At 64.6% G+C, this 57,474-nt stretch carries 44 protein-coding genes, 2 tRNA genes and 2 pseudogenes (2 of these 48 only partly in view); 22 read left to right on the top strand and 26 right to left on the bottom strand.

The features are described 5' to 3' along the window. Window positions 1-833: the 5' portion of a zinc-dependent alcohol dehydrogenase family protein gene (locus E2F46_RS06740; RefSeq protein WP_133321314.1), read on the bottom strand. The gene continues 157 nt to the left of window position 1, outside the view; the window shows 833 of its 990 coding nt (coding positions 1-833); its start codon is at window positions 831-833; the stop codon falls past the left edge of the window. A gap of 144 nt (window positions 834-977) precedes the next feature. Between E2F46_RS06740 and E2F46_RS06735 the strand changes: the two genes are divergently transcribed. Further along, a complete protein-coding gene (locus tag E2F46_RS06735) occupies window positions 978-1,220 on the top strand; it encodes a LysR family transcriptional regulator (RefSeq protein WP_207949544.1) in 243 nt (80 codons plus the stop codon). Between the two features lie 82 nt (window positions 1,221-1,302). Here E2F46_RS06735 and E2F46_RS06730 read toward each other — a convergent pair whose 3' ends face one another. Both E2F46_RS06730 and E2F46_RS06725 read right to left on the bottom strand, forming a co-directional pair. Beyond that, window positions 1,303-2,082, bottom strand: a complete 780-nt coding sequence (locus E2F46_RS06730; protein WP_243720331.1) for an SDR family oxidoreductase — start codon at window positions 2,080-2,082, stop codon at window positions 1,303-1,305. 205 nt (window positions 2,083-2,287) lie between these two features. Continuing rightward, window positions 2,288-3,193 carry a LysR family transcriptional regulator gene (locus tag E2F46_RS06725; protein WP_133321313.1) on the bottom strand — a complete coding sequence of 302 codons (906 nt, stop codon included), beginning with the start codon at window positions 3,191-3,193 and terminating at the stop codon, window positions 2,288-2,290. A gap of 154 nt (window positions 3,194-3,347) precedes the next feature. On the opposite strand from E2F46_RS06725, the gene E2F46_RS06720 reads away from it, so the two are divergent. From E2F46_RS06720 to E2F46_RS06705, 4 genes are all read left to right on the top strand, one after another. Continuing rightward, window positions 3,348-3,755 carry a ketosteroid isomerase-related protein gene (locus E2F46_RS06720; RefSeq protein ID WP_133321312.1) on the top strand — a complete coding sequence of 136 codons (408 nt, stop codon included), beginning with the start codon at window positions 3,348-3,350 and terminating at the stop codon, window positions 3,753-3,755. 1 nt (window position 3,756) lies between these two features. After that, window positions 3,757-4,365, top strand: coding sequence for a GNAT family N-acetyltransferase (locus E2F46_RS06715; RefSeq protein WP_133321311.1), 609 nt, complete (start codon window positions 3,757-3,759; stop codon window positions 4,363-4,365). Further along, a complete protein-coding gene (locus tag E2F46_RS06710) occupies window positions 4,362-5,237 on the top strand; it encodes a carbon-nitrogen hydrolase family protein (RefSeq protein WP_133321310.1) in 876 nt (291 codons plus the stop codon). The genes E2F46_RS06715 and E2F46_RS06710 overlap by 4 nt, the downstream gene beginning before the upstream one ends. Window positions 5,238-5,317: 80 nt before the next feature. Then, a complete protein-coding gene (locus E2F46_RS06705; protein WP_207949536.1) occupies window positions 5,318-5,542 on the top strand; it encodes a hypothetical protein in 225 nt (74 codons plus the stop codon). A 184-nt stretch (window positions 5,543-5,726) separates the two neighbouring features. Here the strand turns inward: E2F46_RS06705 and E2F46_RS06700 are convergent, their stop codons facing one another. The 3 genes and pseudogenes from E2F46_RS06700 to E2F46_RS17850 all read right to left on the bottom strand — a co-directional run. Then, window positions 5,727-6,791 (bottom strand): alkene reductase, encoded by a 1,065-nt coding sequence (locus E2F46_RS06700; RefSeq protein WP_133321309.1) that lies wholly within the window; start codon window positions 6,789-6,791, stop codon window positions 5,727-5,729. A 210-nt stretch (window positions 6,792-7,001) separates the two neighbouring features. Then, a complete protein-coding gene (locus tag E2F46_RS17855; protein WP_202935623.1) occupies window positions 7,002-7,310 on the bottom strand; it encodes a helix-turn-helix domain-containing protein in 309 nt (102 codons plus the stop codon). A 123-nt stretch (window positions 7,311-7,433) separates the two neighbouring features. Beyond that, window positions 7,434-7,880 (bottom strand): annotated as a pseudogene (locus tag E2F46_RS17850) (type 1 glutamine amidotransferase family protein); the annotation flags it as partial. A 201-nt stretch (window positions 7,881-8,081) separates the two neighbouring features. Between E2F46_RS17850 and E2F46_RS06690 the strand changes: the two are divergent. Then, entirely contained in the window at window positions 8,082-8,384 is a 303-nt protein-coding gene (locus E2F46_RS06690; RefSeq protein WP_007182542.1) for a putative quinol monooxygenase, read from the top strand. Window positions 8,385-9,154: 770 nt separating this feature from the next. Here the strand turns inward: E2F46_RS06690 and E2F46_RS06680 are convergent. The 5 genes from E2F46_RS06680 to E2F46_RS06660 all read right to left on the bottom strand — a co-directional run bounded on the left by E2F46_RS06680 (window position 9,155) and on the right by E2F46_RS06660 (window position 20,442). After that, window positions 9,155-10,507, bottom strand: a complete 1,353-nt coding sequence (locus E2F46_RS06680; protein ID WP_133321306.1) for a hypothetical protein — start codon at window positions 10,505-10,507, stop codon at window positions 9,155-9,157. After that, window positions 10,504-16,815: an AAA domain-containing protein gene (locus E2F46_RS06675; RefSeq protein ID WP_207949535.1), complete on the bottom strand. Its 6,312-nt coding sequence runs from the start codon at window positions 16,813-16,815 to the stop codon at window positions 10,504-10,506. The genes E2F46_RS06680 and E2F46_RS06675 overlap by 4 nt, the downstream gene beginning before the upstream one ends. Further along, a complete protein-coding gene (locus E2F46_RS06670) occupies window positions 16,815-17,486 on the bottom strand; it encodes a 4Fe-4S cluster-binding domain-containing protein (protein ID WP_133321304.1) in 672 nt (223 codons plus the stop codon). Before E2F46_RS06670 ends, E2F46_RS06675 begins: the two co-directional genes overlap by 1 nt. After that, window positions 17,483-19,315: an AAA family ATPase gene (locus E2F46_RS06665; protein ID WP_133321303.1), complete on the bottom strand. Its 1,833-nt coding sequence runs from the start codon at window positions 19,313-19,315 to the stop codon at window positions 17,483-17,485. Before E2F46_RS06665 ends, E2F46_RS06670 begins: the two co-directional genes overlap by 4 nt. Window positions 19,316-19,620: 305 nt before the next feature. Next, window positions 19,621-20,442: a BrxR family transcriptional regulator gene (locus tag E2F46_RS06660; protein ID WP_133321302.1), complete on the bottom strand. Its 822-nt coding sequence runs from the start codon at window positions 20,440-20,442 to the stop codon at window positions 19,621-19,623. Between the two features lie 40 nt (window positions 20,443-20,482). Between E2F46_RS06660 and E2F46_RS06655 the strand changes: the two genes are divergently transcribed. The 8 genes from E2F46_RS06655 to E2F46_RS06620 all read left to right on the top strand — a co-directional run bounded on the left by E2F46_RS06655 (window position 20,483) and on the right by E2F46_RS06620 (window position 32,980). After that, the gene (locus E2F46_RS06655) at window positions 20,483-21,949 is read left to right on the top strand and encodes a Wadjet anti-phage system protein JetA family protein (RefSeq protein WP_133321301.1); all 1,467 of its coding nucleotides are present in this window, start codon (window positions 20,483-20,485) and stop codon (window positions 21,947-21,949) included. After that, window positions 21,949-22,584 carry a DUF4194 domain-containing protein gene (locus E2F46_RS06650; protein WP_133321300.1) on the top strand — a complete coding sequence of 212 codons (636 nt, stop codon included), beginning with the start codon at window positions 21,949-21,951 and terminating at the stop codon, window positions 22,582-22,584. Before E2F46_RS06655 ends, E2F46_RS06650 begins: the two co-directional genes overlap by 1 nt. Further along, on the top strand, window positions 22,571-26,017 hold the full coding sequence (locus E2F46_RS06645; RefSeq protein WP_133321299.1) for an SbcC/MukB-like Walker B domain-containing protein: 3,447 nt from the start codon (window positions 22,571-22,573) through the stop codon (window positions 26,015-26,017). The genes E2F46_RS06650 and E2F46_RS06645 overlap by 14 nt, the downstream gene beginning before the upstream one ends. Window positions 26,018-26,057: 40 nt before the next feature. Then, a complete protein-coding gene (locus tag E2F46_RS06640) occupies window positions 26,058-27,191 on the top strand; it encodes a Wadjet anti-phage system protein JetD domain-containing protein (RefSeq protein WP_165967370.1) in 1,134 nt (377 codons plus the stop codon). Between the two features lie 98 nt (window positions 27,192-27,289). Then, complete coding sequence (locus tag E2F46_RS06635; protein ID WP_133321297.1) at window positions 27,290-30,700, top strand: TM0106 family RecB-like putative nuclease; 3,411 nt, start codon at window positions 27,290-27,292, stop codon at window positions 30,698-30,700. 226 nt (window positions 30,701-30,926) lie between these two features. Further along, entirely contained in the window at window positions 30,927-31,667 is a 741-nt protein-coding gene (locus E2F46_RS06630) for a hypothetical protein (RefSeq protein ID WP_243720330.1), read from the top strand. Between the two features lie 85 nt (window positions 31,668-31,752). Then, window positions 31,753-32,484, top strand: coding sequence for a hypothetical protein (locus tag E2F46_RS06625; RefSeq protein WP_133321296.1), 732 nt, complete (start codon window positions 31,753-31,755; stop codon window positions 32,482-32,484). A gap of 7 nt (window positions 32,485-32,491) precedes the next feature. Further along, window positions 32,492-32,980, top strand: a complete 489-nt coding sequence (locus tag E2F46_RS06620) for a hypothetical protein (protein ID WP_133321295.1) — start codon at window positions 32,492-32,494, stop codon at window positions 32,978-32,980. Between the two features lie 183 nt (window positions 32,981-33,163). Here the strand turns inward: E2F46_RS06620 and E2F46_RS06615 are convergent, their stop codons facing one another. After that, entirely contained in the window at window positions 33,164-33,532 is a 369-nt protein-coding gene (locus E2F46_RS06615) for a hypothetical protein (protein ID WP_133321294.1), read from the bottom strand. Window positions 33,533-33,798: 266 nt separating this feature from the next. Then, window positions 33,799-34,878, bottom strand: a complete 1,080-nt coding sequence (locus E2F46_RS06610) for a tyrosine-type recombinase/integrase (protein ID WP_133321293.1) — start codon at window positions 34,876-34,878, stop codon at window positions 33,799-33,801. 104 nt (window positions 34,879-34,982) lie between these two features. Between E2F46_RS06610 and E2F46_RS06605 the strand changes: the two are divergent. Both E2F46_RS06605 and E2F46_RS06600 read left to right on the top strand, forming a co-directional pair. Beyond that, a pseudogene (locus E2F46_RS06605) lies at window positions 34,983-35,102 on the top strand (DNA-binding protein); the annotation flags it as partial. Window positions 35,103-35,382: 280 nt separating this feature from the next. Next, window positions 35,383-35,919, top strand: a complete 537-nt coding sequence (locus E2F46_RS06600) for a hypothetical protein (protein WP_133321292.1) — start codon at window positions 35,383-35,385, stop codon at window positions 35,917-35,919. 214 nt (window positions 35,920-36,133) lie between these two features. Here E2F46_RS06600 and E2F46_RS06595 read toward each other — a convergent pair whose 3' ends face one another. Next, window positions 36,134-36,463 carry a hypothetical protein gene (locus E2F46_RS06595; RefSeq protein WP_133321291.1) on the bottom strand — a complete coding sequence of 110 codons (330 nt, stop codon included), beginning with the start codon at window positions 36,461-36,463 and terminating at the stop codon, window positions 36,134-36,136. 303 nt (window positions 36,464-36,766) lie between these two features. Here E2F46_RS06595 and E2F46_RS06590 point away from each other — a divergent pair, with 303 nt between their 5' ends. The 3 genes from E2F46_RS06590 to E2F46_RS06580 are packed head-to-tail and all read left to right on the top strand — an operon-like array spanning window position 36,767 to window position 38,144. Continuing rightward, window positions 36,767-37,420 carry a hypothetical protein gene (locus E2F46_RS06590; protein ID WP_133321290.1) on the top strand — a complete coding sequence of 218 codons (654 nt, stop codon included), beginning with the start codon at window positions 36,767-36,769 and terminating at the stop codon, window positions 37,418-37,420. Window positions 37,421-37,473: 53 nt separating this feature from the next. Further along, the gene (locus E2F46_RS06585) at window positions 37,474-37,776 is read left to right on the top strand and encodes a hypothetical protein (protein ID WP_133321289.1); all 303 of its coding nucleotides are present in this window, start codon (window positions 37,474-37,476) and stop codon (window positions 37,774-37,776) included. 50 nt (window positions 37,777-37,826) lie between these two features. Then, window positions 37,827-38,144: a hypothetical protein gene (locus tag E2F46_RS06580; protein WP_133321288.1), complete on the top strand. Its 318-nt coding sequence runs from the start codon at window positions 37,827-37,829 to the stop codon at window positions 38,142-38,144. Here E2F46_RS06580 and E2F46_RS06575 read toward each other — a convergent pair. From E2F46_RS06575 to E2F46_RS06565, 3 genes are all read right to left on the bottom strand, one after another. Beyond that, window positions 38,131-39,333, bottom strand: coding sequence for a tyrosine-type recombinase/integrase (locus tag E2F46_RS06575; RefSeq protein WP_133321287.1), 1,203 nt, complete (start codon window positions 39,331-39,333; stop codon window positions 38,131-38,133). The genes E2F46_RS06580 and E2F46_RS06575 overlap by 14 nt on opposite strands. Window positions 39,334-39,477: 144 nt before the next feature. Continuing rightward, a tRNA-Asn gene (locus tag E2F46_RS06570) sits at window positions 39,478-39,554 on the bottom strand. Between the two features lie 49 nt (window positions 39,555-39,603). Next, the gene (locus E2F46_RS06565; protein WP_133321286.1) at window positions 39,604-40,134 is read right to left on the bottom strand and encodes a GspH/FimT family pseudopilin; all 531 of its coding nucleotides are present in this window, start codon (window positions 40,132-40,134) and stop codon (window positions 39,604-39,606) included. Between the two features lie 189 nt (window positions 40,135-40,323). On the opposite strand from E2F46_RS06565, the gene uvrB reads away from it, so the two are divergent. After that, a complete protein-coding gene (gene uvrB / locus E2F46_RS06560) occupies window positions 40,324-42,360 on the top strand; it encodes an excinuclease ABC subunit UvrB (RefSeq protein ID WP_133321285.1) in 2,037 nt (678 codons plus the stop codon). An 81-nt stretch (window positions 42,361-42,441) separates the two neighbouring features. Here the strand turns inward: uvrB and E2F46_RS06555 are convergent. The 5 genes from E2F46_RS06555 to E2F46_RS06535 all read right to left on the bottom strand — a co-directional run bounded on the left by E2F46_RS06555 (window position 42,442) and on the right by E2F46_RS06535 (window position 50,476). Beyond that, window positions 42,442-42,516 (bottom strand) — tRNA-Val (locus tag E2F46_RS06555). A 151-nt stretch (window positions 42,517-42,667) separates the two neighbouring features. Then, window positions 42,668-45,412, bottom strand: a complete 2,745-nt coding sequence (locus E2F46_RS06550; RefSeq protein ID WP_133321284.1) for a TonB-dependent receptor — start codon at window positions 45,410-45,412, stop codon at window positions 42,668-42,670. Between the two features lie 244 nt (window positions 45,413-45,656). After that, a complete protein-coding gene (locus E2F46_RS06545) occupies window positions 45,657-48,428 on the bottom strand; it encodes an alpha-1,6-glucosidase domain-containing protein (protein ID WP_133321283.1) in 2,772 nt (923 codons plus the stop codon). A 149-nt stretch (window positions 48,429-48,577) separates the two neighbouring features. Next, a complete protein-coding gene (locus E2F46_RS06540) occupies window positions 48,578-50,239 on the bottom strand; it encodes an alpha-glucosidase family protein (RefSeq protein ID WP_133321282.1) in 1,662 nt (553 codons plus the stop codon). 54 nt (window positions 50,240-50,293) lie between these two features. Continuing rightward, window positions 50,294-50,476 (bottom strand): hypothetical protein, encoded by a 183-nt coding sequence (locus E2F46_RS06535; RefSeq protein ID WP_133321281.1) that lies wholly within the window; start codon window positions 50,474-50,476, stop codon window positions 50,294-50,296. Between the two features lie 72 nt (window positions 50,477-50,548). Between E2F46_RS06535 and E2F46_RS06530 the strand changes: the two genes are divergently transcribed. Next, complete coding sequence (locus tag E2F46_RS06530; protein WP_133321280.1) at window positions 50,549-52,024, top strand: MFS transporter; 1,476 nt, start codon at window positions 50,549-50,551, stop codon at window positions 52,022-52,024. 93 nt (window positions 52,025-52,117) lie between these two features. Then, complete coding sequence (locus E2F46_RS06525; RefSeq protein WP_207949542.1) at window positions 52,118-53,845, top strand: alpha-amylase family glycosyl hydrolase; 1,728 nt, start codon at window positions 52,118-52,120, stop codon at window positions 53,843-53,845. Between the two features lie 607 nt (window positions 53,846-54,452). Here E2F46_RS06525 and E2F46_RS06520 read toward each other — a convergent pair. The 4 genes in view from E2F46_RS06520 to cyoD are tightly spaced (each overlapping or abutting the next) and all read right to left on the bottom strand, a layout consistent with a single transcriptional unit that may run on beyond the window. Next, on the bottom strand, window positions 54,453-54,989 hold the full coding sequence (locus tag E2F46_RS06520) for a response regulator transcription factor (RefSeq protein ID WP_133321278.1): 537 nt from the start codon (window positions 54,987-54,989) through the stop codon (window positions 54,453-54,455). Beyond that, window positions 54,979-56,331 carry an ATP-binding protein gene (locus tag E2F46_RS06515; protein ID WP_133321277.1) on the bottom strand — a complete coding sequence of 451 codons (1,353 nt, stop codon included), beginning with the start codon at window positions 56,329-56,331 and terminating at the stop codon, window positions 54,979-54,981. Before E2F46_RS06515 ends, E2F46_RS06520 begins: the two co-directional genes overlap by 11 nt. Next, the gene (locus E2F46_RS06510; protein ID WP_133321276.1) at window positions 56,306-57,109 is read right to left on the bottom strand and encodes an SURF1 family protein; all 804 of its coding nucleotides are present in this window, start codon (window positions 57,107-57,109) and stop codon (window positions 56,306-56,308) included. Before E2F46_RS06510 ends, E2F46_RS06515 begins: the two co-directional genes overlap by 26 nt. After that, window positions 57,106-57,474: the 3' portion of a cytochrome o ubiquinol oxidase subunit IV gene (cyoD, locus tag E2F46_RS06505; RefSeq protein WP_133321275.1), read on the bottom strand. It continues 48 nt past the right edge of the window; the window shows 369 of its 417 coding nt (coding positions 49-417); the start codon falls outside the window, past its right edge — the gene reads right to left on this strand; the stop codon is at window positions 57,106-57,108. The genes E2F46_RS06510 and cyoD overlap by 4 nt, the downstream gene beginning before the upstream one ends.

Genomic DNA, 57,474 nt, shown 5'->3' with positions numbered 1-57,474 from the left:
TCTGGGTCGGCCACAATTTCTGCATAGAGATAGCCCTTGAGGGTTAGGCTTTTGCCCAGCACGGTAAACAGCGGGAATGGCGTCGGTTCCGAGCTGAGTGCACCGTATACCAGCAGAATGCCACCTCGGGCCATGCTCTGCGTGAGGGGCTCGAAGGACCGCCCGCCAACCGGGTCGAACACAACGCGGGCGCCTTGTCCGGCCGTTATCTCCATCACGCGCTCGACGATATCCTCTTCGTCACTCACGATCACATACGCGGCACCAGCATCCAGAAGGGCCTGTTTCTTCGCACGGGTTCGCGTGATTGCAATTGGTGTGGCGCCGACCATACGTGCTATCTGGAAGGCAGCCAGACCAACACTGCTTGATGCCGCGGTGACAAGGACAAAGTCGTGTTGCCCGAGTTTGGCCTGCTCGATGAGTGCACCCCAGGCGGTGACGTACTGCATCCAGGACGCAGCAGCCTCTTCGAAGGACAACCTCTCGGGGCTCTTCACCACCAGATGAGCAGGTACATTGGCCATCTCTCCGTAGGTGCCCCAACGGGCGATGTCCAGAGGCGGGATGAGAGCGACTGCATCACCCACCTTGATCCCGGTTACTGCGCTACCCACTGCAACCACGATGCCTGCGGCCTCGTAGCCCAGGCGGCTAGGGAACTCGGCTTCCTGTAGGTATGCGTGATTGCGAAACATCACCTCGGCTCGGTTCAAGCCAATCGCTTTGACGCCAATCTGCACCTCGTTTGCCGCCGGTGCCGATACGTCCAAATTTTCCAGCTTCAGAACACTGGCGTCACCGTACTCATGGATTCTGACAATGCGTGCCATTGCGGATACCTCGTTTTTGAATGGGCTTCGAAGTGCGCAGGAAAGGTCTGCGGCTAATCGAAGAGTGAATAAAATGTAATCATTGGTTGGTAGCGGATAAAGGCCTACTATGGCGTAATACTTGAAACAGAGAGTTTTTAATGTATCGCCCGACCCAGATGGCTACGTTCGTTAGAGCTGGGATCATTCAGCGCTGCTGCGGATGACCTCAACCTATCCCCTCAGTTGGTGGGAAAGCAGGTAAAAATGCTCGAACAACACCTGGGGGTTTCCTTGCTGCATCGGACTACGCGCAGGCAAAGCATCACCGGGAACACAATGGCGGCTATTGGCCGACACCCATCTGATGCAACAAACTCAAACCGGCCAAACGCGGTTATCTGGTAGCTACAGAACCAGGGGGCGATTCACACAGCTTTTCACTCGATATAAGCGGGGCCTGACGCCGAAGCGGCAGGCCCTCAACTCATTAGAATTCCTGCACGGTTGGGCGCAGAACGATCTCGTTAATATCCACGTCAGCAGGCTGCTCAATTGCGAAGGCGATAGCCCGAGCGACGGATTGAGCGGGGATTGCATGCTTGTAGAAGTCCACCACGAAATCGCGGCTCTGTTGGTGGGTGCTGCCGAATTTCAAATCGGAGTCCACGGCACCCGGTTCGATAGTCGTGGTGCGAATGCTGCCACCGACTTCGTGACGCAGTCCTTCGGAGATGGCCCGCACAGCAAACTTGGTGCCGCTGTACACCGTGCCGCCAGGGCTGAATACCTTCAGGCCTGCAACCGATGCGATGTTGATGAAGTGGCCACTGTTTTGTTTCTGGAAGACCGGCAATGCAGCCGCGACTCCGTACAGCAGCCCCTTGATGTTGATATCGATCATGCGATCCCACTCGTCAGTGCGAGCATCACTGAGCGGTGCAATCGCCATCAGCCCGGCATTGTTGACCAGTACATCAATGCGCCCGTAGGTGTCCACGGCACCTTGAATGAGCGCTTTGACTTCTTCCTGAGAGGTGACATCGGTCTGATACGCGATTGCCTGACCACCTGCATTGGTCAGCTCAGTCACCAATGCGTCGAGTTTATCTTTGCGGCGTGCGGCCAGCACTACGCGCGCGCCAAGCGCAGCAAGGTGGCGTGCAGTCGCTTCGCCCAAGCCACTGCTGGCGCCGGTGATAACGACAACTTTTCCAGAAATGTTATTGCTCATGTTGAGAACCTCATCGGCGGGTTTGTATTTCGCCATGGCTGATTAACCTGACGGTGAACAAATCTTAGTCCCATGATTGGTCTCAATAAATGGAAATGATTGGATTAAGCTATTCCTGAATATGGAACAAATAGGAGGGCAACATGCTTAACCGGGGATTACCATTCAACCGGAGGGGTGAGCCACCGAGCCTCAGTGCCCCGCTTTCCAAGGTGTGTGCCCTACAGAGTCTTGCGACGCGTCAGGGCAAAGCTGACAACGATCCAACGGCGACCAGCATTTCATCAAATACCGCTCGAACCCTTCCCGGAATTGGGCCACGCTGAGGCCGATAGACGTACAACCCCCATGCCGGAGGTTCTTCGTTCTCCAGCACTTGCACGAGCTTCCCGCTGGCAATGTAGGGGGCGGCCATGTAGTCCGCCAGTTGCGCGAACGCGATCCCGGCCAGCGCCGCTCCCATTTCCATGTCGGCATTGTCGGCGACGAGAGTGGGTGCGGTAGGTGTCCACTGGCGTCCCGCCTTGAAGTGCCAAGGCCAGGGACGGCCGGTATTGATATCCAAGGCCACGGTAACTGGCAGGCTGCTTAGCGCATCGATTTTTGCAGGTACGCCCACTTTCTTGATCAGGCGCGGAGCGGCAACGATGGGGAGTCTCATGTCGGCGGCCTTGCGTGCGACGAAGCGGCTATCGCGCATGAATCCGACCCTGATCCCGACGTCAATCCCTTCGTCAACCGTATTGCTGATGCGATCGGACAGGCGCACATCCAGCGTGATGCCGGGATGACGCTCGGCCACGCGCTCCAGTGCCGGTAGCACCGCTCTGGTGCCCAAGCTGTGCGGTGCGGTGATGCGAACCGTACCGGACAGAGAGGCCTGCTGGTCGGAGCCAGGCGTTCGCCACAGATCCTCGAACCGCTCCAATGCGGGGCGCACTCGGTCTAGCAGCCCTTCGCCGAAGGCGCTGATGCGCACCTGGCGCGTGCTTCGATGAAACAACACCTCGCCGTAGTGTTGCTCCAGTTGCTGGATGGCACGGGTTACACCTTGCGGAGAAGTCCCCAGCCGGGCGGCCGCATCGCGAAAACTGCTGCTTTCGGCCGCCACCCGAAAGATGCGCAGTAGTTCCATTTCTTTGTTCATGACGCACGCCTCATGGCCGATTTCGCTGCTCGTTGATTGTTCCAGATTGTGAAATTATAAAATCGAAACAATTCCATATACAAGGGCGGCGCGGTTGCCCAGACTGACAACACCCCGGAATGCTCCGCTCCGAACAACCCAATAAGGAACGCGAATGAACGCTGACACTCTCATCACTGCCTACTACGACGCCTTCAACCGCGGCGACCGCGAGGCCATGCTGTCAATGTTGACCGATGACGTCGCGCACGACTTGAACCAGGGTGCTCGTGAGGTCGGTCGCGAAGCCTTCCGCGCCTTCCTGCAGCGCATGGACCGCTGCTATGGCGAGCAACTGCGCGGGATCGTGGTGATGGTCAGCGCCGACGGCCTGCGTGCAGGCGCGGAGTACGTGGTGCATGGTGAATACAAGGTGACCGACGAGGGGCTGCCGGAAGCCGAAGGCCAGCGCTACGTGCTGCCGGGCGGCGCGTTCTTCGACATCCGCGATGGCAAGATCGCTCGTGTCACCAACTACTACAACCTCGGCGACTGGATCGCACAGGTTGGAGGGGACGCCTGAAATGACCAGCGACGTGCAGGTGCTGGTTCGTCGTGGACCGGACATTGCCGAATGGTTCGATGCCGTGGCAGGCCTGCGGGCGAGCGTCTTCCGCAGCTTTCCTTACCTGTACGAGGGCGACACCGAATACGAGAAGCATTACCTCGCCACCTATGCCCGCTCGGCAGGCAGCGTGCTCGTGCTCGTGCTCACCGGCGACGAGGTGGTGGGGGCGTCCACCGGATTGCCGCTAGGCGAAGCCGAACCGGCCTTCCAGGCGCCGTTCCTCGACCGAGGCATCCCGGTGGAGGAGGTGTTCTACTGCGGTGAATCCGTCCTGCTCCCGGCGTTCCGCGGACAGGGCCTTGGGCATCGCTTCTTCGATGAGCGCGAGGCGCATGCCCGTTCGCTGGGTGGCATCCGCTGGACCTCGTTCGCATCGGTGAATCGGGCAAGCGATGATCCACGGCGGCCGGCCGATTATCGCGGCAACGACGTGTTCTGGACCCGCCGTGGGTACACGCGGCAGCCGGACATGCAGGTAAGCCTGCCGTGGAAACAACTCGGCGAAGCGCACGAATCCGAGCAGACGCTGACGATGTGGCTGCGTCCGCTGGAGGCCGGGCAATGAAGATCGCCGTCGCCAAGTACGCGGTTGGCAACCCCGCCGACTTCGAGGCCTTTGCCGCACACCAGCGCCAGATTCTGAGAGAAGCATGCGGTGCCGGCGTCGAACTGGCCGTGCTGCCTGAATACCTGTCGCTCGAACTGGCGTCAACGTTCGCGCCCGAAATCAGCCGCGACTTGAACGCTTCGCTGGCCGCGCTGCAAACGCTGCAATCCGAGTGGCTGGCGCTGTACGCCGACCTGTCGCGCGAGCTGCGCCTGGTCATCCAGGCCGGCACGTTCCTGACCGAAGTCGCCCCGGGACGCTATCGCAACCGCGCGTGGTGGTTCGCCCCGGACGGCAAGCGCGGCTATCAGGACAAGCTGCAGTTGACCGGATTCGAGCGGGACGCTGGCGTCATCGAGGGCGGCGACGAACTCAAAGTCTTCGACTTGGCGGGCGTGCGCGCCGGCATCGCCGTCTGCTACGACAGCGAATTCCCCTTGCCCGTGCGCGCCCAACGCGAAGCCGGCGCCCGTCTGCTGTTGGTGCCGAGCTGCACGGACACGCAGGCGGGCGCGACCCGGGTGCGCGTCGGCTGCATGGCGCGCGCACTGGAGAACCGGATGTTCGTAGCGCAGGCGGTAACCACCGGGACCGCCGACTGGAGTCCGGCTCTGGATACGAATACCGGCGAGGCCACGATCTACGCGCCGATGGACCACGGCTTTCCCGATGACGGCATCCTCGCGACGACCCGCGGCGGGCAAACGTGGGCGATCGCCGATCTCGACATCGACGCGCTCGAACGCCACCGCGCGCAGGCCCAGGTGGCCGTCGACCTCGATTGGGATGGCCAGAAGGCGCCGGCATTCCGGCAGGCCCGGCATTCGTGACCGGCAATTCCTTTCACCCCGCACACCACCCCGAACCCGAGCGCGGAATGCCCGCCGTCAGGTTCACTACAACCCGAGCCATGACCGTGACGAAACTCCCCGTACTCGCCCTGCTGTGCTCTTCGCTGTTACTGCCCCTCTCCGCGCATGCCGGCGATGGATGCGACGGCCTGCCGAACTGGCAGCAGCTCAAGCAGGCCCTCGCCAATGCCCGCAAGGACGCCAACGGCGGCTTCAACCTCGACATGTGGGGCACCGTGGTAGCGACCGACGGCACGTTTGCGCCGTCGCCCATACCGGCGTAGCGCGCCGTGTCGGCTAGGGGGGCTGGCTCACCTGCAGGATGGTCGCAACTGTCTCGGGCAGGGGCTGTGCCTGCAAGCGTGCCAGCACGTTGATGACGTGTTCGCAGCTCACAGCTTCGCGAGATCGAAGGGTAGAGCCTTGGGTATAAAGTGGCTCGTTTCTTCGGTCTTCTGGGGCGGTGACTTACGCGACCTGCAGTGTCGGATAGTCTGTATAGCCCTTGGCGCCACCTGCGTAGAACGTGGTGGAGTCAGGCGCGTTCAGCGGTGCCTTGGCCCTGATGCGTGCGGGCAGGTCCGGGTTAGCCAGGAAGGCGGTGCCAAAGGCCACAGCGTCAAGCTTACCTTCGGCAATAGCTGCCTCTGCCTCATCAGCGCTGTAACCCATATTGCCCACCAACACACCCTTGTACTTTTCACGCGCTACGGGCATGACATCGGCCTTCTGCACGCCGAAGAAATCGGCGCGCATCACGTGCAGGTAGGCTAGCTTGAAGGCATTGAGCCTATCGGCCACGAAGCCGATGAGGGCCAGCGGGTCGCTGTCTTTCATGCTGTTGAAGCTGTTGAGGGGCGACAGGCGCAGACCCACACGTTCGGAACCAATCGCCTGGGTCACGGCAGTGAGTACCTCGAACAGCAAACGTGCACGGTTTTCCAGCGATCCGCCGTAAGCATCGGTGCGCTGGTTGGGCGTGTCGCGCAGAAACTGGTCAATCAGGTAGCCGTTGGCGCCGTGTACTTCCACACCATCAAAGCCGGCGGAAATGGCGTTGCGTGCGCCTTGAGCAAACGCAGCCACGATGCCGGGAATCTCTTCGACGGTCAGGGGGCGGGGCACCGCGTGCGGCACCTTGCCTTGGGGCGTGTGGATCTCACCCTCAATAGCGGTGGCGCTGCTGGAGACAATGGGGGCGCCATCGACAGCGCCAGGGTAGGCTGCGCGGCCAGCGTGCCAGATCTGCATGAAGATGCGTCCGCCCTTGGCGTGCACCGCGTCGGTCACCTGCCTCCAGGCTGCAATCTGCGCGTCGTTGTAGATGCCAGGCTCATTGACGAAGGCCGATGTACCGGGCGCCACCATGGTGCATTCGGAAATCAGCAGGCCGCCGGCGGCTCGCTGGCTGTAGTACTCGGCCATCAGCGCGTTGGGCATGTGGCCAGCGTCGGCACGGGCGCGTGTCAGTGGTGCCAGAAGGATGCGGTTGGGCAGGGTGAGAGAACCTACTTGAAGTGGATTGAATAGCATGTGGATGAAAACCCAGATTAGTGAACAGAAAACAGTGGTAAAGCTAACAGTATTCCCAATACTCTGACCTTTGAAAGGTCACTGAAGACAATTTTGGCAAGGCTGGTGCTTTTGCACCCAACGCACGATGTGGTATACGCAAGTGGGCAAGCCTTTGCTTCCGACAGTTTCGCGGCTGTCTCCAGCCGTACATGCACCAAACGCCTTTGGTCATCCACCGCGTCGCAACTCCCTGACACCCCGGCCCAGCTTGCGGCGCAACAAGGCCCGCAGGGTCACCCCATCCGAGTACCCGACCTGTGCGGCGACCTGGTCGACGCTGGCGTTCCCGGTGCGCAAGAGATGGACTGCATGCTCCACGCGCAGGTCCTGGAAATACGACAGCGGTGTCTTTCCCAAAACGCTTTGCAGCCGCCGCGCCAAGGTGCGCTCGCTTGTGCCCGCAGCGCTGGCCGCCTCGGCCAGCGAGAACCCCTGCGCGAGCCGACGTCTGGCCCAGCACTCGAAGCGCTCCACCATCGGGTCGGCATGCGCAAGGTGGTCGGGAATCACGAACTCGGCTTGCGAACTGCGTGTCTCGACCAGCAGATAGCGTGCCACCAGGGCCGCCAGCGCCGGACTGCGCCCTCGGATGATGCGCAAGGCCAAGTCGACGTGGGCCAAAGCGGCACCCGCGGTGGTGAAGCGTGTCGAGTTCACGATCATGCGTGACTCGTCCAGAGTGACGTGCGGATAGCGCTGCCGAAACATCGGCCCCAGCCACCATGACGTCGTCGCACGATGCCCATCAAGCAGGCCACTCTCTGCAAGCAAGAAACTACCGGAGCAAGCGGCACCAAGGTGCGCGCCAGCGGTGGACCACTGCTGTAGCGCCGCGACCGCGTCGGGCACATCGGGGCGTGTGAGTCGAGCCGAGAGCGTGTCAGGCATCTTGTCGCCAAACGCTGGCACGAGCACGACGTCTGGTTCGGGCACACCATGCGCAGTGACCACGGGGACCGTCAAGCCTTGCGCAGTTCGGATGCGACGCCGCACGCCCACCAGCGTGAGCTCTATGTGCGCGGGAGCCTGTGGCAGCGAGCCCGCCATCGCATTGGCTAAGCCCACTGTGTCAGTGAGTGCCGCAAGCCCCAGATCAAACACGCCATCACAAACAAGGAGGTGGAGTTTCATGGCAGCAATGATATCAATGTTGTCATTATTGACAATAGAGATGTCTGTCATGAAGACTTAGACTGCAGTCTCGTCGATCCCTTCACCCACTTTTCCATTTACCCAAAGGAATACAGCATGACCAAGCTCGCCCTGTTTGTTCGCCTCGAAGCTAAACCCGGCCAGGAGGCTGCGCTTGCCGACTTCCTGGCCAGCGCACTGCCGCTCGCCAACGCCGAGTCCGGCACCACGGCCTGGTTCGCATTGAAGTTTGGCCCTTCGACGTTTGGTGTGTTCGATGCATTTGCCGATGAGGCAGGTCGCCAGGCACATCTGAACGGCCAGATCGCCGCGGCCTTGATGGCCAACGCAGCGACCTTGCTCAGTTCTCCGCCCAATATCGAGAAGGTCGAACTTCTTGCAGCCAAACTTCCTGCATGACAACTCGGCCTTGACCCAATCAGGTCACGCTGCAGGATGGGGGTCACACAGCCCTACGTGCGACCCCTCATTCGTGTGATGGCGAATGAGTTTCTCAATAGCCTCGGGTGGGACTTTCGTATGGTAGCTGTGCGCACGATACGCCTGGGAGTTATTCCCAGCGCGCAGGCCCTCCGGAAACGGTTGGATGTCATCCGATGGGCCAGGTCGTGCTGCAGCCTTCAGGACGACCTCCTGAAACTCGACAGACAACTCTCTGGCAAACGTCACTCGTGCACTTGCGTCCTCACGCCGGATCGCTGACACGATGGTTTCGGCTCTCTCGGGCGGTTACACGAAGGTGCGCTACCGCGGTCTGGCGAAGAATGGCGCACAGGTGGCCACGCTGTTCGCGTTGTCGAACCTGTGGATGGCGCGCAAGCGATTGCTGGCGATCGCAGGGAAGGTGCGTCCGCAGAGCCGAAAGAAGGCAGTTGTTCAGGTGATTGCGGCCTGAAAAGGCCTAACTCACAAGGATTCATGTGTTCGGTTCGAGGCCAGTGGATTGATTGCTGCGCATCATTCGGGCGGGGCTGTTGTTCAGAGGATCCCTAGGTCACTTTCCGATTGGGGTCGGAAGCATCCACCGAGCCGATGTCTGCTATTGGCCGGAAGCGGACAGAGAGAGATTAGAAAGATTTATCGAGGGTAGGGACGGTTGCCCAAAGCCTGAGAGATTCCTTCGATAGGACGCTCATCTGTGTCCGTCAGCATCGACCAAATCTGTCGACTCAGCTTGAATTTCTAGTGCTCGATCTAGTGGCTTCGCTGCCATCGCTATCGTCAAATTCGATCACCTTCAATGGCACCTCGCCTATAGCCAATGCCTTTTCGATGGTGAGTTCGCTGCCGCGATCGGCGAGGATGGAACGGAGGCGGGTGAATTCGCCGCACCAGATGGTTTCGATGTCGCGGTCGCGGGTGGGGTCGCGGGTGTCGGTTAGGGAGACGGGGCGGACCTGGAGGCGGCCGGTTTCGGCGCGACCGCCGACTTCGACGCCGTAGCCCGGGGTCGTGGCCTTGCGCAGGACCACGCTGCCGGCGTCGGCCCAGGCGGTCTCCATGCCTTCGCGCACTTCGTAGCCGAGGCTTGCCAGGCCTTCGAGGACGGCGCGGCGGCGGGCGATGGCGGCGCGGCGATGCAGTTCCTGCGCGATGGCATCGGTGTATTTCTGCACGAGTGCTTCCACCTGCGCCAGGTTGGGGTCGGGCGCAGCGAGGCAGGCGGCAACCTGTGCGGAGAGTTCAGTACCCGAGGTGCCGAGTAGGGTCTCCGCTTCGGCCGCGAGAGTGCGCAGGGTCGCGATGCGTTCGCGGCGTGCTTGCCAGTCGGCCGCGGTGGCGGCGAGGTCGACGACCAGGCTGTCGAGCAGCATGTTGCGGCGCGGGTCGGCGGGGTCGCGTTCGATCGCTTCAAGCCGGCGAAGGAAGGGTTCCGCGCTGGCGTCACCGTGCAAGGTCTGCAGGCGGGCGATGTGCTGGTCGATGCGGTCGAGGCGCGGTTCGCGGGCGGCGTGGTCTTCGGCGATCCAGCGGCCGGGGCGTGCGTGCTCGACCTGCAGTGCGTCGGCGAGGGCGCGCTGCGTGTCGCTCAGCGTGTCCACCGGGTTCGCCGGTGCGAGCTGCGCGAACCCGCGTGCGACGACGGCGTCGGCATCGGCGTGCGCGCTGCCCGCGGCGATCGCGCGCAGCGCATCGACCAGCGACGGATCGGCCGGCGAGGTGGCGGTCTCGAGCGCGCGCAGCAGCGTGGCGGCGTTGTCGTGCAGGTTGCGCCTGGACTGGCGTACGCGCGCGGCCTTGTCCACGGCCCGTTCCTCGCGCTCGGCGAGGTCGCGGGCGAGGAAAGCGATCTCCTCGGGCACTTCCTTCTGTAGCGCGAGCAACTGGTCGTCCTGAAGAAGTTGGCGCAGGCTGTCGTGGCGCGCACGGGTCACGGCGACCTCGGCGGCGCTGACTTCGCCGATCCGCGTGGCCTGGGCCTGCCAGCGCTCGAACGCCTGTTCGAGCCGGCGCAGATGCCCTTCGCAAATGGCGAGGATTTCCTCGCGGGTGACGATGCGGACGACTTTGGGGCCGCTCATGCCGGGTCGGCCTCGTTGAAGGGGGCGGTGGGGGTGGCATTGCCGGCCAGGGCCGTTTCGATCGCGCGTTTCAAGGCCTCGCGTTCGGCGTCGCCGTCGCGGTGCCAGCCCTGCGACGACACACGGTGTAGGTGCGGCACCGAGCGACGCAGCACGTCGCGGCGCCAGATCTCGCGCGCGCGGGCCTGCCGCAGCAGCGGATGCCGCGGGCTGTCGCATTCGATGCCGATCGCGTAGAGCTTGGTGGTCGGGTCCTCGATCGCGAAGTCGAGCCCGAAGGTGTCGCCTTCGTTGGCGGACATTGGCGTCCAGCCCAGCGATTCGATGTACGCGGCGACCGCGGCGGTGAAGCCGTCGCCCTGCGCGGCGCGGGTGGCGCGCGCCTCGCGGCGGTCGGTCTGTAGCCGGGCGAGCAAGGCGCGACTGCCGTTGAACTCGCCCGACGACACCGCGCGCGCGTACTCGAGATAGCCCTGCAGGTAGTCACGGGGACTGGCCGGCGGACGCTGCGTACCGAGCATGTCGGACACGTCGGTGATCGGCATCGAGGTGATCATCGCCACCTTCCGGCGCGCGCGGGTCACGGCGACGTTCAACCGGCGTTCGCCGCCAGTCTGCCCGAGCACGCCGAAGTTGCGACGGAACGTGCCCTGTCCGTTGCGGCCGAAGGTCGACGAGAACACGATGACGTCGCGCTCGTCACCCTGTACGTTTTCGACATTCTTGACGAACACCGACATGTCCTCGCCGGCCTCGCTGCGGTCGCGTTCCTCGACGAAGGCCTTGCGAAACACTTCGTCCTCCTCGGCGCGCAGCTCCATTCTCTCCTCGATCAGGTCCGCCTGCTTGCGGTTGAAGGTCACCACGCCCAGCGTGGGGCGGGGGGCGCCGGCGTCGCGCCACAGCTGCGCCACGTAGTCGACGACGCGGTCCGCCTCCTGCGGGTTTGTCTGTTCTTGGTAGAGGCCGTCGACGCGGATGAGTTCTAGCGGCCGCTCCGCCAGGACCTTGGCCGGCGGATGGCGGACCGGAACGTTCAGGCGATCGCCGTAGAACGCTGCGTTGGAGAACCCGATTAGCTCGCGGTACGCGGACCGGTAGTGGATCTCCAGCGTGGTCGTGGGCAGTACGCCGCGCGCGAGCTGCAGCAGGTCGGGGCAGTCCTTGATCTCGCGGCGGTTCCAGGTCTCTTCGAACTGGGCGTGGACTTCCTGTTCCGCATCCTCGTCCGGCGTCTCGCCGTCGAACAGTTCTGCCTCGTCGCTCTCTACGCGGCTGGAGAAGAACGCGGTCGGCGGCATCTGCTTCTCGTCGCCGCTGACGATGGCTACGCGGCCACGGAACAGCGTCGGCAGCGCGTACTCGACCGGCATCTGTGAGGCCTCGTCATAAATGACGGTATCGAACAGGCTCGCCTGCAGCGGCAGCACGCGGCTAGCGACGTCGGGATTCATCAGCCACACCGGGCGCAGGTGCATCAGGCCGAGGCCAGCGCCTAGTTCGAGGAACTCGCGCAGGCGCCGCGAGCGGCGTCCAGTCAGGCGAGTGACGTCTTCCCACTGCTTGCGCGTGCCTAGCAGCTCGCGGTCGATGCCGTCGGCGAGTAATTGCCGGTTGAGCTGCCGCATCTGCGCGTCAGCTTGCGCAAGCGCCGCGACCTTGGCGCTGGCCTCGTCCGGGTCGAGCAGCAGCGCCGGCTGCGTGCGTTCCATGCGCAGCTTCCAGCCGAGGCGCGCCTCGCGGTTGAGCAGGCGGCGAACCTCGGCCTCCAGCCGGTCAGTGGGCACGCAGTCCAGCACCGCCTCGTGTTCGCGCAACTGGGCGAGGAACGCGAGGTCGTCGGCGCCGAGAGCGGTCGCGCGCACGCGGAACTGCTGGTAGGCCGCTAGCTGCGGCAGCGCCTGCGCGATGTCGGCGAGCGAGGCGTGGGTGTCGTGGCCCTGGTCGATGGCGTGGCGCTGTTGCGCAACCCAGTCGGCATCAGCCCAGTCGGCGAGCCGTTGCAGGCTATCGCGGCTGTGCTGGCGCGCGGCCTGTCGCGTCAGTGCAGCCTCGGTGTCGGAGAGAAGGGCCTGCAGCGCAGGCAGCGTGCCGTCCCGCACCGCAGCCTCCAGCGGCGTGGCGCGCGGGGCTTGTGCGATGGCATCCGCGAGTGCCTTTGCCTCGCGCAGCTTGTCGAGCGTATCGGCGACCTGCGTCGCCAGTGTCGGGCCGCTGTCGGCAGTCGGTGGCGACAGCCCCAGCAACTGGCGCAGCACGCCGAACTCGCTGCGCAGCGGTCGCCATTGCGTTTCGAGTCGTGCGGCAGCGAGCAGCGCTGTGACCCGTGCAGGATCTGTCGTGCGTTCGCCGTGGCGATCAAGAAATGCGGCAACGTTGCGACGGCGAAGGATCTGCAGCGGGTTGAAGTTCGCGAACCATGACGTCGCGCGCAGTACATGCCCGGCATGCGCGACCAGGCGGTCCAGTGCAGGCGCTGGCAATGCACTCAGTGCGGGTGACCATTGCGGTGCGTGATCGGCGATCGCAGACTTCCGCAACTGGTGCTCGATCCGTTCCAGTGACGCGAGCGTGCGCGTGCCGGCGCTGTCGCCGCCGGCCGTTGCGTCGCGAAACAGCGGCAGCCATCGCGCGAGCCGGGTGCGCTGGCCTTCACTCAGCGCCAGCAGCGTACGCGCCGAGCCCTGTAGCCAGTCGCGATGTGGTGCGGGATCCTCTAGGTCGAATGCAGCGGGATGCGCCTGCAGCGCGGCGCGGCGCGCGGTCTCGGCGGCTTCGAACTTTCGCAGCGCGTGTTCGAACGACTGCAGCGTCGCTGCGTCTGCCGGGAACGGCTGCAGGTGCGACAGCGGGCTACCCTCATAGCGCGCGGGCAGCCACAGCCGCACCAGCGGTGCGCAGGCTTCCTCCAGCCGCGTCAGTCCGGCAATGTCGAGGTCGGCCAGCCGCGCTCGCAGTGCTGGGAACTCCAGCGGCGGTGTGCCTGCGTCAAGGGCGATCAGTTCGCCGAGCAGTTGTCGGTAGCTCAGCGCGGTGCGCGGATCCACCTCGTGCAGACTGGCGTGGAAGCGGTCGAGTTCGCCTTCCAGCGCCTCGATGCGCGCGGCAACGCGTTCGCGGTCGTGCCGCCACGGCGCCGCCGTGGGTTCGGACGCGAAAAGAGTTTCCAGTTGCTCGCGAACGGCGCGGATCACCGGCTCGCGGTCGCGATTGACGTCGTTGAGCATCACCACGCGGCTGCCGAGGCCTTCGGCGACCAGCCGTTTGTGCACAACTTCAAGCGCGGCGTGCTTCTGGCAGACGATCAACAGGCTGCGTTGCCGACCGATCGCGTCGGCGACCATGTTGACGATGGTCTGGCTCTTGCCGGTGCCGGGCGGGCCTTCGACCAGCAGACCCGGCGCCTGGCGCGCCTGCAGCACGGCCGCTTCCTGCGAGGGATCGCTGGGGGCGGTGAAGAAGCGCTCGCGCTCCGGTGGTGGCGTGGGCAGCTGCGCCGGGCTGGCGGTGCCGAGCCTCAGCGCGGTCTCGAGACCGGTACCGGCCGGCGCCAGCGTCTTGAGCTGGCGCAGGTCCTCGCCAAGCGCCTGGCCGAGGAAGGTCACGTGAAACAGCACCGCGGCGCAGGCAAGCTGGTCGTGGCGCGGGCGCACGTCGGTCGTGGCCGGCGGCAGTGCTTCGAGTACGCGCGTGCGCGCATCGGCCAGCACGCCGAACGCATCCATCACATCGGACGCCTTCAGCGCTGAGCGGCCGAGCAGTTCGTCGGCAATCCGTCGCCACGCCTTCAGGGCCTCGAGACCGACTAGCGCTTCCAGCGCGGGATTGAGACGGACCTCTTCGCGCTCGCTGTCGAACGCCAGCGAGGCCTGGCCGCGGGTGCCCACTTCAAGCTGAAGCTTCACCGGCCACAGCAACAGCGGCGCCACGCGGGGGCGGGTGTTGCCGCGGGCGTCGCGCGTCAGCAGGAACGGAAAGCCCAGGTGCAAGCCGTCGATGCCGGTGTCGCGCTTGTACAGCGAACTCTGCCGGTGCAGGCCGTGCAGGCGCTGTTCCATCAGCGGGTTCGCGGCGAAGGCGGCAGGATCCAGCGCGATGGTCCGCGCCTGCCGCTGCAGCAGCGCATCGAGCAGAGCCGCTGCCGGCCGTCGATCGGTGTCGAGCTCGTGCAGATCGATTCGGGCGGTGGTCTTGCCGAGCTGCATCCGCACCAGTGGCCCACGCAGCACGGTGGTGGCGACCTTCTTCTCGAAGAAATCGAGGATCTGCGACACGTACTGCTGCTTCTGCGGCTGGCGCCAGTTGTCAGCCGGCACCGCCAGCAGCACCAGCGCGCGCGCCAGCGGCATGCGCCGCTCCAACCGGAACTGGTCGGCCCAGTCGTCGAGGCGTTTCAGGCCGCAGCGTGCGAAACCGGCGATGCGTTCGTCGACGGTGCGGAACAGCGTGGGGCGATCGAGCTGCATTTGCGCACGCGCGGCGTCGGCGTCGAACCGCGGCACGTCCGCATCCTTCGCTAGCCGTGCGGCCTCGTCGAGCAACGCATCCAACGAACGGAATTGGTCGAGCGCCGCGGCGAGCAGCACGATCAGGTCCTCCTCGGCCAGCAGCCGGCGGTCGGACAAGGTGCGGATGCCGGGATGCTCGCTGTCGGGCAGCAGGCGCTGGCGTTCCTGCCACTGCGCGGCCAACAGCGCGCGCGAGGTCGACAGCAGGTAGATGCGTAGCTGCGGTTCGTCGAGCGTGATGTCGTTGTGGCCGGCGCGTTCCCGCACCAAGCCGGCGCGGGTCTTCAACCGCCACAGCCAGTTCTCGCTGCCCAGCGACTCGAGTAGGTCTGGCACCGGGCCGGTGACCAGCGCGTAGCCGTCCAGCGGATGCTCGAGCAGCCAGCCAGGCGTGACGATGCGGCCGCGGTGGATTAGCGGGATGTCGGGGTTGAGCAGTTTCAGCGCCACCATCAGGCGGAAGTCGTCTTCCAGCGTCTCGTGACGCGCGACTTGGCGCAGGCCGGCGAGCGCTTTCGGCGGCAGCCCGGTCTGCTCGGCCCAGGTGACCAGCGCGCCGCGCAGTAGGTGATCCAGCGCCTGCGGCCAGTGTTGTTCTTCCGCTGCCGCGAGCGCGAATAGCCTGGGCGTGTGGAAGCGACGCGTGCCGAGGGCGAGGGTGGCGCCGGACTCAACGTCCTGCTCGGCCTGTGCGGCGGCGGGTGCATCGACCGGTTCTCCGTCGAGCCAGCCGCGCACTTGGGGCCATTGCCAGCGCTGGTGACGGTCGCGCGCGAGCAGGCCGCGCAGCAGCAGCGCGAGTTGCGGGTCAAGGTCGTCCGGCAGCAGCACGCCGTGCGCGAGCACGTGGATCAGCCAAGCGTTGGGATGGATACCCTCGAAGCAGGCGCCCTGCGTCGCCTGCTCGAGCAGGATCATGCCTAGGCTCCACCAGTCCGACGCGGCGGCGACGCCGCCGGCGATGGCCTCCGGCGCCATGTAACGGCTGATCTCCAGCGGCGACACGATGTCGAGATCGTATTCGGATAGTCGTGCCGACCCGAACCCGCTGATCACCAGGTCCAGCGGCTCGCGTTGGCGCACCAGCAGCGTGCCGGGGCGCAGGTCGCGGTGGCGCAGCCCGGCCTCGCCGAATGCGTGCAACGCGTGGCCGAGTTCGCGTACAACGTGGCGCACCGTGTCGAGGTCGCGGACGACGACGCCCAGGCCGGCGAGGGTGCCGCCGGTGAGCTCTTCGGCGACTTCGTAGGCGCGGTCGTTCCAGCGGCCGGTGGCGATGAACTCGGGCACGTGTTCGCGCGGAAGCCGGCGAAGTACGGCGTAGATCGCCGGATCGGGTTCGGCGCCGGCGCGGTACAGAGTCAGGATCGCCTGCCGGCCGTCGTCGTGCTGCGCGAGATAGCGCTCGCGCGCGTCGTCGGTGCGGCTGATCTCGCGCAGCAGGCACCAGCCATCGATGCGGGTTTCGCCGTCGCCTGTAGCAGTGCCGGTGTCGGCGGGTGGCACGTCTTCGATGGCGGCCGTAGGTGGCGCGGTCGCCGGTTCGGCGCCGCATTCCAGACACATCAGGTCGCCGGGCTGCATCGGGTGGCCGTTACCGCAACGCGGCGCGTCGGCATCAATTGTGGGCGTGGAATCTGCCTGCACCGCCTCGCGCGTCACCACCGGCTGCGGCCGCCAGCCGGGGGCGTGGATCAGTTCGCCGGCCAGATCCCAGTCGCAGGCGCGCCCCTGCACCGTGCCTTCGCAGAACAGCTCGTGCAGCGGCCGCTCGGTCTCGCAGTTGGGGCAGAAGCGCATCACGCGTGCGGCGCTCCACGCGCGTCGCGCGTCGAGACGTCGGCGCTCACCTGCAGGCGGTGACCCTGGTCGCGCAGCAGGTCGCGCAGACGCAGCAGGTCGTCGCGGCGCGGGATGCCCGCCATCCACACGCTGCCGTCGTCGTCGAGCATTAGGTCCAGCACCTTGTCCTCCGGCCGCAGCGGGCGCTCGAAGGCCGCGAAGCGTGCGCGCCCCAGCGCGGTGAGCAGGCTCAGCCGCTGGTTGTCGCTGCCGCGCAGCGCGCGGGTCTGCGGCTGGTGCTGCGCAAACGGATCGGAGATCAGCGCATCGATCAGGCCGTCGGCACGCGCCAGCAACGGCGCCAGCCGTTCCAGTGAATGGCCGCTGTAGACGAGGACGTCGACGTCGGTGCGTTGCCGCAGCGCCGCCAGCAGTGCGAGCAGCGCGTCCGGCTGGTCGAAGGGTTCGCCGCCGGAGATCGTCACGCCGTCGGCGTCGGCGAGCCACGGCTGCACCCGGTCCAGCAATTCGGCGACGGTGGTGCGGCCGCGTCCCGATCCCCAGGTGTCGGCGGAGATGCAGCCCGGGCAACGGATGCTGCAGCCCTGGAACCAGACGCCCAGTCGGCGCCCGGGCCCGAGTGCGGTCACCGGAAAATGCACCCGCGACAGGTCGAGCGTCGCGCTCAAGCGGCCACCAGCCGCAGGTCCTCCGGCGACAGCTCGGCGATGGCGAAGCGCTGGCCCGGCTGCGCGTCCTGGTCGAACAGCGCGCGCGCCAGCGGGTTGATCAGGTAGGCCTCAAGCTGGTTGCGGATGCCGCGGCCGCCGTTGGACAGGTCGGCCAGGCACAGCGCGCGCAGGGCGTCGCGCGCGGGCGCCGCGAGCGAGACCTCCAACTGTTGCTCGCGCAGGTCGCCGAGCGTGGCGTCGACCATCTGCTCGAAGATTTGGGCGGCGACGTCTTCGCGGATGAAGTCGAATACGATGATGTTCTCGCCGATGCGGTTGAGGATCTCCGGACGATTCAGCACCAGCTTGAAGTGGCGCTCGATCTCGCTGCCGACCTTGCGCTGCACGTCCTCGAACGGATCGGACGGCAGCACGTTGGCCACGCGCGCGCCGGTCTCGTCGCTGCGGTAGATGCCGAGGTTCGAGGTGAACACGATCAGCGCCTCGGAGAAATAGACGCGGTCGCCGCGCCCCGAGGTCAGCACGCCGTCGTCGAGGATCTGCAGGAACTTGTCGAGGATGCGCGGGTGCGCCTTCTCGATCTCGTCGAACAGGACCACGCTGAAGGGCTTCTCGCGGATCGCGTTGGTCAGCTCGCCGCCGACGTCGTAGCCGACGTAGCCGGGCGGGGCGCCGATCAGGCGCTGGTCGGAATGCTCGGCGCTGAACTCCGACATGTCGAAGCGGATGTAGGCGCTCTCGTCGCCGAACAGCAGGCTGGTGACGGTCTTGGCCAGCTCGGTCTTGCCGACGCCGGTGGGCCCGGCTAGGAAGGCGACGCCGCGCGGACGGTTGCCCTTGCGGCTGGCGCCGACGCCAGTCATCGCGCGCTTGACCAAGTCGAGCATGTGCGTGACCGCGTGCGTCTGGCCCTTGACCCGGCGCTGGATGAAGCCGTCGGCCTCGCGGATCCGGCCGCGATCGATCTTCAACCACGGATCCTCGGTGACGCCGACCTTGTAGCGGCGCACCGCGTCGCCGATGCGCGCCATCGGCACGCCTTCGACCCGCGCCAGCTGCGCGATCGCGTTGAGGTCGAGCAGCAGCAGGCCCTCGGTGCCGTCGACGAAGGCGTCGGTGGCCTGCTGCAGTGCCTCCGCATCGGCATCGCGCCCGCCTTCGAGGCCGCGCAGCAGGCTGGCCGCGATCGCGCGGCGCGCCGGCAGGTCGGGTTTGGACACGGGAATGTGGCGCAGCCGCGGGTTGTCGACCAGCAACCAGTCTGGCAGGTCGCCCTCCTTGTCGACGATCCACAACACGGTGTTGAAGAACGGCTTGCGCGTCTCGCCGGCGGGACGCGCGCGCGCCTGGTGCGACAGCACCAGCGCTTGGGTGAACAAGCGATGCTCGGCGGCGCTCAGACCTTCGTTGCGCACGACCAGGCGCGACGCGAAGTCGACGACCAGCGCGACCGGATCGCCGTTGCGGTCGACGAGGCGCGGCAGCGTCTCGCCAAGCAGGTCAGGGCCGGCGACGGCTGCGCCTTCGACCGGCGTCAGCCCCAGTTCGCGCAGCAGTACCTCGCCGTCGGCGGCGTCGGCACCGGGCCGTGCCAACACCCGGAATCCCGCACGCGGATCCCACGCAACGACTTGGCCGTAGCCGGCGTCGAGCAGCGCATCGCGCAGGTGCACCAAGAATGCCTGCGGCGTGACCACGCCCGGCGACACTTCGCTGGCCTGCAGGTCGCCGACATTGCCCGACAACACGAACTGGCTCTTCAGCGGCAGGAAGCGCAGGAGGTCACGAAGCCACCGCGGCTTCTGGAAGGCGGCGGTCGATGACACGGCGGAGGTCCCCTATCACGTCCGACTGGGCCCTAGGATAACCGCATCTGGCCACACTCCCCAGATGTCAGGGGCGTGCTGCGAGGTCCTCTTGTGGCGCGGGGGTCGAACAACCCTCGTCGCTACAGCACCAAATTGGTGAGCTCTCTAGGGTGGTCTTTGACAATCGAGCCAAGTTAGCCGATCGAAAGTACATGATAAGGGGCATTAGTGTCGATACATAGCTATACCAGTCCCGAGATAGTGCGATGCCTTATTCGATCAGCGCAGGACGTTGTTGTGTTGGGACGAATGCAGGGGACAATTTAAGTAAACTGAAAAGACGAAAACAGACACTCTTGAACTTCGTCCACGTTCAGCACCTCCAGATAGAACTCTGGAGGGGTTTGCCGCTTGGGATCGATGGCTGCCCGAATGTCATTGATGACGTAGTTCACCAGGGACCGACGAACCCGAAGACGGCGCGCCACGGCACCGCCAAAGTACTCACCGCGAATAATCTGCTCTTGCTCGATCCCCAACGCGCGGTGGGCGCCCAGTCGCACGTCGATCCGTTCTTCCCAGTCCGCATCTCGAGGCAGAGCCGGCGGTGGATCCTCGTGAATGGTGGGGCGGCTCATGCGCCCCAATGTGAAGTCGCAGTAGGACTTCCGCTGGACACACCACGCCCGAACGTGCCAACGCTGCATGAGGCGAACCATGGTGTGTGGGTACAGCAGGCGACGATGACCCTTGGGGTGGGTCATTGAGGCATACATAGTGTCTAAACCGGCCTTAGAGACACACGCCTCGCGCACTGCGGCGAACACACGCCGATCGGGCGTCAGGAAGTCGACGCGGCCGTCTTCAAACCACACGTCTTCGACTTCAAGTGTCCCCAGATAGTCCTCAAGTTCGCCACTGGCGACGGCGCTGGGGGCACCGGCCGGGACCCAGCGCTTTTTCGCCGGGTCGTTTTCGATCGCTCCGGGATGCTCGTCACGGAACTGCGCGATCAGGCGACTGGCTTGCACGCTCGTCAGGCCGAGCACGTCCTGCAGGCGGCGATTGCGAAGTTCACCTTCCCAGGAGAGCAGGCTCCAGAGTAGGTGGAATCGACTTTCCCGGAAGCGGGTCGTTTTGGCCATGGGTTGATAATATCATAAAAGATATCATATCATAAAAGCTATGACCATCTCACGCGCAGGTGGAAGGACCTCACTGGGCATCTTCGATCGACTCCCGGTCGATCTATTCCGGCCGCTCGCGTCTGAAAATCGCGAACGCATGTGGGAGCTACTCGTTCGACTACACGACGTGTTTTTTGGCCCAGATGCCACGCTCCCGCCCGAAGACGGTTTTCCGCATCGCACCGTTACGCTGGAAATCGAACGGCATTTGCTCAGCACGCCAAAATGGGCGGAGGAGGCCGAGGCAGGCGCCGAGGCCACGCCGCAAGCTCGCGCCAACCAATACTTGGACCGTCTGATCGAATCGGGGTGGCTGCGCCAGGAACGGATCGGTGTACGAAATTTCATCGTCATGCCGCCAGTGGTGCAAAAAGTCCTCGAGCTGTTGCAGCAGTTTGCCGAAGAGGGTGCGCCTTTGGTGGGCGGCAAGGTTCAGGTGATCTACAACAACCTGTTGGCGATCGAAGGCGATCCCGAAACCCAGGCGCACGCCTTGCCAGAAACCGCAAAGCAGGCCAGATCGCTTGTTGCGAGCCTGGCCGGCATTGGCGTGCGCGTACGCGAAGTCATGGAGCGGCTGGCTACGGAGGAAACGGCGGGGAAGTTCGTGGCGGCCTTCTTCCGAGACTACATCTCGGAGTTGTACATTCGTGACTACCACAACATGCGCACGAACAACCATCCGCTGCGCCACCGTCACGACATTGTGCGGATCGCCTACCGGTTCCGCGATGAAGCCGCACTGCGGCGAACTATGATGGACGCCTACACCCGCTTGTATGGTTCGCGTTTGGACAGCGATCCCGAGGCGCTGTTTGAGCGCGACATTTCGCGCCTGTTGAAATTCCAAGACGTGCAGCAGTACTTGGATCGGGTCGATGACAGCGTGAACCGGGCGACGCGACAGGCACTGTCCTACCTGCGCTACAAGCTGCGCAGCCATGATCGAATCGAGGTGGTGATCAGCAACACGATCTCTCTGCTGACCAGTCCGGATCGCGCGCCAGACGCCGAAGTTCCGACGCCCTTCGCGCCCGGCCTGCTGTTTAGCGAAGAGCGGCTGCGCCCGCCGGCTCGCACGGTGGAAGACATCCGGCCGCCAGTGATGCGCCGACAAGGGCTGTCGCCCGAACAGCGCGCACGCGCGGAGTTGTGGCGCGCCATGACCCGGGCTCGCCAGGTCACCCGCATGCAGGTCCGCCAGTACGCCAAGCGCTGTCTGCCGGCGGGCAGTCGCGTTCGCTCCGACGACCTGCCGGTGACCGAGGTCTCGGACTTGGTGATATTCATGGCCTTTTCCCGCGCGGCATTCTTGACCCAGCGGCTGTCACCCAGCGCCCTGCGGCATGTGCCGCTGATGATGACCTTCCAGGGCTTGGCGTTCCGTGCTGAGCCAGGAGAGGTCACCGAGACGCCGTACATCCGCGTGCCGCGCTTTTACGTGGAACGCAAAGGAGAGCTGTGATGCCTCGAAGCTGGGAAAAACTGGCCAATGCCGACGAACTGTACACGAGCGAGTCGGACTACCAGGCGGCGGCCTATCAGCTGGTCACAGCCCAGGTGCTCTACGAGCAGGATGTGAACCAGCGTGTTTCCTACCACGTCATCCGCCGGTACCCAGTGGAGTTCAAGGAGGCGCTGGGCTTGCTCGGAATGGAGCTCATCATCAACGATGACTATCGCTACTGTGCGGCGGTGCCGCGCGAGTCGCGCAAGGTCATGCTTCCATTGCAAGACACCTTGCTGGTCCTCGTGCTGCGCCAGCTGTTCCACGAGCGCGCCATGAAAGGCGAACTGGAAGCCGGTCGGGCGATGGTGACCATCGAAGAACTCCAGGCCCACTACACCCAAGGCACCGGGCGCTCGCTGCCGCAGACTGCCAGCGACTTGCGGGAGGCCCTGGCGCCGCTGCGCCGGTACGGCCTGGCGCGCTTGGTCGATACCGAGCCCGGGGATCCGCAACCGTTCAACATCGCGATCCAGCCGGCGATCGAGGAACTCGTGAACGAGGCGGCCGTGAGCAAGCTCGGGGCCTATCAGGCCGCGCGGGGCGGCGCGGCGCCCGAACGGCAAGGGGAGGGCGACGATGAAGCGGCTTGAACGAATGGTGCTGGTGCAGTTCTTCGTGTGCGACGCCGAAGAACTGAGCTTCTCCGGGCACACTGCACTGCTGGGTCCCAACGGGACCGGCAAGACGGCGCTCCTGGACGCAATTCAGATCGTGATGCTGGGCGCCGACTCACGGCGCATCAAGTTCAACGCGAAAAAGTCCGGCACCTCCGATCGGCGCGACATTCGCGACTACTGCTTGGGCTATTTCAAGCCCCGGGATGACAGTGACGGTACGGGAAGCGGGACGCAGATTGCCCGGCGCAAGCGCGATACGTCGCTGACCTACATCTCGCTGGTATTTCGCGACGACGAGACCGGCGAGGCCCTGTCGGCGGGCGTGTGTCTGTCGGCCTCCGCCCATGAGTCGAAGCACCGCATCAACGGCCTGTACGTGGCCCGCGGCGTCGATCTTCGCCTTGCGGATCACGTCGAGTCGCAAGGCGATGAAATGTGGCCGCTATCGTGGAAGGAATTCGAAGCCCGCTTGCGCCGGTTGACCAGCAGCAAGGGCACCACGCCGGTGATCGAGGATCGTTCCGAGCAGTTCGTCGGCGAGCTGCTGCATGTCCTGCAGCCTCGAGGCGTAAGCATCAACCCGGTCGAGTATCAGAAAGCCTTCAAGAAGTCCTTGCTGCTCAATCAGATTGACAACGTCAGCGACTTCGTTCGGGACTTCGTGATCGACGAAGAGCCCATCGATCGCACCCGCGCCATGCAGCAGATTCACGAGTTTCGTCGCCTGCAGACCCTGATTGAGGACCTGCAGGAACGCATCGACCGCCTGAGCGGGTTGCAGCGGCAGTTTCAGTTTGTCGAACGCGAGCACCGCAAGGTGTCCAGCTTGGAGGGGCTGGTGGCGGTGTACCAAGTCGAGGAGGCGGCCGATCGTGCCAGTACGCTTGAGCAGCAGCTGGCCGAGGCCGAAGCGACGATGCGGCAAACCCAAGACCGGCTCACGGCTCTCGAACCGGCGCTGCTGGCAGCGGACAAAGACGTTGAGCGAGTGACGCAGGTGCTCATGCAAGACCCGGCCGCCCAGGATCTACAGGACAAGCAGTCGTTGTTGGAAGAACGCGAGCGTTCGCAAGGAGAGCGCGTGATCGCCCTGCAACGCCAGGTCAGTCAGATCCAGGCAGCGCTGCATGCTTGCAGCGGGTTCGTGGCCGATCCGGTGCGGGCGTCGGCCCTGGCGGCCGACAAGCAACTCACGTTGGCTACTGCGCGCGTGCCGCAGGACGGATTCAGCGCCCTTGGAGAGGCCGCCCGTCAAGCGCTGCGAACGGTCAGCAGTTTGAGCGAACCCATTCGGACCGAGTGGCTCCGTGCTCAGCAGGAGCATGAACATGCCAAGCAGGAGTACCAAGCGCTGTCGGGCAGTGCTGAGAACCAGCGCGCTGGCGGGGTGGCGCTGCCGGGCGGGCCTGGCCAAGCCGTAGAAGTGCTCCGCCATGCAGGCATCCAGGCACGGCCGGTGTGTGACTTGGTGGACATCATCGACCCAGAATGGCAGCGCGCGATCGAAACCTATCTGGCGCGCAACCGATTCGCCCTTTTGGTGCCCGCTGGCAAGGAGGACGACGCCGTTCGCATCATCCGGCGACCGGGACAGCGCATCGCCGGCGTCAAGATCGTGCAGCCCCAGCATCTGAAAGAGCGCATCGGCCGCCGTCCGGAAGTCTGGTCGGTGGCCGCACTCGTTACCGGCACCAACGATCAGGCGGTGGCTTACCTCCACGGCATTCTTGGCCGGATACGGCGCGTCTCGACCGAGCAAGAACTGCGCGAGCATTCCCAAGCGCTCACCGTCGACGGCTTGTTGAGCAAGAGCGGCAGCACCGAAACACTGGAACTGCTCCCCGCGGACAAACTCGTCGTCGGGCGCCGCGGTACGCGCCCCGACGAGGCGGCCCTGCGGCGCCAACTCGATGCGGCCGGCTCCAAGGTGTCGCAACTGCGGACGCGCGAGAAGGCGCTGGAAGCGGCGCGGGATCGAATCGTGCAGCTTGGCGAATCGGACGAGGCGCAATCGGCCGCCCAGCGATTGGCGTCCGAGGCAGAGACCGGTCGGCAGGCGGTCGCCTCACAGAAGCGCCTCGTAGCGGGCATCAGTACGGCGCATGTGGAGGCCCTTCAAACGGAGCTGGCCACGCAAGTCGCTCGGCGAGAGGAGTTGCGCGGCGAGCAACGCAACGCGGACGCAAGCCTGGGCGCTTCGAAGGCGCACATCGCCGCCACCGAAGCGGCACTCACCGCGAGTTGGGAAGACCTGGAGCGGGCGCAAGCTGCGGAAGCGGCCAAACGTAAGGATGCGGATTTCGACGCCCAACTGGTCGATGAGCTGCGCAGTCGCATCGACGTCGATTCGACGGGACGCGAACGGGAGTACCCGACTCGGCTGGACCTGTGCGAGACGCAGCTCGGGGAGGCACGCGTCGCCGCGACGCGCGCAACCAACCGAGCGCTCCCGGAGTTCGGGACCTTCGTGGACCGCTATACGTACGCGGTCATCGAGGAACGGTCGGACTGGCGTAAGGCGATGACATGGATGGAACTGACCAAGCAGCAGATCATTGAGACTAAGCTACACGAGTACCAGCCGCAGGCCGACATGGCGCGGCAAGTCGCGGAACAGGCCTTCCGTAAGGACGTCGTCTTCAAGCTTCGCGAGGGCATGACCCGGATGAAGCACAACATCGACACCCTCAACCGGATCTTGGACAAGTGCCCGCCGTTTTCCCATAACGAGACCTACAAATTCATCTTTCCGCTCGCGGAGGAGCATCACAAGCTCCACGACTACATCATGTGGACGGGCAACGACGACGCGAGCGGGGCATTGTTCGGCGACGACTCGGACCTGAGCAAGCAGATTGTCGCGATGCTCAACCCACAGCCGGTCGAGGGCAGGAAGCCGGGCAAGAACCCGCTCGAGGATTTCAGGCTGATGTTCAACTTCGACCTGCAGATCCGCGAGAACGGTGTACCTTTCAGCACCTTGAGCAAGCGGATGCAAAGTTCATCCAACGGCGAGCACCTCACCCCGTTCTACGTAGTGGCCGCGGCCGCGCTGACACACGCCTACCGGATGGACCAAGATGATGGGCGGGAAGGAGCCGCGCTGATGCTGTTGGACGAAGCCTTCGCGGCCATGGACGACCAAAATGCCGTGGCGACCGCGAAGTTCATCGACGGATTGGGCCTGCAGATGATCATGGGGGCGCCGAGCGCCGATAGCGCCAAGCTGAGTAGCTTCACTGATACGATCTACGAGCTGGTACGGGAAGGGGAGGTCATGGAGTTCCATCGCGAGGAACTCACCGCACTTGGCCACGCGTTGTTGCGTTCGGACATGCCCAGCGAGCATCCAGAACTGGTGCAGGCACGCCTTGAGCGAGGACCCGATGCACCCGTTGGCGCGTGATATCCTGGAGCGGTTGTGGCGTGCCGGTGACGGAGCGGACATGCGCGCCTCACAGCGCACCCCGACGGTGTCGCTAACGCACAAGCAGTTCCCGGGCTATGCATCGCTGCCCACCCACGCGGACAAAGAGCGTTTCCACGCCGAGGTGGCAGAGGCTCAGCGCCTAGGTGCGATTTCAATTGCGTGGGAACGACGCGCGGGCCCCGGGGGCCAAATCCAGCGTCTGACGCTGGTCTCGTTGCCGGCCCTGGCGGAGTTCCTTGGTGTACGGCCGACGACCGCAAAAGTGGCGGATGCTGAGGCGGCGCTGGCGCCGTGGCGAGACACCTGGTCGGCCGCCGATCGGATTATCGACGCGTGGCGCGGTGGCCGTTCCCCGCGCGGCGTCGCAGTCGATGCCTGGCCGAAGGTGGTCGAGGCGTTTCGGGTCATGGATCACTGTCGTGAGCAGAACTACGCAGACGTCTCCGAGCGTCGCGTCAGCGCTCAGCTCTTTCACGATTCCAAGCACATCGAGGCCCTGACGACGATTCTGGACCTGTTGACAGCTCCAGCATTCGATCAGTCCGAAGCGCGCCACGCGGAAGCCACCTTGGCCGCGCTAGGACTGCTCAAGCACCCGTCAGCATTCCTGGTTGCCGGCCCGGTACAGATAAAGACCTCACTCCCCGGCGGAGGCGTCGAGCGGTCGGCCGTGCTGACACCATATTCGGGATGTTCTCCTCGCCATGTCGTTGGCGCCGAAGGATCGCCGGCGTACCTGCTGTCGGTGGAGAACTTGACTATCTTCCACGAATTAGCCAACGGGCTGGCTGGTCCGCTACGCGGCGTGTTGGTTTACACCGGCGGGTATCCCAGCCCATCGCAGCTTCGGGGCTACGTGGCGCTTCTGAGGAGTTTCCCGGACGACATGCCGGTGTGGCATTGGGGGGACACAGACCTGGGTGGATTTCGCATTGCGAGCCTGTTGGCCGAACAGGCCTGTAGGCCGCTGCGGCTGTGGAACATGGCGACCTACGACGAAGGCGGCGTGGGTCCGGCACTAGGGAAGGGCGAAGTGGGCAGAATCGCTGCGCTTTGTGAACGTTGGGCATGGCCCGAAGAGCAACAGGCGGTTGCACGTCACTCCGCAAGGATTGAGCAGGAACTGCAGGCGCTGAAGCTCCCTGGCTAATCGCCAGAAGCACGGGTGCTGGGTAGAACTGGTGAGCGGAGCACAGGGAGCACAGTTAGCTTTCGACATCCCGTTGTAGTACGCGGTCTGGAGCAAGTATGCAAAAGCACGGCGACTCCCTATTGCTCAGCGCCTCCGATCTGGTGGGGCATCTCAATTGCGGGCATCTGACCGGATTGGACATCGCCGTCGCCAACGGCACATTGGCCAAGCCCGCAAGTTGGGACCCCCTGCTGGAACTGCTCTGGGAGCGCGGCGCCCAACACGAGCACGGCTTTGTGGAGCACTTGTCCGCCCAGAGGCTCGCCGTCACGGTCATCGAGGGATTCGGCACCGAGGACGACGCCATCGCGCGAACGCTTGCGGCGATGCGTGCGGGCGATGCGATCATCGTGCAAGCGGCATTCCGGGTGAACGGCTGGGTAGGACGCACGGACGTCCTGCGTCGTGTCGACACGCCGAGTGATCTGGGGCCGTGGTCGTATGAGGTAATCGACACCAAGCTGGCGAGAGAAACCAAAGCCGGCACCGTCCTGCAGTTGTGCTTGTATGCCGCAATGGTTGAAGCGACGCAGGGACGTCGGCCGGAACACTGCTACGTCGTCGCGCCGTGGACTGGCTATGAACCGCAGGTCTACCGCATGGACGACTACGCGGCCTACTACCGCCGTGTTCGTCACGCCCTGGAATCGGCGATCGCACCCGGCGGATCGGGCGACGTCTATCCCGAACCGAAGGAACATTGCGACATTTGCCGTTGGCGCGTTCGCTGCGACGAGCGTCGCCGCGCAGATGACCACCTGTCCTTGGTCGCGGGCATTACGAAAATCCAGATCGATGAACTAGCAGCGCACGGCATTGCCACGCTGGCCGATTTGGCCGTCATGCCCATTCCCCTGGCGTGGAAGCCGACGCGCGGCTCGGCGCAGGCGTATGAACGCGTTCGGGAGCAAGCACGGATTCAGCTTGCCGGACGTGATGCCGGCGCCATCCAACATGAATTACTGGCGGTTGTCGCCGGCTTCGGACTCGCAACCCTCCCGGAGCCCTCGCCGGGTGACGTCTTCCTGGACTTGGAAGGGGATCCGTTCGCCGGCGAGGATGGGTTGGAATACCTGTTCGGCTATGCCTATACGGACGCGGACGGCAATGCCGTCAACGTCGCGGACTGGGCGCTGACTCGCGAGGAAGAAAAGCGGGTCTTCGAACGGTTCGTAGATTTTGTGGTTCAACGATTGAAGGTCTATCCCGATCTGCACATCTACCACTTCGCGCCCTATGAGCCGGCCGCGTTGAAGCGACTGATGGGGCGGTATGCGACGCGAGAGACCGAAATCGACTCGCTGCTGCGATCGCGATGCATGGTCGAGTTGTATACCGTCGTTCGCCAATCTCTGCGTGCCAGTGTGGAGAGCTACTCGATCAAGAAGCTCGAGCCGCTCTACAAGTTCACACGGACCATGCCGCTGGCGGAGGCGAACAAGGCCTTGGCGAAAGTCCAAGTGGGCCTCGAACTGGGCGACCTCGCACTGATAGACGTCGACGCGCGCGAGACAGTCGCTCGCTACAACCGCGACGATTGCGAGTCCACCCGTGGGTTACGTCAATGGCTGGAGGCCGAACGCGCCGGGCTTGTCGCGCAGGGCGTGGTAGTCCCTCGGCCGGCGCCAGCAGAGGCAGCGGCTAGTGAGGCCCTCAACGAGTGGCAGCTCAAGATTGCGGACCTGATCGCGCGACTGACGGTGGAGGTGCCGGTGGACCCGGCAGAACGAACGCCGGAACAGCATGCGCGATGGCTCCTGGCGCATACGTTGGACTTCCATCGGCGAGAGCAGAAGGCCGTCTGGTGGGAATACTTCCGTCTCTCGGCTCTCGCCACCGATGATCTGGTCGATGAGCGTGCCGGCTTGTCGGGACTGACTTTTGTCGGCCCGCAAGGTGGAACGGCCAGAGCGCCGATCCACCGCTATGCCTTCCCACTGCAGGAAACCGAAATGCGCGGTTCGGAAGACTTGCACAATCTGGGCGGTGCGAAGCTCGGCGCCGTGCATGCAATCTCACTGGACGAGCGGTGGATCGATATCAAGAAGCGCATGGACAGCGCGGCCCTGCACCCGGAGGCGGTGTTCAGCCACAAGGTCATCAACGCGGATGTCTTGGCAGACGCGCTCGTGCGCATTGGCGAATCGGTCGCGGCGAACGGTATGGAAGGGCCGGGCGCCTACCTCGGCGCCCGCGACCTGCTGTTACGCATGGGCCCCCGCTTGGGCCGTCAGGCCCTTCAGGACGAAGGCGAAGCCCCTCTAGACGCGGCCTGCCGGGTCGCGCTGGCCTTGGAAGGCGGCGTACTGCCGATCCAAGGGCCACCGGGTTCGGGCAAGACGTTCACCGGCGCCCGCATGATTTGTGCGCTGGTCCGAGCCGGCAAGAAGGTCGGCATTTGCGCCACGAGCCACAAGGTCATCCGGAACTTGCTGGACGAGGTCGTCAAGGCATCAGGGGAGCAGGAGCTTGCCCTGACCTGCATCCAGAAGCCGGCGGAACCAGAACCCGATCAACCTCGTTTGCGGTTTGCCAAGAGCAACGCCGACCTGTTCGCAGGACTGGCTGCGGGCGCGCATGTAGCAGGCGGAACAGCATGGCTATGGGCGTCTCCGGACGCGGCGCAGACCGTCGATGTCCTGTTCGTTGATGAGGCTGCGCAGATGTCACTGGCCAATGTTCTTGCGATCTCGCAAGCCGGGGCTCAACTCGTCCTGCTTGGCGATCCACAGCAGCTCGACCAACCCTTGCAGGGCAGCCACCCCGAAGGCACCGATGTTTCCGCACTACACCACATACTGGGCGAAGAGCAGACGCTGCCCCCTGAACGCGGCTTGTTTCTCGGAGAGACGTGGCGCCTACATCCGGACATCTGCCGTTTCACCTCGGAGATGTTCTATGCCAACCGACTACACCCTCGTGCTGGACTCGAACGACAAGCCATTGTGTCTACGAGTCGGATTAATGGGTCGGGTCTTCGTTTTCTGCCGATTCCGACCCGAGGCAACCAAAGTGCGTCGCCTGAAGAAGCAGAGGCTGTGCGCCAGCTCGTAGCCGAAATCTTGACCAGTGGCGCGACTTGGACGAACGATCGAGGCGTGCCGGCTGCGGTGGAGCTGCAGGACATCCTCATCATTGCGCCCTACAACGCGCAGGTCTTTGAATTGGCCGACCGGATTCCTGGTGCGAGAATTGGCACCGTCGATAAGTTTCAAGGTCAACAGGCTCCCATCGTCATTTACTCAATGACGACCTCCAGCTACGCCGACGCACCGCGCGGCATGGAGTTCCTCTACAGCCTCAATCGACTGAACGTGGCGACCTCCCGTGCAAAATGCGTGTGCGTATTGGTCGCGTCACCTTCGGTCTTCGAAGTCAGTTGTCGAACGCCGCGCCAAATGCAACTTGCTAACGCCTTCTGCCGATACCTCGAGATGGCCACTCCGGTGGAGGAGACCGCTTCTTGAGCAGGTTCGTCGAGGCATTTCGGCTCCTGACGGCGCAGGCTAGAGCACCAGCGCCCGCCGCAGCGGCCCGTCGCCGGCGACGGCGTCCGGATGCTTGACGAAGGCGAGGTCCGCGCCTACCCTGATTTCAGGCCGTCACGTCGGCCCGCCCGTCCACACTGGCGAAGTCGTATCGACATCGTGGCATCACTTCGCGGTTTCCGAAACCTTGCCGCGTAGCTCGTGTGTGGACGCACAGCCGATTGCGGCATTGCATTTGGAAACTACCAGCATGTTGAAGATGTTCACCACCCATGAGGTGGAAGTCATGCGTCGCGACGCAAAGAAGCGTTCGCGCGCGAACGGCGTGATCCTGGCCAAGGCGCTCGACCAGATCGCCGCCGAACAGGGGTACCGGAACTGGTCCCTGCTGCAAAAGAACAGCAGCACCGCTTCGGACGAACGGCAACCCTGGTTCTTCCGGCGAACGCCGGAAGAAATCGCCCAGTCGATGCGGGTGCTGCCCGAACCGACGTCCAGGTTCGAGCGGCGTGTACGGTCGGAGATCGCGCGCGACGGCGTGCAGCCGCTGGACGGCCGGTTCGCCAGCGCCGCCAACGCGGTCGACTTCGCGATTGCCTATGTCGAAGGGCTCCTCGCGCAACCGCGGTACCGGTTGAACACCAAGTCGATCGCATACTGGGAAATGCGCCTGTGGTTGCCGTATGGCGCCAATCCGGTCGAAGGCGACACGCACGTCCTCGTCAATCGGTACTACAAACCGGTGGGCTCGACGTCCAGGGAGCATGTCGACTACGCGGCGTATCCGCATCTCAGCCTGCGGCTTCGCGGCGATGGCTGGCGCGCGTTTTCGCACCGGACGGCCGAACAGCCGTTTCTGTTCAACGACGGATGCCCGCCCTGGGACAGCAGGCAGGATGCCGAGGCGTATCTCGGACGCCTGAAGGAACTGCGGCGACGCCTTTGATCCCCCAGCGTGTTGCGGCGGCCGGGACCATCTCGGCCGCCGATGAGGTTTCAATAGACGGTCGGTCTGATGAGGAGTTGTCGGGATGACGTGGATCGTTGAACTCAGTGGCGACCAGCACGCCTTGCGCGAACTGGAAGAGGGCTTCCGCGGGGAAACCCCCGTACTGGTCGTGGACGGAAAGTACCAGCTCGATCCGGCGCTCTTTGCGCAGACCGACGACTACCAGGCGGTCAAAGTCATCGCGGGTCGGGAGGTCGACTATCTCAACGGATACATCCGGCTGTTCCTCGCCGGTGGCCGGAAGATCACGGTCGGCAACATCAGCCGCGAGTCGCCCGACGAACCGAAGGTGCACTACGTGTCGATGCGCGACGGTCTCGCGATTTCCGCACGGCTCGTCGGCTTCACGCTCGGCGACGACGAAGCTGTCATCCGGGAGCCGGAACGCGGGCCGGGTCTCCAAGCATGGCGGGCGCTGGTACAGGGCGATCCGGTCGTGGCGGATGTGCTGGCCTACCTCAAAGGCGCGCTCGACGACTGGACCAACCTGACCCGCATCATCGAGGCTGTCGAGCACGACGTTGGCAGGCAGGATGATCTGATCGCGACCGGATGGGTCGACGGCCAATCGCTCAAGGCGTTTTACGCGACCGCCAATAACCCGCTCGTCGCGGGAGTGACCGCAAGGCACGGCGCGCGCAAGTTCCAAATCCCGAAATCGACGATGGATATCCACGAGGCTAGGCAGCTAGTGCTGAAGGTTGCGGGCAAGTGGATTGGCGCGAAAATTGCCGCCCCCGCGGGCGGGGAGTGAGGCATCGATGCGAGACGGCCTGGTCCGCGCCACCGATGCCGCGATCCGTGCGGTGGGACATCCCCGGTTCTTCGCCACGGAGCTTGCGTTCCACGGCGCGTTCTATCACGCGCTGCAGTTGGAGTTGGACCAGGCCCGGATTCAACCAGCCGGAAGCATCTTGGAAATCGAGCACCAGAAGAGCAAGCGGCACGGCATTCGTCAGCGCCCTGACATCATCCTGCATGTCCCGGCAGTGCGCGGGGTGTCGGTCAAGAACAACAACTATGCTGTATGGGCGCTCAAGTCGCGGGCGTCGGTGAAGAAGGCGCAGGCGGACTTTGTGCTGCTGGACGAGATGTTCAAGGAACTGGATTATCCCCTAGGCTTCTTCATCAATATCGGCTCGCTGGATCCGATGCTGCAGCACTACAACGGTAAGCATCATGATCGCATCGTTGCCGTCGCGGCCACCTACGACAACGGCGAACCGAATGTCCGCTGGGCTGATGGCTAGCCGATCCGGCTGGCAGAAGCAGTTACATGCGCGTGATTACTTCGTCTTCCTCGGCTGGCGGCGCTTCAGTTCTTCCTCGTACGTTACGGTCACCTTCTTGGGAAACCAGACGTACTTACTGACCGCGGCCAGAAGCTTCGGCTTGAGACCCAGCGGGGCATTGACCACATGCATCTGGTCGCGTCATCGCGTCGTCTTCCGGTTGTGGCTGTTGAAGAACATGTTCCTCCAGACCAGGTGGGGCCGCGCCGGGTGGTTCTTCTTGGACAGGATCTTCTCAAGGACGCCCCTGGGAATCCCGAGCTTGTAGGAGGGGGCCTCCTTGGCCCGCTCTATACCCCTCAGGTAACTGGGCAGCATGTCGATGTCCTCGCCGGATGCGGCGCGTGCGGTCTGGTTGATGACGCGGCAATACAGCCTGATCTCCCACACCGCCTTGTCAAGCTTCAGCAGTTCCCGGTCACGGACATGGTAGGAGACATCCAGGTACCGAAACCGCCCGTACGTATCCAGGTGCCGGATGATCTCCAGGCTCGGCTCCGACAGTGACATCGCGAACGGCAGCTGCTTCGTCAGTTCGAGCGCGCGCTCGAGGTTGTGCCCAAGTCCGCGGGGCGGCTGCGGGATCCGGTTGTAGAGCAGGATGGTCTGAGGTACTTCTCGATGGCCTGCAAGCCCGCCCGGTGGAACTGGGGATACATCCGGGATCGGTAGGCGACCCGCGCCATGATGTAGTCCTGGTCGGCCGTGTCTCGGAACAAGTGGTGCATGCCGAAAGGCCACGATTCCGAGATGGCAGCAATCGGTGCGCGATGGCCCTATTTGAGAAGGCGGCCTGCTGGATTGTCCTCTGCAGCACCGGATTGAAAATACCCAATCACGCTCGCCACGGAACGATGCTCCGTCATGGCCATCACTGCCGGCAGCGGCACCCCTTGCTTCCCAGCCTCGGTGACAAACCCCGATCGAAGACTGTGCGCTCCAAAATCCCCCTCCAGTCCTGCCAATCTGGCACGACGCTTCACGATAGATGCCACCGAGCCAGGGAGTAGGGCAGGGCCGATTCGATCCTTCCAGATCCGCCGGAAGATCGCCCCTTCGTGGATTCCGGCCGCCTCAAGCCAAGCCGCCAGCGCCTCTGCGCTGCGCCCCAGGATTGGCTTGTCCGGCGTCGAATCTGCTTTCACCCCTGCCTGCTGGGTCTTCGAGTACTCCAGACGGTAGATGTAGCCATCATCTCCAACCTTGCGCAGATCATGCATGTCTGCGGCGGCGATTTCGCTACGCCGGCGCCCGCCGCTGGCGAACCCGAAGCAGAGCAGGGCACGGTCACGCAGGCCTTCGAGGCTGTCGTCACAGGTGGCGAGCATGGCTTCCAGTTCGACCCGTGTGATGGCGGTCTTCTTGGTGGGGCGTTCACCACGTTTGACCGCAGCACGCCGAGCTCGGCTGAGCAGCGTCCTGACAGTGGGCAGCTCGCAGGGGTTCGCCAGCCGCTTGAGCTTATGGGCGGTCGAGAGCACGGCCACGCGCTGGACCACGGTCGACAGCTTAAGCGGCCCGACTTTGGCCTTGAGGCCAGCGGCCACCAGAGCTTGATCCAGCGCTGGCGGCAGTTCGCTGACCAGGACGGTCTTGCTTTTGCGCTGGATGTGGTCGACCAGGAACTGGATTACCACGGCCTCGCTGACGGGCAGTGCTAATTCGACCCTATAACGGCCTTGGTGCCAGCCAGCCCAGTAGCGTAGGGCGGTCGCATAGCTGCGGGTGGTGTTGGCAGCGGCCGCTTCGGCGAGCAGTTCGCGCACCGCGTCGGCGGCTTGCTGGGCCAGTTGTTCCGGCAACACCAAGCTGGTGACCGTCGCTGCATTGGTGGGTAATGTGTTATTTCGTTTCATACTATGTAATGTATGCTATGAAATAGGGCTTATACTCACGATAATCATCACTTATCGTTATTACGCAAATGTCAGAGTAGAGCGCTCGCGTGGGAAGCGCTTTTGTGATTCGAGGAATCACCAAATCCGACTTCCACATCGCTGCGGACGAGCTCGTTGCTGCAGGCGAACGGCCGACCGTCGAACGCATCCGCGCACATCTCGGAACTGGGTCTCCGAACACGAATGGCGCACTTCAAGGCACTGGGTGTCGGCGAATCTCCCGTTGAGTATGTGGTCGAACGGGCTGTGGAGGGTTCGCTCGCGCGGCTTTAGGCAATCTTCCGGGGCGGAGGCCGGTGGCTACGCGCCGTCGGGTCGATCTCCAACCGGCCGCTGTTGCCATTTGTGCAGCTTGGTCTTCCCCTCAAGCCCCCGATTCGCCGTAGAAATACAGGCCGAAACCGGCACTAATGCGCAAAGAACCGATTTAGGCTGAGCTTCCTAGTCTTGTAGGAGGTTGCTATGGAGCGCGTTTGGTGGAGCCTGGCCGACCAGTATCGGAGTGACGGGTTTTTGCGGTTCGACCAGGGCGTGGGTGGGTTTGCGACACACGTCCACGACATGCAACAAGATCTGTCGGAAGCGTCATCAGTGCTCGTGGAGCGCTGCCGGGCTGAACGTCATCAGCTGCGGGTGGAAATACTGCGCGAAACGCCAAGTGCCCGAACATCGCGGGTGTTCCTGGTTGGCGAAACGCGTGAGCACGGCATCGAGTTTGATTGGAGACGCGTGATCGGCGCCTACGATCCGAGCGCTGAGTCCATGGCCGGATATCCCTCTCGAATCGTCTGTTGCAGCAGCGTGGGCCCGGCGGAGCATCCATACATTCTAGATGGCGCACACCCGCTTGAGCGGAACACGATCATCTCGCATATCCGGCAAGTCATGTGGATGCGAGGTGCATGGGCCAGGTTCAAGGATTTACGCTACACCGCTGCGGAGCTGAAGATCTGGACGAGGCAGCTTCGTAGCGACTCTGGATTCTTGATGGGGCGCTAGATGCGCATCGAGTGGTGCGGTTGTCCGCAAGAGCGGGGTCGTATTGGAGATGCAGTTGGTCCGGTTTCCTGATGACGCGTCAATGCTCGATCTACTTAGGCATGGCTATCTGAAAGTGGATCGACGATGGATCGCCCAAGCTGGATGGTCTGAAAAATTGATCTCGACTGGATGCATATGCGGCTTCGATTCGAGGCATAAACTGAACCAGTAATCAGCTAGTTTTGCATGTGGACATGGCGTGGTATACACGGGTTTCATCAAGTGCGCGCAGTGGGCGAGGTGATTCGTGGTGGAGATCGTATTGTGGGTGTTGATCGGAATCCCTGCGGTGCTGCTGTCGCGAACGCTGTGCAAGCCGGGAGCCGCTTGTGGGCGCGACGCAAATGGGGGCGACGGTAAAGATTGCCGAGAACTCAGCTTGTTCGGTCACGATCTCCGGGATGTAGCAGATCGGTGTGAGGCGCAGGTCGATCCGGCGACTACAGAACACCTTGAGATGATTGCGCTGGAGGTCGGGCGGGCTGCGGATGTCAACAGGCATGTCATCAATCCAGCGACAGGACTCCTCATGATCTCTGGGGACGAGTCAGGCCTGGATATCATGGGAAACCCATACGGTTTTGATTTCCAACACGACCTACCTGATGGACTAGGTGGAGTTAGGTATGGAGGAGCTGGCGCTTGTGGTGTCGATACATCAGGGCTTGGTGACGGCCCGTTTGGCGGAAGTGGGCATTGGGGTCGATTCCTTGAACCGTAGACCAACACGACTGACAGGGGCTGGTCGTCGTAAACAGCCGACGAGGAGAAGATCATTTTGAACAGTGGCGAGACCGATCTCCGCATGGACGAGATCATTGTCACGAATGCGGCAGAGATCATGCTCCTCTGGGAGGTGGGAAGGCTGCAGCAGATTCACGCCGACTGCTTCAAGGGCCTTCGGATGACCGGATCACGCGACTGGGGGCTGGATGGGCGAGGATGGGAGGTTGGATTGCAGCTGGTTCATGGCCTGCGAGTCGAGTGGTCGCGGCATGCCGAGATGCTGGCGCACCATGTCGAGGAGTATCGCCACAATTACGATGGTCAAGTGCCATCGGAGCTGGACGGTCTTGCTCGCTCACTGAGAAATGTTGAGGTAGATGGCGGGTCAATCGCAGGCGGTACAGCAGGAGGCCACGACGATACGGTGGTTCATCTTGCGTGCCTCGCCGGGCTACGCAAAGCGGAGATCGCCATTTCGGCCGCTGATTCTGCGCTGTCGGTGTTGGCACAATCGCCGCGAAAGTGGCTATTGGATCTCAAGGTGCAAGCCGAGATGATGTTGGCGGAGCGACTTTCAGAGCGCATGCGTCTGGAGGAATCGGTTCGAAAGCGTCTTGCGTGGTGTGATGCTGTTCGCCCCGGGTCGACGCTGAGGCTAACACCTGTTTGCACGACGCGGCACGAGGTTCCATGTGCGATTTGGAGACGGTCCGTACGTGTTGCACGAGGTTGATGTCTGCCGGTTAGGACGTTTCCCTTCGTGCTCTTTTTCGAGGAGATTTTGTGATGCTGAAACTAGTAGATTCCGCCGCCGTCCATTTGGCCAGAATGCTGGGATTGGTCAAGCGAATTCGCCCGGCGCAATTGAAGGGCGACGCAACGAAGTGGGTGCTTCTGGTAGAAGGTCTCGGGTTCACCCGGTTGCTGCGGGCGGAGGTGTTGCCGAACTCTCCAGCACTTGTTCGCCCTATGGGATGGAACACGCCTCGCCCCGAAGTGTTCCGTTCGATGACGCATGCGCTGCGATACATCGAACGTATGGGATGGGGTCCCCCGAAGAGGTTTGAGGTCGTTGAACCGAATGTGTGAGATGTCAGCCTTGGAGCTGGATGTAGTTACTGAAGCGCGAGGTATCGAGCATGGATCATGAGATCAGATTAACGTCGCATCAGCTCGGGATCATCTCTGGTTTGGTTGGTGCGAGCATTGTGCAGGGCGCTTCTCTCTCACAGAGCCTTGTTAAGCCTGATGGCAGTTTTCTTGAAGGATATTTGGAGGGAATAGATGTAGAAGTCGAGATCCTGGACATTCTCATGAAACAGTCGGACTATGCGGTCTCGGGAGTTCGCGCCCTGATTTCGGAGCTGAAGAGAGATCCGGCGAGATCGATGCAAGTCCAGATGATCGAGGGGTCGTTGGAAAGAGTGTTGGGATCGCGGTTCTCTACCGAGGGTTGATCGTCTTACCCGCTGAGCGTCGGAGTTGGTCAAGCCAGTCGGCCCAACGCTGCATCACGACTGCGCGCGACTTTAGGTGCTTTGCCCTGTTGTAAGCTTGCTCTGTTGCATTGCCTCGGCTATGCGCCAGCTGTGCCTCGAGAACGTCGATGTCGATACCGAACTCCTCGCGCGCAAGCGTGCGCAGGCTTGCTCTGAATCCGTGTGGCACGTGTTGTCCTTTAAGGCCTGAGTCCCTCAATGCCTTGCTGAGCGTGTCGCGATGCAGGTGGGGTGTGCCCCTGCGAGACAACGCCGGAAATACCCAGCCATCCTTTCTGGACCATTCTCTTGCTTTGTTGAGCAGGTCCAGTGCCTGCGTCGGCAGCGGCACCAGGTGATCTTCGCCGGTTTTCATGAACTCGCCAGGTATCTTCCAGACTGCATTCTCGGTGTCGATGTGCTCCCAGCGGGCCTCGGCGATGTTGGAGGGCCTGAGGACGGTCAATGCGATCAGTTGAAGCGCGGTTCGGACGATCTCGTTCGGGTATCGATCGATCGTAACGAGAACACCCCGCAAGGCGTCGGGAGTCTGGGCCGAGGGGACTGATATCGCCTTGGGGAGTTTCACGGCACCCTTCAGGCTGAGCGTTCGTCCATCCTCCCGGACGCCTTGCTTGATGGCGTAGTCCACCATGTCATTGAGGTACCCCACTGCCTTGATCGCCATGTGGGGCGCACGCTTCTTGATTGGACCCAGGGCGCGCATGGCCTCGGGTGTGGTGAGCGTCGCGATGTTGGCTTGGCGGAGGGCGGGGATCAGATCCCTTCCGACGATCGCGGTCATCTTGTCGAAGGTCCGCGGCTTGACGTTCTTTTTCTGCTCCTCGAGCCACGCGCCAGCGAACGTCGGGAATCTTCCGTGTTCAGCCTCGGCGGTGGCGCGCGTGGCTTTGCGCTTAGCCTGTGCCGGGTCCGTGCCAGTGGCCAGTTGCCTGCGTGCATCCAGGAGGCGATCACGTGCCATCCCGAGGGTGATGACGGGGTAGCTGCCCAGGCTGATCATGCGGCCCTTGCCGGCCCAACGGTACCGGTAGCGCCAGTGCTTGGCGCCGCGCGTGGTGACTTCCAGGCACAGGCCATCCCGGTCGGCCACTCGGTAGAGTGTCGATTTCGGCTTGAGTGCGCGGATGGCGGCATCGGTCAGCATCTACGCACTTTTCTACGCGCAGATGCTGCCGGCTGGAACTGGACAATCCCGAACGCTTGCGGACTTATGCGGCCGTCAAGGGTTTGATCCGGTTGGAGTTTCCGCCCCCATGCGGACGCATGGGGATGTACGCGGAAGAGACAGTGGCGCCCGAAGTTGGACTCGAACCAACGACCCCCTGATTAACAGTCAAGTGCTCTAACCGGCTGAGCTATTCGGGCGGGGCTGCGCATTTTACGGGGTAGGGCAGGCCCGGGCAAGCATGGTCGATCAGCCCGGGCACGGTGTCGGCACCTTCGGGCGCTCCGTCCGTGGCCGGCCTGCGTTGTTCACGATCACGGCGCCCAGCTTTTCACCCTGCCGGTTGCAGACATTGATCGTGAGGTTGGTGCCGGCGCTACGGCCATCCGGAAGATAGCGCAGGTAAGGACGGCCGCGGGTGCCGGGTAGCCTCAGGTGCTGGCTGCGCGGCTGCAGGTCCACGCGCAGCAGGTCGTCACCCGGATCGGGGCGGCGGTTGTTGTCGCGGTCCAGGAACAGCATCCAGCCCAGGCTCCAGTCCCCGCCTGGATGGCAGTGCTGACCGTCCGACGATGGGCACAGGATCGTGGGCTTTCGGTAGGTGATGGCTGCCATCCGGGCCTGGGCCATCTGGGTGGTCAGTGATGTCATGGCATTGGCGGCACGCTGGCGCTCGAGCAGGCTGGCCATCGATGGGACGGCGATGGTGAGGAGGATCACCATCACCGCCATCACGACAACTGCCTCGATCAGCGTGAAGCCCGCGTCCTTGCGGTTCATGGCGGCCCTCCGTGGCCTCTTCACGGGGCCAGAGTCGGGCATTGGCTGAAGAGGCTGAATCGGGGGAATGCGGGTGGATGGGTAGGAAAAGCCCGCATCCGGCCCCATACGATCCTCGTGCGCGGATCTCGCCGTCCGCGCCTGGGCCTTTGTCCCGGGCTCGACTCGAACCTACACTGACAGGCTGACATGAAAGATACCCTGCACCCCGCCGGTTTCCAGCTCGTCGCGCCTTACCAGCCGGCGGGCGAGCAGCCACAGGCGATTGAAAAGCTTGTCGAGGGCTTCGAGAGCGGCCTGGCGCGGCAGACGCTGCTGGGCGTCACCGGCTCGGGCAAGACCTACACCATCGCCAACGTGGTGCAGGCGGTGCAGAAGCCGACGCTGGTGATGGCGCCGAACAAGACCCTGGCGGCGCAGCTGTACGGCGAGTTCAAGCAGTTCTTCCCGCACAACGCGGTGGAATACTTCGTCAGCTATTACGACTATTACCAGCCCGAGGCCTACGTCCCGTCCACCGATACCTTCATCGACAAGGACAGCTCGATCAACGAACACATCGAGCAGATGCGGCTGTCGGCGACCAAGGCGCTGCTGGAACGGCGCGACGCGATCATCGTCTGCACGGTCTCGGCGATCTACGGCCTGGGCGACCCGAACGAATACTTCAAGATGGTGCTGCACCTGGTTCGCGGCGAGCGCATCGACCAGCGCGAGCTGATCCGCCGCCTGACCGAGATGCAGTATTCACGCAACGATACCGAGCTGAGGCGCGGTACCTATCGCGTGCGCGGCGAGGTGATCGACGTGCACCCGGCCGAGTCGGACGACGAGGCGCTGCGTATCGAGCTGTTCGATGGCGAGATCGAAAAGCTGACCCAGTTCGATCCGCTGACCGGTGAAACCCGCCGCTCGCTTCCGCGCTACACCATCTATCCCAAATCGCACTACGTCACCACGCGTCGCACCGTGCTGGACGCGATCAATGCGATCAAGGAAGAGCTGCCGCCGCGGCTGGAGCAGTTCTACGCGTCCAACAAGCTGGTGGAAGCGCAGCGCTTGCAGCAGCGCACGCAGTTCGACCTGGAGATGATGGCCGAGGTGGGCTACTGCAACGGCATCGAGAACTACTCGCGCCACCTCACCGGCCGCATGCCGGGGGAGGCGCCGCCTTGCCTGTTCGACTATCTGCCGCCGGACGCGCTGTTGGTGGTGGACGAGTCGCACGTGACCGTTCCGCAGATCGGTGCGATGTACAAGGGCGACCGTTCGCGCAAGGAAACGCTGGTGGAATTCGGCTTCCGTCTGCCGTCGGCGCTCGACAACCGCCCGCTGCGGTTCGAGGAATGGGAGTTGCGCTCGCCGCGCACCATCTTCGTCTCGGCCACGCCCGGAAAATACGAACTGGAAAAGTCCGAAGGGCAAGTGACCGAGCTGGTCGTGCGACCGACCGGCCTGGTGGATCCCGAGGTCGAAATCCGTCCGGTGGGTACGCAGGTCGACGATTTGCTGGGCGAGATCCACAAGCGCGTGGCGATGGGCGACCGCGTGCTGGTGACCACCCTCACCAAGCGCATGGCGGAGAACCTCACCGAATACCTTGGCGAGCACGACGTGCGCGTGCGCTACCTGCACTCGGACGTGGACACGGTGGAGCGCGTGGAGATCATCCGCGACCTGCGCCTGGGCAAGTTCGACGTGCTGGTCGGCATCAACCTGCTGCGCGAAGGCCTGGACATGCCGGAGGTGTCGCTGGTGGCGATCCTCGATGCCGACAAGGAAGGCTTCCTGCGCTCGAGCGGATCGCTGATCCAGACCATCGGTCGCGCCGCGCGCAACCTGCGCGGCAAGGCGATCCTCTACGCCGACCGAATCACCAACTCGATGCAGGCGGCGCTGGACGAGACCGACCGGCGCCGGCAGAAGCAGCTGGAGTACAACGCCGAGCACGACATCACCCCGCAGTCGGTGGTGCGCGCGGTGATGGACATCATGGAAGGCGCCCGCGAGGAGCCGGAGATGGTGAAGGTGGGGCGGGGCGGCAAGGCGCGCCGGGTGGCCGAACCGGCCGAGGATTACGCTGCGATGGACCCGGCCAGGCTGGCCGGCCGGCTGAAGGCGCTGGAGCAGCAGATGTACCAGCACGCCCGCGACCTGGAGTTCGAGGACGCGGCCCGGGTGCGCGACGAGATCCGCCGGCTGAAGGAGGCCACGCTGGCCGGTTGACCGGCCATGTGCCTACCGCAGGCGCAAAAACGGCGCCAATAGGCGCCGTTGGTCGTCCTGCCGGGACCACGCCTGGAGGCGTGGTGGGCGGTACAGGGTTCGAACCTGTGACCCCTACCATGTCAAGGTAGTGCTCTACCGCTGAGCTAACCGCCCGATCGCTGCCGATACCGCCGTGCAGGGTCGCGAATTCTAGCTTACGCCGGGTGCCGGGACAACCAAGCCCTGGTGGGGCCAGTGCTCGCGGGACCAATGAAACGCCCCGCCGCAAGGCCTGCCGGCGGGGCTGGTGCGCTTCCCGTCGGGCTCAGAAGCGGTAGTTCACGCCCAGCAGGTAGGTGCGGCCCCACTCGATGTACTCTAGCGGGCGGTCGCGGGTGCCGGCATACGTCTGGTAGGCCTCGTTGGTCAGGTTGCTCACCTGGAACAGCACGCTCAGGCCGCCCAGGCCGGTGTGGTCGCCGAAGGCGTAGCTGACCTGCGCATCGGTGATGTTCTCGCCGACGACGTAGCGCAGCGAACGGTCGCCGTCGAAGTTGCCGATCTCGCCGATGAAATCCGAACGCCGACGCTGGCTGACGCGCGCCTCGAAGCCGTTGCGCTCGTAGTACGCGGTGAGGTTGTAGACGCGCTCGGACAGGCCCGGCAGCATGATGCTCTCACTGCCCACGCTGCTTTGCGCGTTTGGCGGCGGCGGGATGGTGATGTCGCTGTCGTTGAAGCTGGCGCTGGCGATGATGCCGAAGCCGCGCATGGCATCGCTGAACAGGTCGAAGGGGATCGATGCGGTCAGCTCGATGCCCTGCATCGAACCGCCCTCGCCGTTGTAGGGCGCGGTGAAGCGACCGATGCTCTGCGTCGGAGGCTCGCCCGGCCCGGGCACGTAGTCGACCAGCAGGTCGCTGAAGTCGTAACCGTCGCGGGCTTCGGTGTAGATGTAGGTCCGCAGGTCCTTGTAGTAGTACGCCGCCGCCAGGTAGGCCCTGGCGCCGAAATACTTCTCGTAGGAGATGTCGAACGCATAGGCGCGCCACGGGTCGAGTTCAGGGTTGCCGCCGCCGCCGCCGGGTTCGCCAGTCGCGGTGTTCACGCCAAACTCCAGCGAGGCGCGCAGCTCGTCCACGCGCGGGCGTGCGACCTGTTCTGCCAGCGCCACGCGCAGCGTCTGGTCGTCGGTGAGCGAGAACGCGAAGTTGAGGCTCGGCAGCACGTCCGTATAGGTCTTGCCGCGCACGATCGGCTGTACGTTCTGTCCTTCCGGGCGCGTGGCGTCCCAGTAGCGCGAGGTGGACGACTGGTCGACGTGCTGCACCTGCACGCCGACGTTGCCGCGCACCGGCACCGCGCCCCATTGCGTGTCGATGTTCGCACGCACGAAGCCGGTGGTGATCTCCTCGTCCACCTGCCACGCCTTCGGGATGAGGTAGGACAGGTTGTCGACCGGTTCGAATGTCATGTAGCGCGCAACGGCCGCCGGCACGTTCCATGCCGGGATGGCGCCGATGCCTGCGAAACCGAGGTCGACCGGGCGGTACTGCAGGTCGGAAGCGATGGCCGAGACGCCGCCCGGGCCCAGGTTGATGTTGCCTTCCGGCTGCCACTTGTTCTTCTGGCGATCGGCATGGTTGATGCCGAAGTCGAAGTCGGAAAACAGCGTCAGCGATTCGGGCGCCGGGACCGACGCCGTGACCCGCACGGCGCGCAGCTCGTCTTCGACCCGCGGCACCTTGCCGTAGCCGGAACCGTAGATGGTATTGGCCAGGAACAGCTCGGACGGATTGGAGTAGTCGAAACCCGGCCGGATCTGCGAGAACCCATCCTGCCGGAACTCCAGGCCGACAGAGTCGAGCTGCGGCGAAGGCAGGCGCTGCAGGTTGTTCTCGAGGTTGAGCTCGTCGCGCTCGGTGCGCGAGTAGCTCACGTCGGCGACGATGCTCGCCATGCCCACGCTGAAGGCGTTGTTCCAGCCGAATGCCCTGATTTCGTCTTCGCGCTGGTTGTACATGCCGCGCACCAGCGGATAGACGTTGTTCGCCACGCCGCCGGTGAAGGTGTTGTTGCCGTTGACCTGCGGGTTGGTGACCTGCAAGCGGTCGAAGCCACCGTTGTAGTCGCCGATGTGCACCTCGAACTGGTTCGCGGTGTTGACCTGCTCGGCCTTGGAGTAGAACAGGTCGAGCGTGCTGGTCCAGGCATTGGAGGGGCGGAACTGCAGCGTGGCCATCAGGCCATCGCGCCTGGTTTCGCCGGTACGGCGCAGGGCCTTGATGCCGTCGGAATAGAACGTGCCGGGCGTGACGCCGGGCCGCCAGCCCTCGCCGATCGCTTGCCACGGTTCGTACAGCCCCACCTGGTTCTCCTGCACCGGCGTGGTGGAGTGCGAGTAGCCGACGGCGAAGCCGAAGCGGCGGTCTTCCGACTGGGTGATGTAGCTGGCGTTGATGCGCTCGCCATAGCTGGTGGCGTCGGCCGCGGCGCCGAGGGCGTTATGCAGGCCGCGGACACCGATGGCACCGACGGGTCCATCGAAGCTCAACGGGCGTGCCGTCTGCATGTCCAGCGTGCCGGACAGGCCCTGGCCGATCAGGGCCGCGTCAGGGGTCTTGTACACGGTGACGCCGCTGATCAGCTCCGACGGATACTGGTCGAACTCGACGCTGCGGTTGTCGCCGGTGCTCACCATCTCGCGGCCATTGAGCAGCGTCGTGGAGAAGTCGGGCGACAGGCCGCGCACGCTGATGACCTGTGCGCGCCCCGCGACGCGCTGCGCCGCAAGGCCAGGCAGCCTCGCCAGCGATTCGGCGATGCTTACGTCAGGCAGCTTGCCGATGTCTTCGGCGGAGATCGCCTCGACGATGGATGTCGCATCCTTCTTGACCGAGATGGCGCCTTCGATGCCGCGGCGGATGCCGGTGACGGTGACGCGATCGAGTTCGGACGCTTCGCCCTGGGATTCGGTGTCGTTCTGTTCCTGCGCCTGCACCTGTGGCATGGCGACCACGATCGCGGTGGCCAGTGCGGCGCTGAGCAGGTTGCGCTTGCGTTGCAACATTTTCCCCTCCCAAGGCAATGTCGTCTTCGATTCGTGATGGGCCTGCGCCGACGTGTTGCCGGAACGCTGGGCGGCTCCGGGGTGGCTTACCCGGGTGCGCGAGGTCATGGTAGTCGTCCCGCGGGTGCTGGAAATCGCCTTGCATACGTATTCATAGGGGCTTCCGGCGATTCGACTGCCCGTCGTGCGCCATTGCGTCAGGTCCCTGAGCGCGACACGGTTCGATGGGCGATCAGCGCGTGCGTCACGGCGATGCATCCGCAGGCCTGACGTAGACCAGCGCGGTACGGCCGGGCACGACGAAGGTTCCCGTCTCCGGCGCATGCCGGGCAAGCCCGCGCGGGCGAACGTCGGCCGCGGAGGTCGAGCGGTGCACCGGGTGCAAGGTGTAGGCGAGGCCGCGTAGTTCAGGCAGCACCAGCGTCTGCGCGTCCGGGCTGGCGTTGATGAAGTACAGCACCTCGCCGAAGCCGGCATCGTCCAGCCCTTCGCCGTCGAGTCGGCCGACCAGTACCACGGGGTTCTGTTCGGGGCCGCTGTTGGGGAAGGTGAGGCGGCGCTTCACTTCATCCGCGCTGTGCAGGCGGAACAGCGGCGTGCTGGCGCGAATGCGCAGCAGGTCGTACAGGGCGTCGCGGGCGAAGGCGATGTGCTCCGGGTGCGGTTTGATCGAACCGTCGGCCAGCAGCGGGCGCATCAGCGGCCAGTTGTCGCGGTTGTCCTGCGCCGGTGGCAGGCCGCTGCCGAAGAAGTTGTCCTGGAACGTCCAGTCGAAGCGATTGAACCAGTCGCCGGAGTCGTAGCTGTTGCGGTCCAGCGACTTGGAGCGCAGCGCCTCGATGCCGGCGTGGAAGTAGGCCACACCCTGGCTGAAGGCGGTGTTGGCCATGCCCAGCACCTGCACCCGCGCACGGTCCTTGCGCGAGGTGCCCTGCGGCAGCTTGAACACGTTGATGTCGAACAGGGTCTGGTTGTCGTGGTTCTCGACGTAGTTCACCGCTTCGCCGGGCTGATTGGCATAGCCGGCAGGCTGGCCCTTGTAGTCCAGCTGGTCGAGACGCAGCCGGCGACCGTCGCCGGCCTCCAGTTCGAAGTCGCGCAGCGTGCCGGCCAGGCCAGCGCGTGCCAGATCGGCGGCGTGCAGCAGGTCGGCGCGCGGGCGCTCGGGATCGGCATGCGCATTGGGCGCGTAGACCAGGCCGTTGAGCCAGCCTTGCTCGCTCAGCAAGGCCTTGCCGCCGTCGGCCGGCCCGCCGCCGCGCAGCGCGTCGCGCGCGCGGTCGCTGAAGGTGCCGATGCCGGCACCGGCCAGCGACAGCTGCGAGGCCTGCACGAAGCGTGCGCCGTCGGCGACCTCGCCGAAGTTCCAGCCTTCGCCGATCAGGTTGACACGCCGCCCGGCAACCGCATCGACCGCTGCCTGCAGGCGTTCCATCGCTTCGCGTGGCTGGTGTCCCATCAGGTCGAAGCGGAACGAATCGATCCCGTAGTCGCGTGTCCAGCGCACCGCCGAATCGATCATCAGTTTCGCCATCATCGCGTGCTCGGTGGCGGTGTTCTCGCAGCAGGTCGATTGCGTCACGCGGCCATCGGCATCCAGCCGTTGGTAGTAGCCGGGCACGATGCGGTCGAGCACCGATTTTTCGTGTTGCCCCGAAGCCGACATGTGGTTGTAGACCACGTCCATGCCCACGCGCAGGCCGGCATCGTGCAGCGCCATCACCATGCGCCGGAACTCCACGATGCGCACCGCCGCGTCGTTGGCATCGCTGGAGTAGCTGCCCTCGGGCACGTCGACGTGGAACGGGTCGTAGCCCCAGTTGAAGCAATCGTCCGCGGCGACGGCCATCACAGCGGCCTGCTGGCGCTCGCTGTCGGGCGGCGCGTTGGGCACCTCGGGCGTGATGCAGCCGACCTCGGGGATAGTGGCGATGTCGAACACCGGCAGCAGGTGCACGTCGGTCATGCCGGCCTCGGCCAGTGCGCGCAGATGGCGCATGCCGTCGGAGTGCGGATGGGTGAAGCCGAGGTACTTGCCGCGGTCGGCCGCGGGCACGGTGCCGTCGTGGATCGAAAAGTCGCGCACGTGCAACTCGTAGATGACCATGTCGGTCTGTGCGGCCAGTACCGGTGCGCGACTGTCGTCCCAGCCCGCGGGCTTCAAGGCAGGCGCATCGAGGTCGGCGACCCAGCTGCGTCGCGAGTTGGCGTTCAAGCCGATGGAATAGGGATCGGTGACGCGGTTGCGGACCAGCCCGGCGCCGGGCACGTACACGTCCACGAGATAGGTGTAGTAGTGGCCGGACAGGTCGTCGCGGGCCGCATGCGACCAGACGCCGCTGGCGTCGTCGCGGCTCATCGGCTGCAGGGATGCGGCCGGAGCGTCTGCTGTCTCATGCAGGCACAGGGCGACGTTGCGCGCGGTCGGCGCCCAGAGGTCGAAGCGGGTACCGTTGCCGTCGACGGTCACGCCCAACGTGGTCTCCGTTGCGGCACCAGCGTACAGGTCGTCCAGCACGCCGGCATGCTGCAGCGCGGTGGCATCGAGGACGTTGCCGTCGTGGTCCTCGCGCACCAGCAGCAGTTGCCCGCGCAGCAGTTCCGGGATGCGCGCGGTATCGCTGTCGGCGGCCGTCAGGTTCATTCCTTTGCCGACGAATGCAAAGCGATCCTCCAGTTCGCCTGGCAGCATCGCCGCGAACGGGAAGACCTCGACTGCGCCGTCCGAACCGGACACCGGCTTCCCCGGTTCAGCGACGATGCCGCCCTCGCGTGCGTGGTGCAGACGGTAGTGTCCGCCAAGCGGGCTGCCGGGCCAGCGGATCGTGCGCCGGTCCAGCCAGTGCGCCCGTGCCGGAAACGGGGAGGCTTGCGTGCTTTCGGACAGGGTCCGCGCGAAGCCCGGCATGTCGCAATCGGCGAGCGTTGGCGATGGCGCCAAGGATGCGGTTGCCTGGCCAGCCAGCAGCATGAGCAAGGTGGCGATGGCGGATCTGGAGGCGCGCGGTCGTGTCATGTCGTTTCCGGCGGGCTGGTTTTGCAGGTGCATTTTCCTGATGATTCGCTGCCCGGATCGTAGGAGCGCCCCATGGGCGCGACTGGGCGGCAGCTGCGACGCAGGCTTTCGCGGGCATGGCCCGCTCCTGCAGGGCTTCGGTGTTGCGTCTACGAGTGCGGGGCGCACAGTTCCGGCATCGATGGAGCCGATGTGGCCGAGCGCGCCAGCTCGCCGAACAACACGCCGTAAGCCGGCAGATGCAGGCGCTGCGCGGCAAGTTCGCCGGACGACAGACCATGGTCGTCGATGCGTCGTGCGTCGATACCCGGCAACTCGATGGCGACCGGCGCTGCCGACAGGTTGAACGCCACCAGCATGCGCTGCCCCTCGTGTTCGCGGACGAACGCAAGCACCGGCTCCGGCGTGTCGATGAAGCGGATCGCGCCATGCACCAGCGCCGGCTGCGTGCGCCGCCAGCGCAGGAAGCGGCGCGTGGCGTTGAGCGTCGAACGCGGATCGGCCTCCTGCGCCGCCACGTTGAGCGTGGCGTGCGCCTCAGGGATCGGCAGCCAAGGCCTGCCGGTGCTGAAGTCGTCGCTGCGCCCGGTCCATGGCATCGGCGTGCGACAGCCGTCGCGGCCCTTGAAGTTCGGCCAGAATGCGATGCCGTAGGGGTCCTGCAATGCTTCGAACGGCACCTCGGCTTCCGGCAGGCCCAGTTCCTCGCCCTGGTACAGGCAGACCGAACCGCGCAGCGAGCACACCAGCGCAACCAGCATTGGCGCCAGTTGCGGCGGAGGATTGGCGCCGCCCCAGCGCGTCACCGCGCGCTGCACGTCATGGTTGGAGATCGCCCAGCACGGCCAGCCTTCGGTCATCGCCGCTTCCAGCCGTTCGACCGTGCCGCGGATGTAGTCGGCGCTGAAGTCGTCGGTCAGCAGCTCGAAGCTGTAGCCCATGTGCAGGCGCTGGCCGTTGACGTATTCAGCCGTGGTGGCCAGCGAGTCTTCGGAGGAGATCTCGCCAAGCGTGGTCGCGCCGGGGTAGCGGTCCAGCAGCGCGCGCAGCGATTCGAGGAACGGCAGGTTCTCCGGCTGCGTGTTGTTGTGCCAGTGGTACTGGTAGGCGTAGGGGTTGTCGGGGCTGAAGCCGCGACCGACGCGCTGGTCCTTGGGCTTGGGCGGGTTGTCGCGCAGCCGTGCATCGTGGAAGCAGAAGTTGATCGCGTCCAGGCGCAGGCCGTCGACGCCGCGGGCCAGCCAGAACCTCACGTTGTCCAGCGTGGCCTGCTGCACGGCGGGGTTGTGGAAGTTGAGGTCGGGCTGCGACGACAGGAAGTTGTGCAGGTAGTACTGCTCGCGCCGCGGCTCCCAGCGCCAGGCGACGCCGCCGAACAGCGACATCCAGTTGTTCGGTGGGGTGCCGTCGTCCTTCGGGTCGGCCCAGACGTACCAGTCGGCCTTGGGGTTGTCGCGGCTCTGGCGGCTTTCCCTGAACCAGTCGTGCTCGCTGGAGGTATGGCTGAGCACCTGGTCGATCATCACCCGGATGCCCAGCGCGTGCGCTTTCTCCAGCAGCCGGTCGAAGTCGTCCAGGGTACCGAACAGGGGATCGACGGCGCGGTAGTCGGCGATGTCGTAACCGAAGTCGGCCATCGGCGACTTGAAGAACGGCGAGATCCAGATCGCGTCCACGCCGAGCGAGGCCACATGGCCAAGGCGCGCGACGATACCGGGCAGGTCGCCCACGCCATCGCCATCGGTATCCATGTAGCTGCGCGGATAGATCTGGTAGATCACCGCACCACGCCACCAGTGTTCGACTGCCATCGTGTCCCCGGGTTGTTTCGATCTGACGCCGGTGGCGTCCCGTTGCGGACGCCACTATTCCACAGCACGGCGTTTGCCGAGCAGCGGCGCGACGGGCGGGACGCCATGAATACGTATGCACAGCATCGATTCGCGATCACCGTGAAGCCCCGGGTCGAAGCTCGTCGATTGCAAAAAATCGCTTGACGTCCTTGCGATTCCTGCATCGCGACGGTGTTCGGGCAGTCCGCGGGCCATGTTGCGATGCGGCAAGGCAAGCGCACTCGGCTGCGCGGAGAATGCGCGCACCACATCCGGGGCAGGGGTTCCATGGCCGTGACACCACGCGAGAAGCCGCAGCTGTCGTTCTGGCAGATCTGGAACATGTGCTTCGGCTTCCTGGGCATCCAGTTCGGCTTCGCGCTGCAGAACGCCAATGTCAGCCGCATCTTCCAGACGCTGGGCGCGGACATGGAGCAGGTGCCGGGGCTGTGGATCGCCGCTCCGCTGACCGGCCTGCTGGTGCAGCCGGTGATCGGCTATTTCTCCGACCGCACCTGGACCCGCTTCGGTCGCCGCCGTCCGTATTTCCTGTGGGGTGCGATCTTCTCCACCGCCGCGCTGCTGGTGATGCCCAACTCGCCCGAGCTGTGGATCGCCGCGGGCACGCTGTGGATCCTCGATGCCTCGCTCAACGTGTCGATGGAGCCGTTCCGCGCCTTCGTCGGCGACCAGCTGTCGCCGCGGCAGCGTCCCACCGGCTACGCGATGCAGGGGTTCTTCATCGGCGTGGGCTCGGTGGTGGCCAGTCTGTTGCCGTGGTTGCTGGCGAAGTGGGGCGTGGCGAACACCGCCGCGCCCGGCGTGGTGCCCGATACCGTGCGCTACGCGTTCTACGCCGGTGGCGCGGTGCTGTTCCTGGCGATCCTGTGGACGGTGCTGCGCAGCCGCGAATACTCGCCGGAAGAACTGCGCAGCTTCGATGATGCCGAGCCCGAGGGCGCCGTGGCGGGCGATGCACCCGTGCCGGGGGCGAATGGCGGTTGGCCATGGTTGCTGGTCGGCGCATTGGGCGCGTGCGCCGTGGCGTACTTCGGCTGGAACCGCATGCTGTACGTGCTGGCGGGCTTGCCGATGGCGTATGGCCTGCTGCGCGTCGTCGCGCCGTCGCTGCCGCGCGGCTCGATGGTGCCAACGGTCACCGCCGACCTGCACGCCATGCCGTTGACGATGCGGCAACTGGCCGTGGTGCAGTTCTTCTCCTGGTTCGGCCTGTTCTGCATGTGGCTGTTCACCACGGCCGCGGTCACCTCGCACCATTACGGCACCACGGATACTGCGTCGGCCTTGTGGAACGAAGGCGCGAACTGGGTGGGCGTGCTGTTCGCCGCCTACAACGGGTTCGCGGCGCTTGCCGCCATCGCCATCCCCACGATGGCGCGTCGGCTCGGGCTGCGCGCCAGCCATCTGGTCAACCTCTGGCTGGGCGGCCTCGGCCTGCTGTCGATCGCCTTCATCCGCGATCCGCAATGGTTGCTGCTGTCGATGGTCGGCGTGGGCTTCGCCTGGGCGTCGATCCTGTCGCTGCCCTACGCGATGCTGTCCGACAGCCTGCCAGCGTCGAAGATGGGCATCTACATGGGCATCTTCAATTTCTTCATCGTGATCCCGCAGCTGGTCGCGGTGAGCACGCTGGGCGTGCTGGTGTCGCAATTGTTCGACGGCCAGCCGATCCGCGTGCTGATGCTGGGCGGCGCGTGTTTCATCGTCGCCGGGCTGTGCACTCTGCGGGTGCGCAGGCCGTAGGGCATCGCCGTGATGGGTCGTTCCCCCTCTTCGGGATGAAGACTGCTGCACTTCGTGATTCGCTTGCTACACGACAATGAGGACTTTGCCATGATGATCCGCCCTTCGCTGTTGCTTGCGTCTGCGCTCGCCCTCGTGCTGGCAGGATGCGGAACGGCGGAGCCGCCAGCGCAAACCATGCAGGCGCCGGTCCTCGAAAGCTTCCACGGCACCCTCGAGCCGTTCGCCAGCGAGACGGTGTACTTCGTCGTCACCGACCGCTTCGTCAATGGCGATCCCGGCAACGACCACCGCGACCAGGGCACCTTCGACATCCCGCTGGCGCCCTGCGACGGCGTGGCCGGCAACATCGGCTACCTCGGCGGCGACTTCAAGGGCATCGCCGACAACCTCGACTACATCCGCGACATGGGCTTCAGTGCGGTGTGGATCACGCCCGTGGTCGACAATCCCGACGAGCCCTTCACCGGTGGCGAGCCGCCCGGCTGCGGCACCATCCTCAGCGACCGCGGCAAGACCGGCTACCACGGCTACTGGGGCGTCAACTTCTTCGAAACGGACGAACACCTGCCCAGTCCCGGCATGCAGTTTTCCGACCTGGCCGGTGCGATGCATGGCCGCGGCATGAAGCTGGTGCTGGACATCGTCGGCAACCACGGCTCGCCGGCATGGACGATGACCCGCGACCAGCCGAAGTTCGGCAAGCTGTACGGGCGCGACGGCACCCTTTTGGCCGATCACCAGAACCTGCATCCAACCGAACTTGATCCCGTTGGCAACCCGCTGCACGCGTTCTACAACGCGACCGGTCCGGTGGACGCGAAGGACGGCTCGATCTTCGACGGCAACCTCGCGCAGCTGGCGGATTTCGATGCCGCCAACCCGGCCGTGCTGGACTACATGGTCGACGCCTACCTGCACTGGATCGACCAGGGCGCCGATGCCTTCCGCATCGACACCATTGCCTGGATGCCGCATGCATTCTGGAAGCAGTTCACCGACCGCATCCGCGAGAAGCGGCCGGGATTCTTCATGTTCGGCGAGGCATTTGACTACGACGCGGCCAACATCGCCACGTACACCCTGCCGCAGAATGGTGGCGTCAGCGTGCTCGACTTCCCGATGAAGCAGGCGATGGACGAGGTGTTCGGGCGCGCCGGGGCTGGCTTCGAACGGCTGGCGTCCGCGCTGTTCCTCGAGGGCGGACCGTACGCGAACCCCTACGAGCTGGCGACGTTCTACGACAACCACGACATGGCGCGCATGGACGCGAGCGACGAGGGCTTCATCGACGCGCACAACTGGCTGTTCACCGCGCGCGGCATCCCGGTGGTCTACTACGGCTCCGAAACCGGGTTCATGCGCGGTCGCGCCGAACACGCCGGCAACCGCAACTACTTCGGCCAGGCGCGCGTCGACGCCGCGTCGGATAGCCCGATCCACGCGCAGCTGACGCGCATCGCCAACCTGCGGCGGCAGTCGCCCGCATTGCAGCGCGGGCTGCAGGTCAACCTGGTGCTGGAAGGCGACGTGGCGGCGTTCTACCGCGTGTACCAGCATGAAGGCGTGGCGCAAACCGCACTGGTGTTGCTCAACAAGGGCGACGCTGCGACCCGCATCGGCATCGATGCGCTGGTGCAGTCCGGCGCGTGGCGCGATGCCTTCGATGGCGCCACGGTGGAGATCGGCGAACGCATCGACCTGGAGGTGCCTGCGCATGGGGTGCGGGTGTTGCTGCGCGATACGCCGGTGGATGCGCCGGCGTTGCGCGAGCGATTGGCTGTGCTGGCGGGCGCGACGCACGGGGCTGCCGTGCGTTGACTGCACGGCTGGTTGTTCTTGCGGTTGATGTCCAGCCTTCAGGGTCGTTGCTAGATTCGATTTTAGCAGCACAGCCCCATGTCGCTCGGAAAGGCAGATGTGTCCTTTTCACGCGACTTGCGATGGGGGCGGCGAGGCTGGCCGAAGCAAGTGCGTTCCGCCCTGAAGGGCGGGTTACTTTCTTTGCTGGCAAACTGCGAAGCGAACGGCGCAGCCGGTCAAGAAAGTAACCAAAGAAATGCTCTTCCCCGACGGAGCTAACGTTTCGGGTTGGGCTCGACGGGATTTTTCGACAGGACATCCGTGTCCTGTCGAAAAACGTCCGGCATCCATGCCGGACGCCCTCCGGGTCTTCGAGCGGTGTTGCGGCTCAACGTAGATCAAGACCCCAAAAAGCCGTCATCCCGGCGCAAGCCGGGACCCAGCGTCTTCGATCGTTCACCCGTTCTGGCAATAATAGGCACTGGGTCCCGACTTGCGCCGGAGTGACGACTGTGGAGGCCTTGGAATCGCGACGGAGCTTCCCAGCCCCCTAGAGCGCCGCACAGGGGGTGAGGAGGCACGCTTGCAAGCCATCGGCTTGCGCAACGGCTTTGCGGAACGATGTCTACTTCACCCGGCGCTTTTCCAGCTTGCGTGCAAGCGTTCGGCGGTGCAGGCCCAGCCGACGCGCGGTTTCGGAAATGTTGAAGCCGGTCTCGGCCAGCGTCTCGTGGATGTGTTCCCACTCCAGCGTCTTGATCGAGGTCTTGCGCTCGGTCAGCTGCACCTCGGCGTTGCCGGCCGAGCGCTCGAACGCGGCCTCGATGTCGTCGGTGTTCGACGGTTTGGCGAGGTAGTGGCAGGCGCCCAGCTTGATCGCCTCCACCGCGGTCGCGATGCTGGCGTAGCCCGTGAGCACCACGATCTGCATCGCCGCGTCGTGCGCGTGCAGCGCCTGCACGATGGCAAGCCCTGATGCGTTGCCGGCGAGTTTGAGATCGACCACGGCATGCGTCGGTGCGAACGCCTCCAGAAGCGCATCCAGGCCATCCGGGCCGGCAGCCAGCCGCACCGCATAGCCGCGCCGTTCGAACGAGCGCACCAAGGTGCGCGCGAAAGCGTCGTCATCCTCGACGATCAGCAGCCTGCGTTCAGTCGTCATCGCCCGGTTCCTCGACATCCTCGATGCTCCACGCCGACAGCGGCAGGGTCACCGTGACCACCGCACCGCCACGTGCGCGATTGCGCGCGGTGAGGTGCCCGCCCAGTGTACGGGCCACGTTCACCGACAGGAACAGGCCCAGTCCGCCGCCCGGACGGCCCTTGCTGGAGTTATAGGGCGCACCGAGCCGCTCGAGGATGTCGGGCGAGAAGCCCGCGCCTTCGTCGACCACTTCGATCACCAGTGCGCCGTCGCGGCAATGCGCATTCAGTTCGACGCGCGCCGGCGAAGCTTCCAGTGCATTGTCCAGCACGTTGAACACCATCTGCCGCAATCCGGTGTCGGCGACGATCCACGGGTCTTCGTCGCAGGCATTGCGGTACACCAGTACGTCGCTGGCGCGCGAGACGCGCCAGTCGGCGACCAGGCCGTCGAGGAACTGATGCAACGTGGTCGCTTCCGGTGCCTCGCCGCGGGTCTCGCCCGCGGCCAGAAGGATGTTGGTGACGATGGACTTGCAGCGCGTCACCTGCGCCTGCATCTCGGCCACGTCGCCCAGCAACTCCGGATCGGATTCGAACGTGGGCAGGTGGCGCCAGTCGCCCAGGATCACCGACAGCGTCGACAGCGGCGTGCCGAGCTCGTGCGCCGCGCCCGAGGCCAGCAGGCCCATGCGCACCACGTGCTCTTCTTCCGCCGCGCGCTGGCGCAGTTCGGCCACGTGTGCGTCGCGCTCGCGCAGGATGCGGCCAATGCGCGAGATGAACACCACCAGCAGCGTCGCCACCAGCAGCAGGCAGATCAGCAGGCCCTGCACGTAGGGATCGGCCACGCCTCGCGACGGGTCCGCCGGCAGGTCGATCGGCCCGGGAAACACCGCGAGCGCGATCGCGCAGCACGCCGCCGCCGCGGCCAGGAGCCAGTTGGCCGGCGGGCGCAGCAATACCGTGCCGACGGCCACCTGCAGCGCGAACAGGAACACGAACGGGTTGCCGATGCCGCCACTCAGGTACAACTGGACGGCGAGCGACAGCACGTCCACCAGCAGCGCGACCAGCAGCGCGGTGTTGGTCACCCGTGGCCGCCGCAACAGCCACGCCATGCTGAGCAGGTTGAAGGCGGCCAGTGCGGCCAGCACCACCAGCATCGGTCGCAGCGGCAGCGCGATGCCGATGCCGTAATGCACCACCAGGATCGCGGCCACCTGGCCCACCACCGCGATCCAGCGCAGCTGGATCAGCTGCTGCATGTTGCGCAGTCCGGCCTGCGCCTGCCCGCCGCTCATGCGGCTGCGCGGCAGGATGTCGGCCGTGGTTTCAGCGGCGTCTGGGGGTGTCGCCATGGTCGGTGCCCGTGGACAGCTGCCGACGATGGTGCCGCAAACGACGTTCGGATACGAACAGCCACGCGCCCGCGACCAGCGTCAGCAGCGCCAGCGCGAACCAGGTCAGCGCGTACTGCAGGTGGTGGTCGCGGAAGCTGACGACGGTCATGCCGCCGCGGGGCCAGCCTTGCGCGGCGCTGTCGCGGCCGGCATCGATGAAGTAGGGCGCCACGCGGTCGGCCGGCAGGCCGCGCGCCTCCGCGATGGCCTGCACGTCGCGCGAATGCCAGCGATCCTCGCCGGGTGCGTTGCTGCGCAGGAAACCGCCGCCCGGTTCATCCAGCCGCAGCAGGCCGGTGACCTGGACGCGACCGGTGGGTGGGCCGGCTGCGGTCTCGCCCGTTGGCACGAAGCCGCGGTTGACCAGCACGATCTCGCCGCCGTCCAGCTGCAGCGGCGACAGCAGCCACCAGCCGCCACCCAGCGCGGTGACCGCCTGCGTGCGCGTGGTGGGGACATCGAGGAAACGGCCGACGACGCGCACGTGCAGGTACTCGCTGTTGTCGGCATCGATGCCGGCCCAGGCATCGCGCGTTGGCGCCGGAACGGGTACGGCATGGATGCGTGCATCCACGCGTGCGACCAGGTCGCGCTTCCACGCCAGTCGCTGCACCTGCCACACGCCCAGCGTGGTGAAGCCCAGGAACGCGATCGCAAGTGCAGCGGCGAAGACGACGCGCAACACCGGGCGTTTCGGCGGCAGGTGGGTGTCGCGGTCGGCGTGCGGCGCGGTCATGGCGCGTTCTGCAGCAGCATCTCCTGCATGTCGTGCGCGCCCGGCATCATGTTGGTGTTGAGATGGTGCATGACCCACAGCGAACCGGCCAGCACGATCACCACCAGCACCAGGGTGAACACCAGCGCCAGCAGGTTCCAGCCACCCTCGGATTTCGGGTTCATGTGCAGGAAATACACCATGTGCACCACCACCTGCACCACCGCGAAGGCAAGGATCACCAGCGTGGTGATGGCTGGCGTGGGCAGCACCTTGGCCATCACCAGCCAGAACGGAATGGCGGTCAGCACCACCGACAGCACGAAGCCGGTCAGGTATTCCTTCGCGCTGACGTGGGGAATGCCGACCTCGAGGTGGTCGTGGTC

The sequence above is a fragment of the Luteimonas aestuarii genome (assembly GCF_004357985.1).
In the GTDB taxonomy this organism is placed as follows: Bacteria; Pseudomonadota; Gammaproteobacteria; order Xanthomonadales; family Xanthomonadaceae; genus Luteimonas; species Luteimonas aestuarii.
Note: the sequence above shows the minus strand (reverse complement) of the source record. Positions and strands in the feature narration are given on the sequence as shown.

What these genes read in the sequence shown, in the direction of transcription:
- E2F46_RS06730 (WP_243720331.1), bottom strand. Translation starts at nt 2,082, where the DNA reads ATGGCGAAATACAAACCCGCCGATGAGGTTCTCAACATGAGCAATAAC.
- E2F46_RS06725 (WP_133321313.1), bottom strand. Translation starts at nt 3,193, where the DNA reads ATGAACAAAGAAATGGAACTACTGCGCATCTTTCGGGTGGCGGCCGAA.
- E2F46_RS06720 (WP_133321312.1), top strand. Translation starts at nt 3,348, where the DNA reads ATGAACGCTGACACTCTCATCACTGCCTACTACGACGCCTTCAACCGC.
- E2F46_RS06715 (WP_133321311.1), top strand. Translation starts at nt 3,757, where the DNA reads ATGACCAGCGACGTGCAGGTGCTGGTTCGTCGTGGACCGGACATTGCC.
- E2F46_RS06710 (WP_133321310.1), top strand. Translation starts at nt 4,362, where the DNA reads ATGAAGATCGCCGTCGCCAAGTACGCGGTTGGCAACCCCGCCGACTTC.
- E2F46_RS06705 (WP_207949536.1), top strand. Translation starts at nt 5,318, where the DNA reads ATGACCGTGACGAAACTCCCCGTACTCGCCCTGCTGTGCTCTTCGCTG.
- E2F46_RS06700 (WP_133321309.1), bottom strand. Translation starts at nt 6,791, where the DNA reads ATGCTATTCAATCCACTTCAAGTAGGTTCTCTCACCCTGCCCAACCGC.
- E2F46_RS17855 (WP_202935623.1), bottom strand. Translation starts at nt 7,310, where the DNA reads ATGGTGGAGCGCTTCGAGTGCTGGGCCAGACGTCGGCTCGCGCAGGGG.
- E2F46_RS06690 (WP_007182542.1), top strand. Translation starts at nt 8,082, where the DNA reads ATGACCAAGCTCGCCCTGTTTGTTCGCCTCGAAGCTAAACCCGGCCAG.
- E2F46_RS06680 (WP_133321306.1), bottom strand. Translation starts at nt 10,507, where the DNA reads ATGAGCGGCCCCAAAGTCGTCCGCATCGTCACCCGCGAGGAAATCCTC.
- E2F46_RS06675 (WP_207949535.1), bottom strand. Translation starts at nt 16,815, where the DNA reads ATGCGCTTCTGCCCCAACTGCGAGACCGAGCGGCCGCTGCACGAGCTG.
- E2F46_RS06660 (WP_133321302.1), bottom strand. Translation starts at nt 20,442, where the DNA reads ATGGCCAAAACGACCCGCTTCCGGGAAAGTCGATTCCACCTACTCTGG.
- E2F46_RS06655 (WP_133321301.1), top strand. Translation starts at nt 20,483, where the DNA reads ATGACCATCTCACGCGCAGGTGGAAGGACCTCACTGGGCATCTTCGAT.
- E2F46_RS06650 (WP_133321300.1), top strand. Translation starts at nt 21,949, where the DNA reads ATGCCTCGAAGCTGGGAAAAACTGGCCAATGCCGACGAACTGTACACG.
- E2F46_RS06645 (WP_133321299.1), top strand. Translation starts at nt 22,571, where the DNA reads ATGAAGCGGCTTGAACGAATGGTGCTGGTGCAGTTCTTCGTGTGCGAC.
- E2F46_RS06640 (WP_165967370.1), top strand. Translation starts at nt 26,058, where the DNA reads ATGCGCGCCTCACAGCGCACCCCGACGGTGTCGCTAACGCACAAGCAG.
- E2F46_RS06635 (WP_133321297.1), top strand. Translation starts at nt 27,290, where the DNA reads ATGCAAAAGCACGGCGACTCCCTATTGCTCAGCGCCTCCGATCTGGTG.
- E2F46_RS06625 (WP_133321296.1), top strand. Translation starts at nt 31,753, where the DNA reads ATGACGTGGATCGTTGAACTCAGTGGCGACCAGCACGCCTTGCGCGAA.
- E2F46_RS06620 (WP_133321295.1), top strand. Translation starts at nt 32,492, where the DNA reads ATGCGAGACGGCCTGGTCCGCGCCACCGATGCCGCGATCCGTGCGGTG.
- E2F46_RS06615 (WP_133321294.1), bottom strand. Translation starts at nt 33,532, where the DNA reads ATGTCACTGTCGGAGCCGAGCCTGGAGATCATCCGGCACCTGGATACG.
- E2F46_RS06610 (WP_133321293.1), bottom strand. Translation starts at nt 34,878, where the DNA reads ATGAAACGAAATAACACATTACCCACCAATGCAGCGACGGTCACCAGC.
- E2F46_RS06600 (WP_133321292.1), top strand. Translation starts at nt 35,383, where the DNA reads ATGGAGCGCGTTTGGTGGAGCCTGGCCGACCAGTATCGGAGTGACGGG.
- E2F46_RS06595 (WP_133321291.1), bottom strand. Translation starts at nt 36,463, where the DNA reads ATGCCTGTTGACATCCGCAGCCCGCCCGACCTCCAGCGCAATCATCTC.
- E2F46_RS06590 (WP_133321290.1), top strand. Translation starts at nt 36,767, where the DNA reads ATGGACGAGATCATTGTCACGAATGCGGCAGAGATCATGCTCCTCTGG.
- E2F46_RS06585 (WP_133321289.1), top strand. Translation starts at nt 37,474, where the DNA reads ATGCTGAAACTAGTAGATTCCGCCGCCGTCCATTTGGCCAGAATGCTG.
- E2F46_RS06580 (WP_133321288.1), top strand. Translation starts at nt 37,827, where the DNA reads ATGGATCATGAGATCAGATTAACGTCGCATCAGCTCGGGATCATCTCT.
- E2F46_RS06575 (WP_133321287.1), bottom strand. Translation starts at nt 39,333, where the DNA reads ATGCTGACCGATGCCGCCATCCGCGCACTCAAGCCGAAATCGACACTC.
- E2F46_RS06565 (WP_133321286.1), bottom strand. Translation starts at nt 40,134, where the DNA reads ATGAACCGCAAGGACGCGGGCTTCACGCTGATCGAGGCAGTTGTCGTG.
- uvrB (WP_133321285.1), top strand. Translation starts at nt 40,324, where the DNA reads ATGAAAGATACCCTGCACCCCGCCGGTTTCCAGCTCGTCGCGCCTTAC.
- E2F46_RS06550 (WP_133321284.1), bottom strand. Translation starts at nt 45,412, where the DNA reads ATGTTGCAACGCAAGCGCAACCTGCTCAGCGCCGCACTGGCCACCGCG.
- E2F46_RS06545 (WP_133321283.1), bottom strand. Translation starts at nt 48,428, where the DNA reads ATGACACGACCGCGCGCCTCCAGATCCGCCATCGCCACCTTGCTCATG.
- E2F46_RS06540 (WP_133321282.1), bottom strand. Translation starts at nt 50,239, where the DNA reads ATGGCAGTCGAACACTGGTGGCGTGGTGCGGTGATCTACCAGATCTAT.
- E2F46_RS06535 (WP_133321281.1), bottom strand. Translation starts at nt 50,476, where the DNA reads ATGGCCCGCGGACTGCCCGAACACCGTCGCGATGCAGGAATCGCAAGG.
- E2F46_RS06530 (WP_133321280.1), top strand. Translation starts at nt 50,549, where the DNA reads ATGGCCGTGACACCACGCGAGAAGCCGCAGCTGTCGTTCTGGCAGATC.
- E2F46_RS06525 (WP_207949542.1), top strand. Translation starts at nt 52,118, where the DNA reads ATGATCCGCCCTTCGCTGTTGCTTGCGTCTGCGCTCGCCCTCGTGCTG.
- E2F46_RS06520 (WP_133321278.1), bottom strand. Translation starts at nt 54,989, where the DNA reads ATGACGACTGAACGCAGGCTGCTGATCGTCGAGGATGACGACGCTTTC.
- E2F46_RS06515 (WP_133321277.1), bottom strand. Translation starts at nt 56,331, where the DNA reads ATGGCGACACCCCCAGACGCCGCTGAAACCACGGCCGACATCCTGCCG.
- E2F46_RS06510 (WP_133321276.1), bottom strand. Translation starts at nt 57,109, where the DNA reads ATGACCGCGCCGCACGCCGACCGCGACACCCACCTGCCGCCGAAACGC.